Raw genomic sequence first — 57,341 nt, 5'->3', positions numbered from 1 at the left:
CTTCCTGAATTATCGCGCGACTGCGAACAGCGACTGCGTGATCTCGGAGTACGGCAAAAAGGTCGAGCTGATCGGCGAACATCAGCCGGACTGGCGGGTTTCGCTGGTGGATACGGGGACATGGCGCAACATCGGGCAGCGCTTGCTGGCCGTCCGCCATCTCGTCCAGGACGAGGAGATGTTCCTTGCGAACTACAGCGACGGGCTGACCGATGCGCCGCTGCCGGACATGATCCAGAAGTTCAAGGAAAGCGGAAAGATCGGCTGCTTCGTGGCGATCCATCCACCGATCAGCTTCCACCTTGCCGAGTTTGATGCCGAGGGGTCGGTGCAGCGGATTCGCTCGAGCCAGGAGTCCGAGATTTGGATCAACGGCGGCTACTTCATCTTCCGCAACGAAATCTTCGACTACATCAAGGAGGGAGAAGAACTCGTCCAGGAACCGTTCAACCGTTTGATCGAGGGCGGTCATCTCATGGCCTATCGCTATGAGGGTTTTTGGCGCGCCATGGATACCTTGCGCGATAGACAAGTGTTGGAGGACATGGTGGAGCGCGGCGACACGCCGTGGCGGCTGAATCACCCGTCGGTAGCCAGCGCGGCATAACCGGAATGAGAGCATTGCAGCTTGCCAGGCCCGGAGACCGTCTGTCGATCCTATGCCTCGGCGCCCATTCGGATGATATTGAAATCGGCGCGGGAGCGACGCTGCTTGGTCTGATCGAGCACGGTATCAAGCTGGACGTGCATTGGTGCGTTCTAAGCGGTGGCGCCATACGGGAGGCTGAGGCGAGAGCGTCGGCAGCTGACTTCTTGTGCGAGGCTGCATCCGCGAATGTCGAGGTGCTGTCGTTTCCCGACGGATTTTTCCCGGAAAGGGGAGAAGCCATCAAGGAATGGTTTGAATCGCTGAAGCGGCGGGTCGAGCCCGACGTCATTCTGACGCATCGCAGGGATGATGCCCATCAGGACCATCGTCAGGTCTGCCGCCTGACCTGGAACACGTTTCGTGATCATCAGATTCTGGAATATGAGATCCCGAAGTGGGATGGCGACTTCGGTCAACCCAACGTTTACATGCCGGTATCGGCGGCGGCGCTCGATCGTAAGATTGAACTCCTGCTCAAGCATTTCGGGACGCAGCGATCCAAGCAGTGGTTCGATGCAGACACCTTTCGCGGCCTCGCGCGGATTCGGGGCATGGAGTGCAGGGCTGCGGAACGCTTCGCCGAGGCATTTTTCGGGCGAAAGTTGACACTGATCTGACGATGGTTGCGCGGACGTCACGCAGCCGGTGAAGTTCTGATTGCAGGGTGTATCTCAAGGCGCACGATATGAGCACGTTATTCTCAAGTATCTTTCGCGCTGGCGACCTGGTGGAGGTCAGAAGCAAGGAGGAGATCCTCGCGACGTTGGATGCCAACGGCCGCCTGGAGGAAATGCCCTTCATGCCAGAGATGCTGAAGCATTGCGGCAAGACGCTTCGCGTCGGCAAGCGAGCTCACAAGACCTGCGATCCCGCGCTAGGTATCGGCGGCCGCAAGATGCTCAACACGGTGCATCTCGAGAACATTCGCTGCAATGGCGCGGCTCATGACGGCTGCGAGGCGGCCTGTCTGATATTCTGGAAGGACGCCTGGTTGAAGCCGGCGGGCGAGAAAGGGCCGTCGCCAAATGGCGCGGGCAAGCCTTTCGGGTCTGGCGGCTGCAGCGAGGAAACGCTGTGGAGCACGATCAAGCATCCGCCGAAGGTGGGCGAAACCGAGCCGACCTACGTTTGCCAGAACACACAGGTCAAATTCGCCACGCAACCCCTGAAGTGGTGGGATCCGCGTCAGTATGTCGAGGACTACACTTCGGGTAACGTTCGGCTGCAGGATCTCGTCGCCGGATTGACGTTCTCGGTCTGGCGTACGGTCACCGAAGCGGGGCTGGGCATCGGCACCGCGATGCGCTGGATCTACGACACGTTCCAGCGCATGAGAGGTGGCGTGCCTTATCCGATCAGGCCCTTCGGTGTGCCAGAAGGTAGCAAGGCCCCGCAGTCCCGGCTTGATCTGCAGGTGGGCGACGTCGTGCGCGTCAAGCCGTACAAGGACATCCTCGAGACGCTGGACTGCAATTACCGCAACCGCGGCCTGTATTTTGATCCGGAGATGGTACCGTTCACGGAACGCGAGTACGAGGTCGAGAGGCGTCAAAAGCAGATCATCGACGAAGGTTCGTGCAAGATGGTCCGTTTCAAGACGGACGCGATTATCCTGAAGGATGTCGTGTGTGAGGCGCGCTATGCGATCTGCCGCCGCTTCTGCCCGCGCGCCATCTATCCCTATTGGCGAGAAATCTGGCTTGAGCGGGTACCTCAAAGCCAGAATCCGGCGAATTGAGCGGGAACGACGCGTGCATCGGAACGAACGCACCGATCAGTATTTTGCGGACAACAAGCCATATTCTGGCCTTGGCCGCAGGTCGCTGCACAGCGGCGTGGCGTTCATCGCTGCGCGCGGACTGAATATCTTCGTTCAGTTGGCCTCCACGATCGTACTGGCGCGACTGCTCGGACCGCATGATTTCGGGTTGGTGGCCATGATGCTGGCCCTGATCGGCTTTGCTCCCCTTTTCGTCGATCTCGGGATGAGCGAGGCCTCCGCCCAGCGGAGCAGCATCTCACGCGCCGAGGTCAGCACGTTGTTCTGGCTGAATGTTCTGATCGGCGTCGTGCTGGCTGTCGTGCTGGCTGCGTCCGGTCGGTGGATAGCGCGTGCCTTCGGCGAGCCATCGCTCGCGGGCATGGCGGTGGCATTGTCGGTGACCTTCCTGATGATGGCTTTGTCGACGCAGCACTATGCGTTGATGCGTCGGGCAATGCAGTTTCGCCGCATCGCGATGATCGACATATCGGCGAACATCATCGGAAGCGCGGCAGCCGTCGGAATGGCGCTTTCGGGCTGGGGCTACTGGGCGCTGATCGCCAAGCCGATCATAACGTCGGCTTTGACCGTCGTGGGAGCCTGGACCGCCTGTCGATGGATACCGGGCAGGCCCAGACTTACGCCAATGGTCAAGGAACTGCTGAGGTTCGGGCTGGGAGTGACCGGCTTCACCATGACGGATTACTTCGCTCGTTCGGCGGACAGAATCGCGATGGGGTATTTCCTCGGTGCAGGGCCGCTTGGCTATTTTCAGAACGCCTTCACGATCTACAACAACCTGCTGTCGATTCTCAGTGAGCCGCTGCACAACATCGCGGTGTCGGGACTGAGCAAGCTCCAGCACAGTGCGGCTGAACTGAAGCGCTCCTGGGAAGGCGCGTTGTCACTGCTTTGCTACTTTTCGGGGCCCGCCTTCGCCGCCCTGGCCGTGAGCGCTCATGACATCGTGATCGTGCTTCTCGGAGAGAAATGGTCTCCCGCGGGCCCCCTGCTCTGTATCCTCGCCATTCGCGGCATTGCAGACTGCATCGAGCGAACTCTCGGTTGGGTCCATGTCGCGGTCGGGCGTCCAGATCGGTGGATGCGATGGGGCATCTTCAGTGCAATCTGCCAATTGGTTGCGCTTGCAGCTGGACTGCCGTTCGGCGTGATCGGAGTGACGATCGCCTACACGGTCACCATGTTCGTGCTGTTCGTTCCAGCGCTGGTCTACGCCGGCAGGCCTGTCGGGATCACAATCGGGGACGTCCTGCGCGCGACAGCGCCGCAGACCATTGCTGCGCTGGTCGCCGTCGCGGTCGCCTTCTCGATACAGGACGCATTCCTGCAGGAATTGCCGCGGTTGCTGCGAATTCCCGTCGCGAGCGTGATCTGTGTGACGGCCTACCTGACCGTCGTGATCGGGGTCTTCAGGATCACGCGGCCACTGCAACTCGCGTGGTCGTTGCTACGCGACCTCGGCATTGTACGACTGCAAGTCAACTCCTGATCCTGGATTACGCCCATGACCTCCGTTGAGCGCTTCCTGATTAACTTGGACACGTGGCCCGCCGGGGCATTCCTGAGGATCGGCCTCGGCCTTTGCATTCTGCCGGTGTTCCGACTGCTGTCCGGCGGCGACGATCGTATCGTGGTCGTGTTGACGATGTTTCTTGCCCTGCTGCTCGCGCTTCGCCTTGTGCCGGCCGTGTGCCGACGTGTTCTTCCGTTTTCGCGCGAAGCGAAAGATCTGTGGTTCAAGCGTCGTAACCTTGGCAAGAGGTACGATTCCTACCAGTGGCAAAAGCTCTTCTGGATGGGCCTGGGCATGCTGCCCTACGCACTGATCTCTGGAGGATTGGGGCGCGGGGAAATTGTGCTGCTTGCGATCTGCACGATCGGCGGCGGAGCAGGGCTGCTGCTTTGGCGTAGGACCGGCCAGCTCAGCGTCGGTGCCGCCACTGCGAAAGCGACGAAGTTGCCGCCGGCCGCGGTCGCGTCGACGCCGCCCTAGGACCGGGCCGCCCTACATTACGGGAGCTTGCGGCATTCGGTGAACCTGTCGCCGTCCGGCGTTTCCGCCCTATCGAGGCAATGGGCCTTATCGGTAACCTTGCCGGCTACGACAAAGTCGTAGGCCTGGTTTTTGAAGACCAGCACGTAACGGCCGGGTGAGAGGACGAGATCGGGGTTCACTGGCTGCAGCTCGACCATCTCGCGGCTTTCAGGGACCGGCGCTACGGTCAGGTCGACGGAAACGGACCGGATCGCCCAGGCATCGTTGGCCATAGCGACTGCCGGTGACGACGGTGTTCGTGCGACCTGGGCGAGAATGCGCAATTGCGCGTTGTCGGGCGCGCTTGTCATAAGCTCGCGCTGATACGCGACAAACGAAAGCGGGCCGTGCGGCACCACAACGGTGCCCGGCTTCGTGGTCAATACCGACACGGCGATCCGGCTGTCGGGAAGGCGGATGTTCATCGGCTCGAGCCGGATCATCCGCCCGTTGCTTGACGCAAAAATCCCATATGTCGTCGGCAGTGAACGTGCGGGTGGTGCGGGCGCGGCTGCTTCGATCGGAGCACGATGTACGAACGTGGCAATTGCCGGTTTCAGCTTGCGTCTGCTTTGCGGTGGCGACTGAACGGGTGTCGCGTTCGAATGGCTGACAACCTGGGGTGTTGTATTGAACACGGATGCAACATTGCCCCGCATGAGCATTCCGGTGCCAATCGCCAGCAGAACCGCTGTCGGAGCAAGGAACCACACAAAGTTGCGCACTTTCCATTCGCTGGTGATGGAACGTCGGTCTCGCGGCGAGCTCTGAAGTTCTTCCGCGATCAGCTTGTCGATCAGTATGATCTGCTGTTCCTGCACCGCGACGCTCGCCTCGGCAATGCTGGTGTGCACGGGCGGTTGCACTGCTGGACGGATTGACGCCGGCGGCACCGAGTTCGGACGTGGGTCCGCGGCCGGACTGAATCCCTCTCCTTCATCTGCTTCAGGCGTGTACGAGGCTACCGCTGAGCCGGCATGCGAGTCCGGTGGCGCTGGCTGCGTGTGGTTGTCGGATTCCTCCGCTGAAACATCGATTGGATCGGCCGCAGGGGAGCCGGACCCGTCGTCTGGTCCGGCATCAGGCGGAGCCACATTTGTCCGGCGGCCGATGTTCTCCGCGGCCTCATTCAGGCGCCGACTGACCTCATCCTGCGGGAGCACAATCGGCTGCAGGGGTTGCTCCAGGTCAGGGAGCGGATGAGCCTCATTCGTCGGTCCGCCGTTCGGCAAGCTCGGATTGTCGCCGAGGATCGTCGGTTGCTTGTCGGTCGGACTGTCTGGCGGCGGCTCGGCGGGATTTCGTTCCGGATTTACGGGCTCGCGCAGGCGGGCTTCGACGAATTGCGTCCAGGCGCCACGCCGTCGCAGAGGTGCAGCAAGCCTGTCTGCCTGACGTGGCAAGGGCGGCGCATTGAGGATGGCCGCCTGAGCCGAGGGGAGCTGACTGGAGCGTTTCATGCCTGGATACGCAGCTTGACGTTTGTCCGCCATTGCGGACGTTCGCGACACCCTGGCGATCATATGAAAAGGATCGCCTACCTGCTGGCATGTAGCAGCCGCCGCTTAACAGGCCGTTAACCATAAACGGCGGAAACGCCGCAGTGCTCCGCACCACGCGAGGGCGACGATTTCAGGCGGCCGCTGGCAGCTCAAAGGATCCGGCGATCTGGCGCAGACGGTTGGCTCGTGCGCGCATCTGATCGGTATGAGCAATACCGAGGATGTCGAATACCGCCTGTATGCGGTAGAGCCAATCGTGCCTCAGTGCGGCTTCCCGGACGTTTGCGTTCTGAACCGCTCGCAGTCGCGCCGGGTCTGCGTCCAGCGCTTCGAGGATCTGGCAAATGTCCGGCGAATCGAAGGGTACATGAATGACCGCATCGGGCCAGTCGAACTGCCGTGCAAACTCTTCGGTGCGTGGCGCCTCGCCAACCATCACTGCTCCGGCTGCAGCGCCTTCATAGAAGCGAGCGGAAATCTCGTCACGGCCAGCCGTAAACTCCGGGTTGTTGACGTGACTGCGATTGGCAATGAAATAGCGGCTGCGCTGGAGGATATTCGCAATCATGATGCGGTGCTCCTCCGGATTGTCGACCCGGAACGTCCTTTCCTTTCGGTTCGAACCGCTCGCCGCCACAGTGTCGTAGTAGTAGAAGAGGCGCTCTCTCTCGGCGCCGGCCAGCAACGCGGCGTGGGTCGTCGCCGAACGACGCCCGATGTTGCACACAGCGATCGATCGCTGCTGCTCGGGTTTCGGCGCGAACCGCTCAACGTCGACCGCCAGCGGCAGATAGCTGCACGGTCGACCTGCTATTCGCGCAATCTGCGGTGCGCAGTGATGCAGGCCGACGAATATATGATCAAATCCGGACAGGAGCTCGACCAGATACTCCGGGATGTCGTCTGCCCAGACTTCAGTGATGAAGCATGCGGCCTTGCGACACCGTTTGCGCCAGTCGGGAATCGCGGCGAGCGAGTGAAGTTGATACGCATTGCTGAAGATCGGGAAGAACAGCTCGTAATCGCATTGCAGCCGCAGTTGCGGCGGGGAGGGTGCCAGCACACCTGCCAGTTTGGTCGATCCCGATGCAAGGCGCGTCCACTTGTAGACCCGTCGCGAGAACTCCAGTGCAGCACGATCTCGAACATCGAACCGATCGGCGCGCGTCATCGCCGCCAAATTGTCCTCGAACTCATAGCTGAGGCAAAATGCGACAAGATCGGAAATCCGACGCTGCGAGAGGAGTAAAACCTTGCCTTCCACGAGGCGCTGCCTCCGACCTATCAAACGCCGGAAAATGCCGGCCACACCACTTCCGGAATCCCTCGACCAGGAGCGAGTTGCGTGCTGATCGTCGTCACGAACGGCGCCAATCAACGCAAGTCCATACGCTATTTAATCTTGTTTTGTCCAAGTTTTCCCGAAATTGGATAATGCGAGCCTGTCATTGGAGTTCATTGCACGCATGGGCATTCTCGCCGAGCCGTTGCGAATGCAAGCACGAGGATGCATCGACAAATGCGCGTTAACCTGGAGAAGTTAAATCTGGAACTCGCTGACAGTTGCGAAGAAGGTCAGCGGACAACGATTGAGTGCGCGTTAACCCGAAAAAGTTAAATCTGGAACCGCCTGACAACAACCGGCTTCGATGATGCGCAACGCGCTCTGCGGCAATCGCGAGAATTAGCTATAAATTTCATTTAACATGCGCCGAGCCCACGTTGGCGATGAACGCGTCGGGAAAATCCGGTAGCGTGCCGCATCATTTCGACACGGCAAGAATATTCAACACGGAAAATTTTTGAACACAGGCGGCGTCGGGCTTCATGCGTATTCTTAGCGTATTTGGTACTCGTCCAGAGGCGATCAAAATGGCACCGCTTGTGCTGGCGCTGGGCGAAGCAGAAGGAATTGAAACGCGCGTCTGCGTGACGGGCCAGCATCGTCAGATGCTCGATGATGTGATGTCGGCGTTCTCGTTGAAGGCTGACTACGACCTGAACATCATGCGGCCGAACCAGTCGTTGAGCGAAGTGTTCAGTGCGGTCATGACCGGAATCGATCCGATCATCGCCGACTACAATCCGGACTACGTTCTTGTGCAGGGCGACACCGCAACCAGTACGGCGGCTGCACTTGCCGCCTTCTTCCGGTCGGTCAGTGTCGGGCACGTCGAGGCGGGATTGCGAACCGGCAATCTCATGAGCCCGTGGCCGGAGGAAGCCAATCGGCGGGTCACTGCGGTCGTTACGACGAGGCATTATGCGCCGACGTCGCGTGCGCGTTCAGCCCTGCTGAAGGAAGGCTATCCGCCGGACGCCGTGATTGTCACCGGCAATACCGTGATCGACGGGCTGCTCCGTATGGCTTCAAATATCTCTCAACCAGGCGAGCTTCGCCGGTCGCTTGAAGCGAAATACTTATGGCTCGATACCTCGAAGCGGCTCATCCTCGTGACCGGACACCGGCGCGAGAGCTTTGGATCCGGGTTCCGGCAAATTTGCGAGGCATTGAAAACGATCAGTCGGCGGGACGACATTCAGATCGTGTATCCCGTTCATCTCAATCCGAACGTGCGCGGGCCGGTATTTGATCATCTGCGCGATGCGTCGAATATCTTCCTGATCGAACCCCTGAACTATCCCGAGTTCGTCTACCTCATGACGCGTTCGTATCTCATCCTCACGGATTCCGGTGGAATTCAGGAGGAGGCGCCGGCGCTTCGGAAGCCCGTGCTTGTCATGCGAGATACCAGCGAGCGCATGGAGGCCGTTGACGCCGGCGTCGCTCGCCTGGTCACCACCGACCCGGCTCGCATTGTTGCAGGCGTCGAGCGCCTGCTCGATGTGCCAGCGGAGCACGAAGCCATGTCTCTCGGTGCCAATCCGTTCGGTGACGGGCGCGCCAGCAAACTGATCGTGCATGATCTTCTGAATGTCCGTCGGCCGAAACATCCAGCTGATGGCATAGCGAGCGTCAATCTTTTGTCGAATGCCGAGATGCATACGAAACCGCCGTCGCCGATTCCCCAACCGGCCCACTGATCAAACGAAGCCATGGACACCAGAACCAATCAATTGGTTATTCAGGAATACGGCCAGCCGCTTGCGGAAGACTATGGTCCGCCTGCGGCGGGCCGTCCCGCTTTCGGCTTGTGGGACATTGTCGACGTTCTGCGCCGCGAATGGCGGTTGCCCGTTATCGGGCTGTTGATTGGGCTGGCGGTTGCCGTGGCTTCCGTTGTGGTCATGAAGGCGCCCTACAAGAGCAGTGCACGCATCCTCATCGATCGAAGTCTCAATCGTTATCTGCAGACGAACAAGATCGTAGATCAGCCGACGATGGATGAAGTGGAGGTCGGCAGTCAGCTCTACGTACTGTCATCAGACAGGGTCCTGCTTCCGGTTATTCGCTCGCTGGGTCTGGCCAGTGATGGCGAGTTTGCCGGGCGATCTGCACTTGGCAGCGCCACAGACGGGAACTCCAGCACGGCGGAAGCCACTGCAGCCGCTGAACGAGCGGCGCTCGAATCTCTGCTGAAGCGGGTGACTGTTGCACGTGAGGATGTCGCGAACGTTATCAACGTAACGGTCGAGTCGCAGAGCGCGGAGAAGGCCGCGAAGATCGCCAACGGAATCGTGGATAGCTATCTCGCGTCCTTGCAGGACGCAAAGCTGCAATCAACGCAGAAGGTGAGTAAGTGGCTGCAGGAGCGGCTGATCGAGCTGAAGAAGCAGGTGGCCGACGCTGACAAGGCGCTGCAGGACTTCAAGACGGCTAACAATCTCAGCAGCACTGGCGCTCAGGATACCGAGCTCCTGGCAAGTCTGAATACCCAGCTGATGAATGCCAAGTTCGCGGCAGTCGAAGCAAAGGAGCGCCTCGACCGGATCAAGCGGACAGAGGCAAACGGGATTCCGTCGGCCGTGTCGACGGACGCGCTATTCAACGACAAGCGAGCGGCAGTCATCAACTTCGCGCTCAACAACAGCGAACTTGCGCGTCTCCGCACGCAAAAGCGCGACCTTGCGTCTCGGCTTGCGGAGATGGAAGCTCGCGTCGGTCGCAAGCACGCGGCTGTCGTCAAGCTTCGTGCGCAGCTCAACAGCGTTGACGCCGCCATTCGGTCCGACGAGGGGCGCATTACCGATTCCTACGCCAGCGAATACGAAGTCGCTAGGGCACGACAGACTGAACTCGAAGACACCGCCGCGAAGCTTTCCGCGGAAACCGGAAGCCAGCTGCGCGAACTCGAGAGCGCTGCCGAGGCGCTGCGCAATCTCTATAGCGGATTCCTGCAAAAGCATAAGGAGATCGAGGCGGCGCAGGCGGAGACGCTTCCGGCCCAAAGTGCGCAGATCATCACGAGAGCAGTGCCGCCGCTGACAAAGAGTTCCAAGAAAACCCTCATCGTGGCGGCAGGCAGTATTTTTCTCGGTCTGTTTCTCGGCATAGGCTCTGCCTTCGGACGTGAATGGATGGCGGATGTGTTCCGTACACCCAAGGCCGTCGAACAGGTGACCGAGACGCGGTGCATCGGACTGCCCTTCGTCTATGCTGGTCAATTGCCAATCGAGGAGCATGTCCTTGCTGCCCCCTTCTCGCGATTCGCGGAGGGTCTTCGCAATGTGAAGGCGATGCTCGACCGTTCACCCGCCTCGACCGGCGCCAAGGTCATCGGTGTCGTGTCGGCGGTTTCGAAAGAGGGAAAGACTGTCGTTGCCGCCAACCTTGCTGCGCTCATATTGTCGTCCTCCGGAGCGCGCACGCTGCTGATCGATGCCGACCTTCATCTCCGGAATCTCACGACTGCACTGTCCCCCGATGCGAAGGTTGGGCTTTTCGAAGCGCTGGAAGATCCGTCCCGTCTTGGCGAGTTTGTTTGCAAGCGACCGCATTCGGGGCTGGATGTCCTGCCGAATGCCTGCGCGCTTCGGATTCCCAACGCTGCTGAACTCCTGGGCTCGCGGGAAATGGAAAACCTGCTCGCCGTCGCACGGAAGTCCTATGACTACATTGTGGTGGAGGTGGCGCCGATCATGTCGGTCGTCGATGCAAGGCTGATCGAGCGCTTCATCGATGAGTTCGTCTTCGTTGTGGAATGCGGTCAGACCAAGCGCACGAGCGTGCTCGAAGCCTTGTCGGTAACGCAGCTCATCCGTGAGCGCGTGTCGACCATTGTGCTCAACCAGATCGATCCCGTCGAGCTCAGAACCATCGAGGCAAGAAATGGCGTCAGGTCCGAAGGATATTACCGGGAGTAGACCTGTGGACGAGCTTGACAGTCGCGCTTCAAGTGTTCCGCACAGCGCCACGCCGCGCAGGTATGTGCTGATTTCGCCCTGCCGCGATGAGGGAGCCTATCTCCGCCGCACGCTGGACAGCGTGGCTGCACAGTCGGTGCCGCCAGCGCTGTGGATCGTCGTTGACGATGGATCCACCGACGATACGCCACGGATTCTGGAAGAGTATGTGGCGCGGTTGCCTTATCTGCGCGTCGTGCGCCGCCATGACCGAGGCCATCGGCGGGTAGGGCCCGGCGTGATTGAGGCGTTTTATGATGGTCTCGATCAAGTGTCGCTCGGCGACTTCGGCTATTTGTGCAAGCTTGATATGGATCTCGACCTGCCGCCTCGCTACTTCGAACTGCTGATGCAGCGAATGGAGGATAATCCACGTATCGGGACGACCTCAGGCAAACCCTGGTTCGTCCATCCCCAAACTGGCGATCTCGTGCCCGAAATCTGCGGCGACGAAATGTCGGTTGGAATGACGAAATTCTATCGGGTTGAGTGCTTCGAGCAGATCGGGGGATTCGTGCGACAAGTCATGTGGGATGGCATCGATTGCCACCGCGCCAGAATGCTGGGCTGGATCGCGGAGAGCGTCGATTCAGAGCCAATCCGGTTCGTCCACCTTCGTCCGCAGGGGGCCAGCCAGAAGAGCATCTGGGCAGGCAGAATTCGTGCTGGCTTCGGTCAGTATTTCATGGGCACTTCGCCGTTTTACTATCTGGCGGTGGCGGCTTCCCGTCTTCGCGCGCACCCAATGTTCATCGGCAGCATCGCGATGCTTTGGGGTTACTTCAGCAGCTGGGCAAAGGGTTTGCCGCGCTATAATGACCCCGAGTTCAGACGTTTTCTTCGTACGTATCAGCACGCGTGCCTGAGACTGGGTAAACGAGCTGCCACGGCTCGCCTGGACGCCGAGCAAGTGGCTCGGTGGCAAGCCAGTCGGCAATCGCCGCAGGGGAGTTGAGCAGATGAAGCAACACGCGAGCCTATTGGGCGTCGAATTTGATGCGGTTACGCTCGATCAGGCGGCGCAGCGCTGTGTCGATATCTGTCTCCGCTCGAACAGTTCTCACGTCGTGATGACGATCAATGCGTCGCATCTCTGCATGATGCGGCGAGACGTGGCGTTGGCGCACGCATGTTCCGCGGCCGATATGACGGTGGCGGACGGTATGCCGGTGGTTTGGGCAATACGAGCGTCAGGTCAACGCATGCCGGAACGCGTGGCCGGCATCGATCTGATGGAAGGACTTTTAAGGGGGGCCGCGTCCAACGGACTTTGTGTCTATTTTCTAGGGGCGCACCAGCAAGTCGTCGAAAAGCTCGTGCGCGTCTGCGAGGCGCGCTTTCCGCAGCTGACGATCGCTGGTTTTCGGAACGGCTACTTCGGTCCGGACGAGCACGAAATTATCGTCGATGAGATACGAGCCAGCGGCGCTCACATTCTCTTTATCGGCTTGCCGTCCCCGTTCAAGGAGGTGTGGAGCGAACGCTATCGGGATCGGCTGCAAGTTCCCGTCATTCTGGGGGTCGGCGGCAGCTTCGACGTCTTGGCCGGCTTTATCAGGCGCGCTCCTCGGCTATTCCAATCGCTCGGTCTCGAGTGGTTCTGGCGCCTGATGATGGAGCCGCGCAAGTTATGGCGGCGATATCTTTCCACCAACAGCGAGTTCATCTGGCTGGCGCTCCGCGAAGTGGTGGCGCGCAGGGCGTACGCCGCCCGTCCGGGAAGAGCGATCGCCGGATCGGCAAGCGTGGTGCGGAGAGACGACCGAAAAGTGGGTACGGAACGCAGGGTAGCTGATCGGCGAATTCTTGTCAGGCGAAGGAGCAACGTGCGGGATTCGCAGCTTCCGATGCCCGATCGCCGGCGCGGCATAGAGCGACGTATCTCAGAGCGTCGGGCACGGGCGGCTAATGCTCTCAAGGGTATCGAGGTGAGCGCCTGATGTATCGGCTGACCAACCAGGATCACTGATCCAAGCAGGCGGCTAGGCGATTCGCTTCATGGCGCAAGCGCGGGAAGCATCAAAGTGATTAAACCGCCAAGCAGTACCGATTCCTTCGGGTACGATAACGCAGACCAACCCATAGTCGTTAAGCTAAAGCCTGATGTGTACGTATTTGGGTATGAGTTCTGCCACGTTCTGCAAACGCTGATCAAACACGGCTGCGTGCCCGCCGAGCTCATCTATGAGGACGGAGGGGCGCTCATCCTTATTTTTGATCCCAATGAGAAGAAAGCGGAACTATGGTCAGGATGGTGGAGGTGCGACAAACCCGACATTTACTCCATCATTGAACCAGAGCATCGCGGGCTCGTGAATCAAATATTCGAAACCTCAGACGCCTTCATGGAGTTTTCCAATGCTCGATCTCCTCAGATTGAGCTGATCCCAGGCCAGATCCAAAAGATTCAAAGATCGGGGGCTGCGGTTTTTCGCGGAGACGCTCCCCTTCGTCCTCGACCTCTATAAAGAGCTGCTTCCGCACAGCGCGCATTGGAGGCGTTTTTCTGAGTGTTGGGAATGGCGGCAGCGCTCCCCCGCTACCACGGGCTACGAATCTCGCCACGCCAAGCGTCGATCCTCCACCATTGCACAATCCGGACCGCAGCGGCGGCTCAGAAATTTGAGGTTGAAGCAAGCCGAGGCGGAGCACTGCTGTCGGTCAATTTCGAACAGCCTGTTGTGACCCTCGCTACGGCTCAGCCGGATAGGCCGGCCTTGCGCAAGCCGTCGAGGAAGTGCTCGCGTTCGGCAGAAATTCTGTACCTTTCGGCCCGTGCTCGAACGAGATCGAGGGAGTTCGCCGGCGGCGTTGCGCCGTTCGCGCTCATTTCTCGACAACGTTCCGTGACGAACGCTTCGGCTTCGGATCGCGCTTCGCTGAGCCGACCCATCTGCGCATAACAGGCGGCAAGCAGACTGTGCGACCAGCGGTCGGGGGATCGCGCCTCCATCAGCGTCTTGACTGCTTCATCGTACTGGCGCCCCGAATAGAGCGCGAGCGCGTGGTACCAGTGGTACAGATTGGGCGGGAAGGGATTCAGTCGTTTGGCCGCACCGATCCATGTGAGGGCCTCTCGCCACCGTCCCCAGTAGACCAGAATGTTCGCGAAAACGGCGGCGACGTCGGCGTCGTTTGGATTGAGCGCGAGAGCCCGGCTGAAATGGATTTCGGCCTTGGCGTCCTCGCGACGCAGGAACAGCAATTGCGCGAAGACGCCATGGGCCCAGGCGTCGCCGCCGTCGATGTCGAGCGCGGTCTCGATCTCGCTCAACGCGTCGTCGAGCTTCGCCGTGCCGGGCGATTCGAGAAACACGTCGCAGACGATCGTCCAGGCAATGTTGACGTGAGCGCGGGCATATTGCGGATCGAGCGCGACGGCGTCCCGGAAAAACTGCCTGGCTTCCGCCATGCCCTTCACGGTCAATTGACGCCACCGCTCGTTGCCCAGCAGAACCAGGTCATAGGCGGTGATGCTCGGGGTCGGCTTGCGTCTGGCGATCTCGCGGCCGGCGTCCTCGAGCCGGCCCGGAAGGGCTGCGACGATTGCGCGGACGATCTCGTCCTGCAGGGCGAAGACGTCCTCGAGTTCGCGGTCGTAGCGCTCGGTCCAGAGATTGTAACCGCTCGCGCCATCGAGAAGCTGGACGGTCACCCGCATCCGGCTGCCGATCTTGCGCACGCTACCTTCGGCCACGTACCTGACGCCGAGCTCGCGGCCGACCTGCTTGATCTCGGGCGTCTTGCCCTTGTAGGCGAAGCTGGAGTGGCGGGCGACAACGAACAGCGAGCGGAAGCGCGACAGTTCGGCGATGATGTCTGCCGTTATTCCATCGGAAAAATATTCCTGCGCGGGATCGCCGCTGAGATTCAAGAACGGCAGCACTGCAAGCGACGGCCCATCGGGCACTGTTATTGCCGGCGAGGTGGGCAGGCCGGCGCCGGATTCGGCGGCGACCAGTGGCCCGACATAGCGGTAGCCGCGGCGCGGCAGGGTCTCGATCCAGGTCGCACCGCCCTCGACGTCGGCAAATACCCGCCGCAGAGCGGCGATCTGCACCGTCAGGTTGCTCTCCTCGATCGCAAGCCCCGGCCACGCCGCCTGCATCAATGTGTCCTTGGAAACCGGCGTTCCGGCCTGCTCGACAAGCAGCCGAAGCAGCGTCACCGCGCGCCGCCCGAGCGCGACCGGTTCGGACTCTCGAAACAGCATCACGGCTTCCGCGTCGAGGCGGTAGGGGCCGAATTCGTGGATCGTCGCCATGGTTCGGGAGACTACATTTTTTGCATCCTTTTCGGAACAGATTCAGGACCTCCGGGAATCCGGCGACCCGCCCCGCTGCCGCTGACGCGCAGCTTTGCGCGGCCGATTTCCGCTTTCGCCTCGATCCACCTCGCGCGGCACCTCCGCCAGCCGTTCGCGCCGCCGCGAGGCGACGGCCGCTTGACAATGTAAGTAAGAATATTATTACAAACTGCTGCTTTCGGAGAACGCGTTCATGCTGCAGACCAAGCGAAGCTATAGCGGAATGGTGACCGCGCCGCATCATCTTGCGGCGCAGGCCGGGCTCGCCGTCCTCTCCGAAGGCGGCAATGCGGTCGAGGCGATGATTGCGTCCGCCGCCACGATCGCGGTGGTCTATCCCCATATGAACGGCCTTGGCGGCGACAGTTTCTGGCTGGTCGGCCGGGCGGGCTCTGCACCTGTCGGAATCCAGGCGTGCGGACGGTCGGCGAAGGCCGCCAGCCGCGCCTGGTATCGCGAGCATGGCTGCAGCACCATCCCAAGCCGCGGACCGCTCGCAGCACTCACCGCCGCCGGGACCGTCGATGGCTGGCAGAAGGCCTATGAGCTCAGCCGCGATCGCCATGGGGGGCGCATGCCGCTGTCGCGGCTGCTCGAACCTGCGATCGGCTACGCCGCCGATGGCGTCGCCGTGACCCAGACCCTGCACGACAACACCTCGAAGAAGCGCGCTGAGCTGCAGGATGTGCCGGGCTTTGCCGATGTCTATCTGCCGCAGGGCGTTCCGCTTGCAGTCGGCGCACGGTTGCGGCAGCCGCGCGTGGCGGACACGTTGCGGCAGCTGGCGCAAGCCGGCCTTTCCGATTTCTATCGCGGCGACCTGGCGCGTTCGATGGCCGCTGATCTCGAACGGCTCGGCAGCCCGCTCCGCCTATCCGATCTGGAGCAGCATCAAGCCGCGCTGGTGACACCGCTGTCGGTCGATGTGGCCGGGCACAAGGTGTTCAATATGCCGCCGCCGACGCAGGGCCTGGCCTCGCTGTTGATTCTTGCGCTCTATGCCCGGCGCATGGCGAAGGAGGCGGACGGGGGCGATCATCTGCACCGGCTGGTCGAGAGCACGAAGGCGTCGTTCCGCATCCGCAATCGCTACGTGACCGATCCCGACTACATGGCGCGGTCGGCGGCCGAGTTTCTCACCGACGAGTCCATTGCGGCGCTCGAAAAGACCGTCGCCGTCGATCATGCAGCGCGCTGGCCTGACCCGCCGGCCCAGGGCGATACGGTCTGGCTCGCTGCGACCGACCGGAACGGCCTCAGCGTCAGCTTCATTCAGAGCATCTATTGGGAGTTTGGCTCGGGCGTCATCCTGCCCCAAAGCGGGGTCACCTGGCAGAACCGTGGGACAAGCTTCGGTCTCGCCGAGACCGATATCAACCGCCTGGAACCTGGGCGGCTGCCGTTCCACACCATTCAGCCCGCAATGGCTGAACTCAGCGACGGCCGGCTGTTGTCCTACGGCACGATGGGCGGCGAAGGGCAGCCGCAAACCCAGGCGGCGATCTTCACCCGCTACGCGTTGCACGGTCAGGATCTTCAGTCGACAGTGACCGCGCCGCGCTGGCTGCTCGGTCGCACATGGGGCGAGGAGAACAACAATCTCAAGATCGAATCGCGTTTCGATCCTGCCGTCGTCGACGCGCTGCGGGCGCTCGGCCACGACATCCAGGTGGTCGGTGCGTTCGAGGAATTCATGGGCCACGCCGGCGCAATCGTCTGGCACCCGGACGGACTGCTCGAGGGCGCCAGCGATCCCCGCAGCGACGGCGTTGTCGCCGCCCGGTGAAGCGAGCACCTAGCGCTCACCCGCAGGCTGTTCGGAATTTGCCGCGCGTGAGCTAGCGTGCGGCGCCCGCCGGTGTTCTGGCTGCGGACGGTTTCCGTTTTCCCTCGCTTGCGGCCGCCGTCGCCGTCAACCAGGTCATGATCACGTCAAGCGCGTGATGGCGACGCTTCTCCAGCCAGTCGGGCTCTCCCAGATCCTTGTCGAACATCGCCGACAGCGTGTAGCGGTTGGAGACATGAAAATAGCTCATGGCCGTGATCGTGACGTAGAGCTGAACCGGATCGACGTCGCTGCGGAACAGCCCGACCGCAAGGCCCCGGCGAAGGATATTTTCGATGCTCGCGACCAAGGGCAGCGTGAGGTGGGCGATCTTGCGCGATTTGCGCAGGTTGCGCCCGCGCTGCAGGTTCTCATTGTTGATCAGGGCAATATAGTTCTGGTGCGCCCCGAAAAAGGTGAACGTGAAGTTGATCAGCTCGCGCATGGCCGCGACCGGATCGAGGTCGTCGAGCTTGAGTTGCTGTTCGGCCGCGCGGATCTCGGTGTAGACGTGTTCGAGCACGGCGAGATAAAGGCCGTTCTTGTCGCCGAAATAGGCGTACAGCAACCGCATGTTGGCTTTGGCGCGTTTCGCGATGGCTTCAACCCGAGCTCCGCCAATGCCGTTGCGGCAGAATTCGAACGTCGCCGCGTGCAGGATCGCTTCCTTGGTCAACGCGGAATCGCGTGCCCGTCTGCCGCGTGTGGCGCTGCGGGCCGGGCTGGTCGATGCTGTCGTTTCAGTCACGGGACAAGCTTTTCTCAGGTTGTACGAGCCCAGCGCGGACAATATGCCCCCGCCCATCATGTTCAACGGGATGCGGGGCCCTGCCGTGCAGGCTCGCGGGATTGAGATCGCTATTGCGGTGGCTCGTCAAGGGGTAACCTTCCCGATGTTCCGGTCTCCACATCCACATCAACGCGCCGCCGTCACGACCGTGCCGCCATGCGCGACGAGGCGCCCATTCTTGTAGACGTCGCGCGGCCTGGGCCGGGCCACCACGGCCTCTTGCACGTGCTGGGCGTCGATCACGACGAAGTCCGCCGCCGCACCCTTGGCCACCCCATAGTCCGGGAGGCCGAGGGCCTGCGCGGCGTTGGTGGTCACCATGTTGAAGGCGGCCGCCAGGTCGGCATCCGTGTTGAAGCCGGAGCGGTAGCCGATGATCATGGCGCGCTCCAGGAGGTCGCCGTCGCCGTAGGGCCACCAGGAATCGCGGATGTTGTCATTGCCGGCGAACACATTGACGCCGGCATCGCGCAGCAGCAGCACCGGCGGAAACGCATGCGCTCCGGGCGCGTTGGTCAAAATCGCGACCCCGGCCTCGGCGAGCAGCTGCGCGGTGCGCTGAACGACGTCACGCGGCACCTCGCCGAGCGCATAGGCATGGCTGATCGTGACCTTGCCGCCGAGCCCGAGGGCCTTGGTCCGGCGTGCAATGTTCTCGATCTCGAAGACACCGAGCAAGCCGCCGTCATGCAGGTGAATGTCGATGCCGACTCCGCGCCGGTCGGCAATGCCGAAGACGACGTCGAGATGCCCGTCGATGTCGGCATCGTAACCCGCCGGATCGAGACCGCCGACCAGGTCCGCGCCGGCGCGAACGGCCTCGTCGAGCAGCCCGGCCACGCCCGGCGACGTCACGATGCCGCTTTGCGGAAAGGCGACGATCTGGACCGATACTTTGTCGCGGTGCGCGTCACGCGCCGTCATGACCTGCTCGAGATTGCGCAACCCGACCTGAAGGTCGATATCGACGTGGCTGCGCATCCGGGTCGTGCCGTGCGCGACGCAGAGGTCGATCAGCGCGGCCGCCCGCACCGCAATCGGCCTCGCGCCGGCAAGCGCCTCCTTCTCGAACTTGACGCGCTCGCGCACGCTGAAGCCGGCGGTGCAGGGGCGGTGGGACTTCCAATCGTCACCAACGAAGCCCTTGTCGAGGTGGATATGACCATCGACCAGCCCCGGCAACACCAGGCGTCCGGCCAGATCAAGGGTTTCGCTCGCCGCGACCGGCGACTGCGACGCGATCGAGGTGATGCGGCCATCGCGCACGGCGATATCGACGGTGCGCCCATCGACCAATCGGGCGTTTCGAAACAGCGTGTCGGCAGTGCTCACTGGTCGTCTCCGGTTCGTTGCAACGGTGAGGCGATCGGGGCCCGATTTGTTTTCATCATGTGGGGACGATGCCATCCGGCAGCGCGCGCGAGAACGCGGCTATGCCTCCAGCGGTGGTGATCCAGATCTCGTCGCGCCGCGCCAGGATCGTCTGCAGGGCGCGGCGCAGCGGACGCAGGCGGTGCGGCTGGCCGACCAGATAGGGGTGCAGCGCAATTCCCATGACGAGCGATTGCCTTCTCGATTGTGCCAGCATCTCCTCGAACGTGTCGGTGATCATGGCGGCGAACTGCTCGCCGGAGTCCTTGCGACCGACGATCGAGGGGATATCGTTCAACTCCTGCGGATAGGGCACTGAAAGGATGCGGCCGCCGCTCCGCGTCGAGAACCACACCGGCTGATCGTCCATGCACCAGTCGAGCAGGTACTCGTAGCCTGCTTCGGCCAGCAGATCGAGCGTGACCCGTGATTGCGAAATCCAGGGCCCCAGCCAGCCGCGCGGCTGGCACCCTTCGGCGCGCGCGATGACATCGGTCGCTTCCGCGATCAGTTGCCGCTCCTGGTCGGGCGCAAGCACACCCTGGCGCTCGGAATTGGTGCGGCCGTGACCGACAATTTCGTCGCCGCGGGCGCGAAATGCCTCCATGACTTCAGGGCAGTAGTGATAGATGCTGCTGTTCGCGAGCACCGACAGCGGCAGTTCCAACTCATCGAACAGCTCGATCAGGCGCCACACGCCGACGCGGTTGCCATAGTCGCGCCAGGCGTAGTTGAGGACGTCCGGATGCGGACCGCTGGGGCAGAGCTCGGCACCGAGCCCGTCGCCGAACGCGAAATGCTCGAGGTTGAGACCGACATAGACGGCAAGCCGCCGTCCTTGCGGCCAATTGAAATCCGGGCGTTGCCCGATCGCACTGTAGCGATAGCGTCCGTGGGCGGCGAGGGTCGGTCCGACAGAATCCGAACGCAGCACGGCTTCCCCGCGCGACAGGCGGTCGCCATCTTCCGCGATCGAGATCAACACGTCGCGGGCCTCGACATTCCTTGGGTCCATCGGAATTTTCCCCGCGCGGTTGATCGCTCGCTTGACATCGGAATATTTTTGAAGAAAGTTTTTACTTCCGTCAAGTCCGCGCATAAGCGGCAGCGGAGGAACTGGCGGCTTCGATGCCGAGGCCGCCATCAGCGGAGGAACACCGAAGATGAACTTCAGGAGCATAGTTTCGTCCGGACCTGCGCGTCGTTGGCCGGCTTGGCACGCCGCAGCGACGATCCTGCTGGCCGCGTTGCCGTTCGCGTCCGGCGCGCGCGCGGCCGAACCGATCAAGATCGGCCTGGTCACCGCTCTGTCGGGACAGTCGGCGCGCGCCGGCGAGGCGCTCACCCGCGGAGCGACGATCGCTATCGAGGAAATCAATGCGAAGGGCGGCGTGCTCGGACGTCCGCTCGAGCTCGTCCGCCGCGACGATGAGAGCAATCCGGCCAAAGGGCTGATCGCGGCGCGCGAGTTGATTCAGCGCGAGAAGGTCGCGGTCCTGGTCGGCGGCCTCGACACGCCGGTCGAGCTCGCCATCGTGCCGTTCGTCAACAACGTCAAGGTGCCGTTCGTCGTGCCGTGGGCCGCCGGGACCAACATCACGCGGAACGGCGCCCCGTCCAATTACGTGTTCCGCGTCTCGGCCATGGACGATGAGGTCGACAAGGCGATCGTCCAGTTCTCGCGCAAGACGTATAATGCGAAGAAGCCCGGGCTCATCCTGGTCAACAATCCCTGGGGCGAGTCGAACGAGCATGGTCTGAAGGCGGCATTGAAGGCCGCTGGAATCGAGCCTGCCGGCGTCGAGAAATTTGAAGGCAACGACGTCGATGTCGTTTCCCAGCTGTCGCGCTTGAAGCAGGCAGGCGCCGACACGCTCTACCTGGTCGGCAACGTCGGACCGTCCTCCCAGGTGGTGAAATCGCTCGACCGTATGGGCTGGGCGCCGCCGATCGTCTCGCATTGGGGGCCGGCCGGCGGCCGCTTCACCGAGCTCGCCGGGCCGAGCGCGGAGAACGTGATCTTCGTCCAGACCTACAGTTTCTTCGGGAACCTGTCGCCGGTCGGCAAGCGGGTGATGTCGGCCCTTCAGGCGAAGTATTCGGACATCAAGGGGCCTGCGGACGTGACGCCGGCGGTTGGCGTCGCCAACGCCTACGACTCCATCCTGGTCATTGCGCGAGCAATCGAAAAGGCAGGTGGCACCGAACCGACCGCCGTGCGTGACGGCTTCTACGCCATCGACCGCGTGGACGGCTTGATCAAGACCTATGAGAAGCCGTTCGCGCAGGACAAGCACGATGCGCTGACGGCGGGCGACTACATCTGGGCGCGATTCGAGGACAATCACATCATGCCGTTCGCGCGGAACTGACCGCGCGCGATCGTCCGTCAAACAAGCAGGGTGGTCATCGATGTCATTTCTTCCCGCGGTGATAACAGGACTGGCGCTCGGGAGCATGTACGGGCTGCTTGCGCTTGGCTTCCACGTCACCTACGCCGTCTCCGGCACGGTCAATTTCTCCCAGGGCAGCTCGATGACCCTGGGAGCCGTTGCCGGATACTTCTTCCTCGTGCTGTGGGGCTGGCCGGCCGCGGCCGGCATTCCCGCCGTTCTGCTCGTCTGCGCGGTCTATGGCCTGCTGATTGAGCGCTTTGCGGTTCGGCCATTCGTGCAGCGCGGCTCCGACAACTGGCTGATGGCGACCGTTGCGGTCGGCATTATCGTCGACAATGTGATGATGTTCGTCTTCGGCAAGGAGCCGCGCAGCTTTCCGTCCGTCCTGGCGGCCAAGCCGATCCAGATCGTCGAGGGCGCGGGGGTCTATCCGTTGCAGCTCCTGATTCCCGTGGTCGGATTGCTGCTGGCGCTGGCACTTCATCTGCTCAGTCGCAGGACGCGTCACGGCGTCGCCATGCTCGCGGTGGTCCAGAACCCGAACGCCGCGCGGCTGATGGGCATCAACGTCAGCGGCGCCATCGCGGCAAGCTACGCGGTCTCGGCGATGCTGGCCGGGGTTGCGGCGCTGCTGATCGCGCCCCTGTTCAACGTGTCCTCCGAAATGGGCACGCTGTTCGGCATCAAGGCCTTCGCGGCGGCGATCATCGGCGGTCTCGGCAGCGCATGGGGCGTGATGCTGGCCGGGCTCTGCCTCGGCCTGATCGAGGTGTTCGCGACCAATTATCTGGGGTCGGTCTACACCCAGATCATCACATTCGCCTCGGTGATCGCGATTCTTGTCGTCCTCCCCCACGGGCTGCTCGGCCGAGCCGGAGTGAAAAAGGTATGACCTCCCGCGCATCCGTTCTCGCCGCCGTCGCGGCACTCGCGGCCGCCATCCTCTATGCCGCCGCTGCCGACAGCTACGGCGTATTCCTGGTCGCGACCATCGCGCTGACGGCGATCGCCTGTATCGGCCTCAACGTGCTGCTCGGTCTCGCCGGGCAGATCTCGCTCGGCCACATCGGCTTCATGGCGATCGGGGCCTATACGACCGTGCTCCTGATGGAGAAGGCAGGGTGGCCCTATCTTGCGGCGACGGCTGCAGCGATTGCTCTTGTCAGCGTCGTCGGTGGTCTGCTCGCGATGCCGGCCTTGCGCGTGCGAGGTCCATATCTCGCGATGGTGACGATCGCCTTCGGCTTCATCGTCGAGCATGGCACGATCGAGTGGCGCGATCTCACGGGCGGCGGCAACGGCCTGATCCTGACCGCGCCGCCGCAGGTGTTCGGCTTTCCGCTGTCGGAGCGGCATTTGGCGATCGCGGGCATCGTGCTGGTGTTCGCCGGCCTCATCCTGTTCGAGCGCTTGAAGCGCAGCGGCTGGGGCTACGCCATGCGTGCCGCCCGCGACACCGAGGTTGCGACGCGCTCGATCGGCATTGATCTCGTGCGGGTCCGCACCGTGGCGTTCATCATCTCGGCCGCAGCGATGGCGCTAGCGGGGGCGCTGTTTGCGCCCCTCCAGGGCTATATCAGCCCGAGTTCGTTCCCCTTTCTGCAATCGATCCTGCTGCTGTTTGGCGTCATGGTCGGCGGCGCCGGCTCGGCGCTGGGGCCGGTGATCGGGGCGGCGCTCGTCGTGCTGCTGCCAGAAATGCTGTCCGATCTCGCGGAGTATCGTCTGCTTGCCTTTGGCGTGCTGCTTTTCGCCGTGCTGCGGCTCGCGCCCTCAGGCATCATGGGGCTGATCGAGCAATTCGCGGCAAGGTTCCTGCCGGCGGGATCGAAGGCCGATACGGGCGCGGGGGCCGTCGAGCCGGTCGCCGACCTCGGCATCGGAACCAGCAGCGCGTCGCGTCTTGACGTCGCAAACCTCTCGATCTCGTTCGGCGGTGTCCGCGCCGTGCAGGACGTCTCGTTTACCGCCGAACCCGGCACGGTGACCAGCGTCATCGGCCCCAATGGTGCGGGGAAAACCAGCGCGCTGAATCTGCTTTGCGGCTTCTATCGTCCGAAATCCGGCACCGTGAAGCTTGGCGACCGCGACGTCACCGGTTTGCCGTCGCACCAGCTTGCCCGTGTCGGAGTGGCGCGAACGTTCCAGACGACGCAGCTATTCGGTTCGCTCTCGATCATCGAGAACGTCCTGCTGGCGGCGACGGCCGGCAAGCTCGGTAACATCGTGTCCGCGCTGCACAATGACGCGCAGGAGCGCCTTGCGCGGTCGCTGTTGCGCTTTGCGGGTGTCGACGGCGATCTGAGCAGACGCGCGGATGCGCTGCCCCATGGCGAGAAGCGACTGGTCGAGATCGCGAGGGCGCTCGCCTTGCGTCCGACGGTCCTGCTGCTCGACGAGCCGGCCGCGGGTCTTTCGAAGGGCGACAAGCAGCGGCTGACGGTTCTGCTTCGTCGCATCGCGGAGACCGGGATCGCGGTCATCATCGTCGAGCACGACATGCCGATGATCATGTCGCTGAGCGACCTCATCGTCGTTCTCGATGGCGGCAAGCGCATCGCGATCGGCGATGCGGCGGCGATCCGCAACGATCCGCTGGTCCGCAAGGCCTATCTCGGCGATGCGCCGTCGGGTGAGCGGCGCCGCGCGCCGCGCCCGGCGAAACAAGGCACGGCGCTCGAAGTCCGCGCGCTCGATGCCTTCTATGGCATGTCGCGGGCGCTCGGTGGGATCGACCTTGCCGTCGCGCCCGGCGAGGCCATCGCCGTACTCGGCGCCAATGGAGCGGGCAAAACCACCCTGATGCGCTCGATTGCCGGTCTCGAACCACCGCGGTCGGTCGGCGAGATTCGGCTGTCCGGCGCCCGCGTCGACAAGATGCCGGCGCATATCCGCGCCAGGGCCGGCATCGTGCTGGTGCCTGAAGGACGTCAGGTGTTTCCGGAGCTGACGGTGCGGCAGAACTTGCAGCTCGGCGCTTTCGCACGCAAGGGTCTCGAACTCGACGCGGAGATCGACGCGATGTTTGCCCGCTTTCCGCGCCTGAAGGAGCGTATCAACCATCGCGCGGGCCTTTTGTCGGGCGGCGAGCAGCAGATGCTCGCAGTCGCGCGTGGGCTCCTGACCGCGCCCAAGGTCTTCATGCTTGACGAGCCGTCGCTTGGACTGGCGCCGCTTGTCGTCGACGAGTTGTTCGCCTCGTTCGAGCAGCTTCGCGTCGAGGGGATGACCCTGATCGTGGTCGACCAGATGGCCGGGCAAGCCCTTGCGCTTGCCGACAGGGCCTATCTGCTTGAGACCGGCACCATCCTGAAGAGCGGTGCGGCCGAAATCATCGCGGAGGATCCCTCGCTTGAAGCCGCCTATCTCGGCGGAGAGGCCCACGGGAGTAGCGTGCCGCGAACCGCCGTGCTCACGTCCTGACGCCATGGTTGCGCAGCAGGAGATCGGTGTGATGCGGCCAGGCAATACGTTTCGCGACCTGCCCGGCGCGCCCGTGTCTGAACGATTCGACGGCGGTGCCGTAATCGAGGTCGGCGTGCTGGCGCGTCGCGCGCTGCGCAGCGGACGGCGCGGCCGTATTGCGGCGGTGTTCGAGCGCAGCCTTTATGCGGTGCTCGACGATTGCTGGATCTGCATCGGTGTCAAAGACCTCGGCTCCGGCCCGCTGCATCTTCTGTGCACCGGGATTGAGCCGCGGCTGCTCGTTCCCGGACAAGAGGTTGCGATCGTCGACACGATGCTGCTCGTGGACGGTATGCGGTTTGCCGGCTTCGAGACGGCCTCCGTATGGGCGCCGCCGCCTTCGCCGGAATGGACGCTCGATAGTTTGCGGGCAGGGCTTGCGATGGTCGATCAGGTCTGGCGTCGCTTGCCGGTCGAGCAGGGGCTGGCCGCCTCGGGTGGCGCGGAGCCGCCCACAAGGCCGTCGCGGGTGCTCGCTGCCGCGGCGCCGGGGCTCGCCGCGCTCAAGCGATTGATCGAGGCCGGGCTTCGCGGAGAGCGATGTGTACCACGTGACTACCCGGAGATCGTCGAATTGATCGGACTTGGTCCCGGGCTCACGCCATCCGGCGACGACCTGATCGGCGGCGCGATGGTCGCGCTCACCAGCCTCGGCCGTCTCGCGACGCGCGACGCGCTGTGGAAGACCTGTCGCGCGCATCTCGGCCGAACCAATGAGATCAGTGCTGCCCACCTGCACAGTGCCGTGCTCGGCTACGCGGCGGCGGCGCTGCATGAAGCCATCGACGCGACGATTGGCGGACGGGTGGATCGTATCAAGTCCGCGGTCGCGGTGCTGTCGAGGATCGGGCAAAGCTCCGGACTGGATGGGTTTGCAGGTGCGCTGATGGTGTTGCGCGCGATCGAGTGCCGGCTGCTCAACGACAGCGCGCTGCATCATGCCGGCCTCGCCGGCAACGGCTCGCCGACGCGATCAATCGCAGGGGCCTAGACGATCATGCGCCGCGACGGGAATTGGACGACAGGTCGCGCGTGTTTGACAAAGTAAAAATTTTCTTACTAAGATCGATGTATCGGATCTCGGGAGGCCGCAAGTGGTGACCAAGCAGGAAGGGACGCCGAGCGGGCGTTTGTTGATGAGCAAGCCGAGCGTGGTGAACGTCGGGCTGGCAGGCTTTGTGAAGGACTTGCGGGACTGCGATATCGAGGTCGTGCAGGTCGACTGGACGCCGCCTGCCGACGGCGATCCCGAAATGGCGGCACTGCTCGCCAAGCTCGGTACGTGAGAGGCGGCCATGAAGCTGATCGAAGACGCCAACAAGCAGGCGCTCGCACGTATCCTCGAGGGTGAGCCCAGGCTGATCGATATCGTTCCGGCGCGCGATGTGCTGGAAGGGTTGAAGGAACGCATGATCCTTCATGCCGGGCCGCCGATCACGTGGGACCGAATGTGCGGTCCGATGCGTGGCGCGGTGGCAGGCGCCATCGTGTTCGAGGGTTGGGCTCCGGATCTTGAAGCCGCCTTCGAACTCGCGGCCGGCGGCGGCGTCGCCTTCCACCCCAACCATCATTTCGGCGCGGTCGGTCCGATGACCGGCATGACCACGGTCTCCATGCCGGTGTTCGTCGTCGAGAACGTCAAATATGGCAACCGCGCCTACTGCGCCATCAACGAGGGCCTTGGCAAGGTCATGCGCTTCGGCGGCAATGACGATAGCGTGCTGGCCCGCCTCGGCTGGCTGCGTGATGTATTCGGGCCGGTGCTGGCCAGGGCGATCCGCGCGCATGGCGGGATCGACCTGAAGGCGATCATCGCGCGCGGACTCTCGATGGGCGATGAAATGCACCAGCGCAACCTGGCCTGCTCCAGCGTGTTCCTGCGCGAGATCGGGTCGGCGCTGGCGCGCACCTCGACCGACAACGAGGTTCTCGCAAGCTGCATTGGCTTCATCGCGCAGAACGATCAGTTCTTTCTCAACATCGCGATGGCGATGGGCAAGGCGCTGACCGATCCCGCCAGCGGCATTCGCGGTTCGACGGTGGTAACCGCGATGTGCCGCAATGGAACCGATTTCGGGGTCCGTGTCAGCGGATTGGGCGATCGCTGGTTCACGGCGCCGGTGGAGATGCCGGAAGGGCTCTATTTCCCGGGCTATTCGCGCAAGGATGCCAATCCCGACATGGGCGACTCCGCGATCGTCGAGACAGTCGGGCTTGGTGGCTTCGCGATGGCGGCAGCTCCAGCGGTTGCCGGCTTCATCGGCGCTGGGGCACCGTCGTCGGCGGGCAATTTCACGCGGGCAATGAGCGAAATCACTGTCGGGCAGAATCCGGAATGGACGATCCCCGCGCTCGACTTTGCCGGCGTGCCGACCGGCATCGACGTTCGCCTGGTGGCGGAGACCGGCCTTGCACCGGTCATCAACACCGGCATCGCGCATCGCGAGCCCGGCATCGGCCAGGTCGGCGCCGGCGTGGTGCGGGCGCCGATGGCCTGCTTCCGGCAGGCCGTTCTCGCCATTGCGGAAGATCTGGGGGTGTCATGAGCGCGTTTGTCCTGAACGAAATTCGCAAGGGCTTCTATCTCGACTCGGTGGCGTTGATGCGGTTGTCGCGCGAGATCGCGTCGGCGGCGGGCGTCATCGAAGCCGCGCTGATGATGGGCACGCCGTCCAACCAGGCGATCCTGCGCAACGCCGGATTGCTCGATGGCGAGGTGATCGCGCAGGGCAATGATCTGATCCTCGCGATCAAGGCCGAGAGCGAAGCGGCGGCACGCGTCGCGCTTGCCGAAGCGCAAAAGGCGCTCGATCGCCCCAAGACGAGCAGCACGGGCGAAGCGGCGTGGCGGCCGCGCAGCATTGCCGCGGCCGTCAAGGCCGCACCCGCCGCCAACCTCGCCCTGATCTCCGTTCCCGGCGAGTTCGCCGCGGCGGAAGCGCGCAAGGCGCTGAACCGCGGACTTCATGTCCTGATGTTCAGCGACAATGTCTCGATTGCGGATGAATTGTCGCTGAAGCAGCAGGCGCGCGAAGCGGGCCTCTTGATGATGGGACCGGACTGCGGCACGGCGATCATCGGCGGCGCGCCGCTCGCCTTCGCCAACCGGCTTAAGCGCGGGAGGATCGGGATCGTCGGCGCATCGGGGACCGGTACGCAGGAGGTGTCGTGCCTGCTGTCCGAGGCGGGCGAAGGAATTTCCCACGCCATCGGCGTCGGCGGACGGGATTTGAAGAAGGAGATTGGCGGCATCACGACATTGATGGCGATCGACGCCCTTGATGCCGATCCCGAGACCGATCGCGTCTTGCTCATCTCCAAGCCGCCGCATCCGGACGTCGCCAGGGCCGTGCTTGGCCGGATCGGCCGGAGCTCGAAGCCCTACACGGTGTGCTTCATCGGCGCCGCCTCGGCGGACCTGCCGCCAAATGCACGCTTTGCCGGTACGTTGAGGGAAGCGGCCGAAAAAGCCCTCGGCAACGGCCGGAGTGTCGGCAGCAGGTTCGACGCTGCCGCCGTGGCTGCGCGTTTGCCGCAGCGAAGCAAGGCGGCGCAGCGCATCGAAGGGCTGTTCGCCGGCGGCACGCTCTGTGCAGAGGCGCAGGTGATCCTTGCCGCGGGCGGCCGCAAGGTGGCATCCAACGCCGCTATTCCCGGCGTCCCGCATTTCGGTGAGCCGGAGGCGCAGGGGAGGGACCGCATCGTCGACCTCGGGGCCGACGAATATACCCAGGGCCGGCCGCATCCGATGATCGATCCCTCGGTGCGCGACGATGCGTTGCGGGCGGCGCTGGCCGATCCCGCGGTCGCCGTCATCCTGCTCGATCTCGTGATCGGATACGGCGCACATGACAATCCGGCAGCGCATCTGGCGGCCGTCGTGGCGGGCCGCGCGGATGATGCGCCGGTCCTGGTTGCGTCGGTGACAGGAACCGAGCTCGATCGCCAGGTGCGTTCGGCGCAGATCAGGCTGCTCGAGGACGCCGGCATCGTGGTGGCGCCGTCGAATGCCCATGCCTGCGACCTTGCTCTCGCTTTTTCCGTCAACGACGTCAGGATGCCGCGCTATGCGAACACTCAATGAGGTCCCGCGCCGTCTCGTGATCGCGATCGGCGGCAATGCCGTCCACCCCGAAGACATCAGCGGCACCTCAGACGAGCAGAAGGCCGTCGCCCAGCATACGGCCGAGGCGCTGCTGCCGCTCGCTGCGCTCGACAACGAACTGGTGATCACCCACGGCAACGGGCCGGTGGTGGGCAAGATCATGATGCGCCAGATGCTGACGATGAGCCGGATCCCGCCGATGTCGATGGACATCTGCGTCGCGCACAGCCAAGGTGGCATCGGCTATCTTCTGATGCAGGCGATCGAGAACGTCTTGCGCGCGTATGGCAACGGCCGGCACGTCGCCAGCCTGCTGACCCAGGTCGAGGTCGACGCCAACGATCCCGCCTTCGCCAATCCGACCAAGTTCGTCGGACCGTTTTTCACCGAGCAGGAAGCCCAGCGCATCAGCGCCGAGTTGAACTGGAAAATGCGCGAGGACTCCGGGCGTGGCTGGCGCCATGTCGTGCCGTCTCCGAAACCGAAACATGTCTGCGACATTTCGCTGGTCGACGCGCTGGTCAAGCGCGGCACGATCGTCATCGCAGGCGGCGGCGGCGGTATGCCCGTGATCCGCGACGAACGGGGCGTGCGCACCGGCGTGCCGGCAGTGATCGACAAGGACCTGACCTCGGCCCATATCGCCAACGTGCTTGGCATCGAGGAACTGCTGATCCTGACCGCGGTGCCCCGCGTCGCGATCAATTTCGGCAAGCCCAACAAGAGGGAGCTGGATCAGGTCAGCCTGGCGCAGATCAAGGCCTATCATCGCGAGGGCCATTTTCCGCCGGGAAGTATGGGACCCAAGGTCGATGCCGCCATCCGCTTTCTCGAAGGTGGTGGCAAGCGCGCGATCATCAGCCATCTCAATTGCGCAATGGGCGCGCTGACCGGCGAGACCGGGACCCACATTGTTCCCTAGCGCTCGTCAGATGCGATGGCGGCGCCATTGATGATGGCCGCCGGGATCTGCCCGGCGGGATACCGATGTCGGTCGGCCGCGAGCACAGGTCCGGATCCATGCCGTTCCGCTCGGGCTACCTGCGCGCCTATTTCAGCATCGCCGCGACGTTGTCCTTTGTCACAACGTCGAGACCGGTGTGGATGATCGGCGGCGCCTTCTGGCCTTTCTTGATGGCAAGCAGCGTGTCCATCGCTTTCTCGCCCATCTCGAACGGGCGCTGGCCGATCAGCACATTGGCGTAACCCTCTTTCAAAAGCTCAAGCTGCATCTTGAGGGTATCGGCCACGACGAGCGTGAACTTGCCGGCGTCCATGTCCTTCTTGCTCTTGCTGGCGAACGCCTTGAAGCCTTCGGGCGCGAACATCGGCCAGCCACCGACCGGGATGATGGCTGCAAGGTCGGGAGCAGCGGTGCGCAGATCGGTCATCTGCTGAACGCCGAGCGCGGGATCGTCGTTGCAGAAGGTCGGCGAGCCCCCGACCTCGGTCCACTTCGAGCCCTTGAGTGCCTCACGCACGCCGTCGACCCGCTCGGCCAGGTTCTCCGCACCCGGTCCGCCGGAGATCATCGCGTATCTGCCGCCGTCGGGCCGCAGCTTCAGCAATTGCTTGCCGAGCGCGAGGCCGAACTCCTTGTTGTCGGTGCCGATATAGGCAATCCGCTTCGAGCCCGGCGCGTCCGAGTCGAAGGTGATGACGGGAATGCCGGCTGCACTTGCCGCCTCGATCGACTTGGTCATCGCGGCAACGTCGGCAACCGATATGGCGAGGCCGTCCACCTTTTGAGTGACGAAATCCTGGATGATCTGCGCTTGCGTCGCCGGCTCGTGCTCGACAGGACCCTTGTAGATGCATTCGATGTTGCCGAGCTCCTTGGCGCGTTTCTGGCAACCGTCGCGCGCGAAATCGAAGAACGGGTTGTTCATGGCCTTAGGCACGATCACGAATCTGTAGCCCTGGGCCAGGCCGGGCGTTGCCATCATGGCGAGGACCGCAGCGGCAAGAAGTGCCTTTCTCATTGTTTCCCTCCACATTTCTTATCGTGCCTATCCGTTCAAATCTGCGGCTCCGGGAGGCGGATAGGCGGACATCCATGATCCTCCAGGACGAACTCTTCAGGCCATGCGCGAGCGGAGACGATCGACCAGCACCGCGGCGATGATGATCACGCCCACCAGGGTCTGCTGCCAGTACGAGTTGACCTGCGCGAGCACGAGACCGTTGCGGATCACCTCGAGCAGCACGCAGCCGACAATGGCCCCGAGCGGGCCGCCGGCGCCGCCCGCGAGATTGGCGCCACCGATGACAGCGGCCGCAATCACGTTGAGCTCATAGGATGTGGCCATGTTCGCCGGCGCCGATCCCAGCCAGCCCGAGACGATGATACCCTGCAGACCCGCCGCGAGCGCACAGATCACGTAGATCTCGATCTTCACCCGGACGACCGAAATGCCGGTCAGCGCGGCCGCCTTCTCGTTGCCGCCGACGGCAAAGACGTGGCGGCCGAAACCAGTGTGATGCAGCACGACGGCCATCGCCAGCGCGAGAACCACGAGATAGATGAACGGCGCCGGCATGCCGAACACAACGCCGGATGTCAGCGTGTAGAAATATTCGGCGTCGGGGCCGCCGGGAAAACTGCCGCGGCCGTTGGAGACGACGTAGCCGAGGCCGCGCACGATCGAGAGCATGCCGAGCGTCGTGACAAACGGCGACAGTCCAAGCACCGCGATGCAGAAGCCATTGACGAGGCCGACAATCAGCGCGACGCCGAGCCCCGCCAGAACCGAGACGAGCAGAATCAAGCCGGGCATATTGGCAATCACGGTCTTGCCGTCAGGGGCTAAATGCACGAACCACTCCGCGCCGGGCATGCCCGGTGTCGAGACGTGCGTCATCACCATCGAGGTGATCATCGCGGAAAAGCACATCACGGAGCCGACCGAGAGATCGATGCCGCCCGTGATGATGACGAAGGTCATGCCGAGCGTGGCGATGGCGATGAAGGAAAAGTTCTTCGCCACATTCTGTATGTTGCCTGCGGTCAGGAAATAGGGGCTGGCGAAGTTCATCAGCACGAACAGCGCCGCCAGCGCCAGCAGGACGTAGCCGGTCTGCGAAGCGAACAGGCCGCTGCGCCACCATCTGGCCTTGCCGACATTGGTGAAGGTGAGGGGAGATTCCAGGGGCGTGGCCATCACGCAGCCTCCTTCGCTCCCGTGATGAGGGAGGTGACTTCCTCGGGGCTGGTGTCGCCGATCGCCTTGTCGGCGCGCTTCTCGCCGCGCCGCATGACGACGACGCGGTCGCAGACAGCGAACACGTCGGGCATGCGGTGCGAGATCAGCATGACCGCGACGCCCTGTTCCTTCAGGCGATGGATCAGGCCGAGGACCTGCTCGACCTGGCGAACCGAAATCGCGGCAGTCGGCTCGTCCATCATCACCAGCCTGGCGTTGGAGAGCCGCGTCCGCGCGATCGCGACCGCCTGGCGCTGGCCGCCGGACATCTGCTTGACGAGATCGTGCGGGCGGGTCTCCGAGCGCAGCTCGCCGAACAGCTCCAGCGCGCGCGCTGCCATCGTCTTGTGGTCGAGCAAGGCGAATGGACCAAGCTTGCGCTTGAGCTCGCGGCCGAGGAAAACATTGGCCGCCGCCGTGAGATTGTCGGCGAGTGCGAGGTCCTGATAGACCACTTCTATGCCGACCGCACGGGCATCGATCGGACGGGCGAAATGAACCGCCTTGCCGTCAAAGCGGATCTCGCCGTGACTTGGCGGAAAGTTGCCGGCAATGATCTTGACGAGCGTCGACTTGCCGGCGCCGTTGTCGCCCATCAGGCCGACCACCTCGCCGGGCGACACGCGGAGGTCGACGCCATGCAACGCGCGAATGGCGCCGAACTCCTTGCCGATGCCCTTCAACTCCAGGACTGCTAGCCCGGCGTCGTGAGGGGTTACCATGGCTGGCTTTGCTCAAGCATGCTGGCCACCTCCGCTCAGAAGTGCACCAGCGTGCGCAGACCGAGAATCCAGGCGTTGTCGGTCTTCACGCCGGCGGCATTGTACCCGCGCCCGCCAGGATGCATCACATACTGGGCGTCGAACTTCAGGTTCATCCAGCCCGTCGCCTGCCACCCGTACCAGGCTTCGATCGGAACTTCGTTTCCTCCGGCGTTGGGCGTGAGCGCAGCCGTATTCACATGGGTCGTACCGACCGCAAAGCCGACTTCGTCCTCCGGGCGCGAGGCGAACGTTCCGGTGTGCCTGAAGCCGAATGCAATCTGGTAATCCTGGTACGACGTGCGGTGGTCGGCGACGGTCGTATTGAGGAAGGTGTACCAGCCCTGTGCCTTGGGACCTTCAACCGTCAGCCGCTGCAGGATCGATTCGTAGACGCCATAACGACCGCGCGAATCTCCGAGATTCTGGTCCGAGACGCCGCCGGTGCCCGGAGAGATCGCAATGATCCCCGGCAGGCCACCATCAATTGTCGATGCGCTGTCATACCAGCCGCCAAATCTCCAGGTCCCGTTCAACGGACCGCTCGGCGCCCAGACCACCTCGACCGGCACCAGAACGCCCGAGGCGGGGCTAGAGCCGGGGACACCCGGCAGGAAGTAAGTCGCGGAGTCCGACGTCGTCAGGTAGTTCGGGTTGGCGTCGTAGACGCCGACCGAGAGCTGCCATTCCTTGGCGAAGTTGTAGTGCACCACACCGGCCCATTGGCTCACCGGCCAATTGTAGATGTAGCCACCCTGGATGTTGCCGGGCTGGCCGCCGCAGAAGGTCAGGTTGATGAACTCGCAGAGACCAAAGAAGAAGTCGGAGCCGACCGGAAGACGGCCGCCCTTGAGCTCAAGGCGATCGTCGAACAGCTTCTGCGAGTAGTAGAGTTCGGTCAGGCGAAGAATGCTGCCGCGGCCGAACACTTCGTTGGTCAGCTGCAGCGCCGGAATTCCCGCCTCGTCATTCAGGTTGCGGCCGAAACGGTCGACCAGCGTGAGGCCAACCGTGCCGCCCTGGATGCCGGCGAGTTTTGCCATGTCGAACTTGGCCTGAAAGAAAAGCTGTCCGGCTTGGGTCGCGGTGTTCCTGTTGCCGCCCGACAAATTGCCGACGGCTTCGTCGCCCAGCGTCAGGGCCAGCGAGATCCCTCGCTCCTTTAGTTGCGTCCTGCCGAGATCGCCGAACAGATATGGTCTTGTCCAGAAATCATCGGTCTCGGTGTAAGGCACCGGCGGAGCCTTCGTCGTGAGATCGGCCGCATGCGCGCCGCCGCCGCTGAACAGAGATAACAACGCGATCCCCACGCCGCACGCCCGCGCGGTGTCTACAGACCTAAGTGACATTTTCTGCACTCCCAGCGTCCCCGGCTTTGTCTATTTTTGTGCCACGTTCCCGCCCAAAGCCCTTCAGCGGGGAACGCGGTCGTTTCAGTGCATCGATCCATCAACCAGAGATAGAATTCGTGCGCGCGCAAAGCCCTTCAAGACGGCGGCGAGGGGTCTGCCTGCGGCTCAGCTGGGCCAGGCCTGCTGCGCCAATTTGGATACGAGCGCCGCGAGCTTGATTGATCTTGCGCCTAGAACTCCTTCCCCTCGTTCCTCTACTCAAGCTGCTGCGACCATATTCCCGGTCCGGGTTCTTCCTTTTCGAGTTGTCATGCCTGATCGCCCGTCGTCGTCGGCAACGCAGCCGCGCTGTGCGAAGCTGCGCCTTGCAGAACTGTGCTTTCCTTCGATCTTGGCGCAGTGCGGGCGAGGCCTGCGAGCGCGGCCTTGCGCCGTCGACGGGCCCGCAATTGCTGATCCGCCAGCACACCGATCAGGATCACGGTCCCCATCACCGCGAAGTTCAGCGAATTGGGAATGCCGAGGATGTTCACGAGGTTCTGCAGCACCTGCAGCAACGCCGTCCCGAGCACGATGCCCAGAATGGAGCCCTCGCCGCCGCGCAGGCTACAGCCGCCGAGGACGGCCGCCGCGATCGCATAGAGTTCGTAGAAGTTGCCGAAGGAACTCGGAGAAACCGAGTTGGTGTAGAAGACGAACATCACGGTCGAGACGCCGGCGAGCCCGCCGCTGATGACATAGGCGGTGGCGATCACGAGGTCGGTGTTGATGCCGGAGAAGCGCGCCGCTTCCTCGTTCTTGCCCACGGCATAAAGCCAGCGTCCGTAGACCGAGCGGTGCAACAGCACGCCGAGGATCAGTGCAAGGATGATCAGGAAGATGAAGGTGTTCGGGATGTCCGCAATATTGCCGGAGGCGATATTGCTCAGCGTGCTCGCCTCGTCGCCGTAGCCGAAGCCGCGCGTCGAATCGCTGGTGTAATAGCGCGCGGCGCCGCGATAGATCAGCAACCCGCACAGCGTTACGATGAAGGGCTGCATTTTCAGCCGCGTGATCAGGAAGCCCTGGATGCCGCCCAGCGCAACCCCGCCCATCAGGACTAGCAGCAGCGCGAACGGCCAGGGCACCTGATAGGTCGTCAGCAGGTCGATGAAGATGACGCCGAGCAGCGCGAACATCGAGCCGAGCGAAAGATCGATTCCGCCGGTGATGATGACGAGGCCTTCACCCAGCGCGAACACACCGAACAGGCCGATCAGATTGGCCATGTTCAGCAGATTCACGAACGACAGGAAGGCCGGATTGATCGCGCCGGTGATGGCGGAGATCACCGCCAGCAGCAAGAACAGGCCGAGTTCCTTCTTCATCATGGCGCAGCGGCCTCCATGGTTTCGAGCGCTTGGCCGACCGCCAGCCTCAATACGTTGTATTCGCTGAACTGGTCGCGCTCGATCACGCCACTGACACTGCCTTCATGCATCACTGCCACCCGATCGGAGACGCCGATGACTTCCTCCATGTCCGAGGAGATCATCACGATCGCGACGCCCTGGTCGGCGAGGCTGCGCATCAGCGCGTAGATCTCGCTCTTGGCGCCGACATCGATGCCGCGGGTCGGCTCGTCGAAGAACATCACGCGCGGCTGCATGGAGAGCCACTTGCCCAGCACCACCTTCTGCTGGTTGCCGCCGGAGAGCGTCACGGCTTCGATGTCGACGCTCGGCGCTTTGATGGACAGCCGTCTGGCCTGGTCTTTCGCGATTCTGCGCTCGGCCGCGCCGTTGACCAGCCACATCCGCGCATGATCCAGCAGGCTCGCGAGCGTCACATTCTCCCGGATCGGCAGCTCCAGCACCAGCCCGGATTTCTTGCGGTCCTCCGGCACCAGGTAGATCCCCTGCCTGATCGCGTCCCGCGGCGAGGCGACGCCGACCGGGGCGTTGTCGATCCGGATCTCGCCGCCCAGCAGCGGGTCAACGCCGAACACCGCGCGGGCAAGCGAGGTGCGGCCGGCGCCGACGAGCCCAGCGAGGCCGAGGATCTCGCCGCGCCGCACGGACAGATTGATCTGCCGGTCAGGAAAGGCAGTGGTCACGACGCCGGCGATATCGCAGCCGCCGGGCTGCGGCGTGCAGGACGGCGGTGTATATAGCGCCTTCAGGTCGCGGCCGATCATCAGCCTAATCATGGCGGCGTGGCTGAGTTCGTCGCGCGCCAATTCCCCCACCGTGCGCCCGTCGCGCAGCACCACGACGCGATCAGCGCAGCTCATGATCTCGCCGAGCCGGTGAGAGATGTAGATCACCGAGATGCCGTGCATCTTCAGGTCGGCGATCACCTCGAGCAGCCGTTCCGTCTCCGAAATCGTCAGGCTGGAGGTCGGTTCGTCCATGATGATGACGCGGGCGTCGATCGAGAGCGCCTTGGCGATCTCCACCATCTGGCGCTCCGCGATCGACAAATTCTCGACCAGCGTGCCCGGCATGAAATCGGCGCCCAGCCGTTCCAGCAGCGGCATCACGCGGGCGTGCATCTGCGCATTGTCCACCAGCTTCAGCGGGCCGCCGGCCAGCTTCTCGCGTCCGATGAAGACATTGGCCGCGACGTCGAGATTTTCGAACAGGTTCAGTTCCTGGTGCACGAAGGCGATGCCACATCGCGTCGCCTCGGTCACCGTCATCCGGGCGTGCTCGGTGCCGCCGATGCGGATCACGCCGGTGCTCGGCGCGATCACGCCGGCCAGCACGCGCATCAGCGTCGATTTGCCGGCGCCGTTCTCGCCGATCAGGCCCAGCACCTCGCCGCGATTGACGCGCAAATTGACGTCGTCGAGCGCCCTGACGCCGGGATAGGTCTTGCTGATTCCGCTGAGTTCCAGCAGCGTTTCCGCCATTCGGCATGTCCTCCTGCACAACGCCCGGCGGCCTGTGGCGGCCGGGCGTTGAAGCCGACTGAAGTTACTTCTTGAGCAGTTCCTTCAGATGTGCGGCGAACTCCGCGACGTTGGTCTTGCTGATCACCTTGGTCGGCACGATCAGCTTGCTGTCCTTCGGAATCCAGGACTTGTCGCCGTTCAGCGTCTTGATGATGTTGGTGGCGGAGAGATAGCCGAACTCGTAGGGCTGCTGCACGACCGTGGATTCGATCGTGCCGTCGGAAATGCCGCGCAGCGTCCGCTGGTCCTCGTCGAACCCGACGATCTTGACCTTGCCGGCCTTGCCTGCGGCCTTTACCGCGTCATAGATCAGCGGCGTCTCGTAGCTCCATAGGCCGGACAGCAGCGCGATGTCGGGATATTTGACGAGCACGTTCTCCATGTTCGCCTTGGCCTTGGCGAAGTCCACCTGGTCGGTGAACACGTCGACCAGTTCGACCTTGGTGCCGGCGATCGCTTCCTTGATGCCCTGCACCCGCTCGCGGGCGTTGTCGGCGTCCATCGTTCCGACGAACAGTGCGATCTTGCCGCCGTTCGGCAGCGCCTTCTTGATCTCCTCGCCGGCCTGTCGCCCCGCCGCGACGTTGTCGGTGCCGATATAGGCGAGGCGATTGCTCTGCGGCGCGTCGCTGTCCGTGGTGATCAGCACGGTCTTGGCGGCAACCTTGTTGAGTTCTTCGGTTGCATGCGGTGCATCGTCGACCGAGATCGAGATACCGGCGACGCCGCGCACCAGCAGATCGTCCAGTTCGCGCCGCTGGCCGGCCGCCGTCCCTTCATTGGTGACAATCAATTCGATATTGTAGTCCGGGTGCTCCTTCTGCGCCTTCTCAAGCCCACGGCCCGCGATGGTCCAGAAGTCGGCCGCGACATTGGTCACCAGCGCGATGGTCTTTTTCTGCTGTGCCTGTGCTACCCCCGTCGCCATGGCGAGCGCGGCAGCGCCCGCCATGAGCGGCACGATCAATTTTCTGGTTGAGACATTCATATGCACCTCCCTGTCGACACCCCCGGCGAGGGGATTTCACGCCCGGCGCTTTTCACGCCTTATTTTATTCACGTAACTAATAAATTAGCGCGACAAAATGTCCAGTCAAGGATGTTCATGATCACGCCTTCAGCCATTAATAGTATGGGAGTGATGTTTTTCAGTCGATATCCGCGCTTTTTGACCAACAAACGAGTAGCCTCCGTTGAATAATTTCATCAAGCGAATTAAAAAGCGCAATATGAACGAACAGCCCGAGCCGTTGAGACGTGCTTCGAGCCTGGCCCGCGGATCGAACCCCGGCCGTCTCGTCGAGGTACTGCGACGCCAGGGGCCGTTGCCGCGGGTCGAGCTCGCACGCAGCACGGGCCTGAGCTTCCCCGCCATTTCGGCCATCACGTCGAAGCTGATGGCGGAGGACCTGCTGTGCGAAGCCGAGACAGATGCGGCGACGCTGTGGCCCGACGACGCCGACGAAGAGGACGCGGATGGTGGCCGTCGCCGCGGCCGGCCGGCAGTCCTGCTGACCCTGAATCCCGAATTTGGCCGCATCATCGCGGTCTCGCTGCGCATGAATCTGGTCGAGACACTGATTGCCGATTTCAGCGGCTCCGCCCTGGCGCAATCGCGACTTGAACTCGCGACGCGCGCGCTCGATGCAAGCGCACTATGCGAGCTCGTGATCGCACAGATCGACGCCATGCTTGAGGCGACCGCCACGCCGCGACATCGCTTGCTCGGAATCGGAATAGCGCTGCAGGGCATCGTCGACGGCGATACCGGCCGGCATCTGTGGAGCCCGGCGCTGTCGATCACCGACGTCGATCTTGCCCAGCCGATCCACCAGGCGTTCGCTGTCGAAGTCGTGATGGCGAACGACGCGGTCGCGGTCGCGCTGTCTCTCGCTGCCGCCGAACCGGCACTGGCGCAGGGCCTCACGGCCACGATCATGGTGGGCCACGGCGTCGGCATGGGCATCATTGTCGACGGTGAAGCGCGCTGGGGTGCCGGCGCGGGCAGTGAGATCGGTCATGTCAAATTGGCGCTGAACGGCCCGCAATGCCGCTGCGGTCAGCGCGGCTGCATCGAGGCCCATCTTGCCGACTATGCGCTTTACCGCGATGCCCGCACCTTTCTCGACCTGCCGCCGGCGGCGTCGCAGCAACCGTCCGAGGCGCAGATGGCTCTGTTGCGCGATCGGGCGCGGAGCGGCGATTCCCGTCTCGAGCACTTGTTCCAGCAGGCGGGTCACGCGCTTGCCGAAGCGGTCGCCACGACGATATCGGTGCTGCGCCCGCATCACGTCATCCTCGCAGGTCCCGGCCTGCAGGCATTCGACATGATGCGCAGTGCCTATGAGGAGAGGCTCGACCAGGCGGTGCTGCCGTGGCTGCTCAAGTCTACGGCAATATATGTGCGTCCAAGCGAGTCGGCAACCATCGTCGACGGCATGGTGCGGCGGACGCTGCGGGTCGTGGACCGCAGCCTCATGGAGACAACCGAGTGAACCTCGGAATCTGTGGCCCTTTTGCCTGAGCCGCAGCAACGCAACCGACGCCCTTCAGGCGCCAATATCGAGAGGATGCCAATGCAGGGCGCCATCTATCCAAGTCTCAAGGACCGGACCGTACTCGTCACCGGCGGCGGTTCCGGCATCGGCGAGGCGATCGTCCGCCGGTTCATCGTCCAGGGCGCGCGGGTCGGATTCATCGATATCGATCTGACGTCGTCGGAGCAGCTACTGTCCGATCTCGGGGCACAAGCCCGCGTGCACTTCGAACATGCCGATCTGCGCGATATCGGCGCGCTGCGGCGCGCAGTCGCCGGCATCCGCGAGGCGCTCGGGCCAGTCACCATCCTGGTCAACAATGCGGCCCGCGATGATCGTCACGCGATCGAGGACGTCACACCGGAATTCTGGGACGAGCGGATCGCCGTCAACCTGAAGCACCAGTTCTTCAGCGCCCAGGCGGTCGCGCCGGACATGAAGCAGGCAGGGGGCGGTTCGATCGTCAACATAGGCTCGGTGAGCTGGGTGATCGGCCAGGGCAACATGCCCTGCTACACAACGGCCAAATCAGCCGTTCAGGGCCTCACCCGGGCGCTAGCCCGCGATCTCGGGCCGCACAACATACGGGTCAATTCCATCCTGCCCGGATGGATCATGACCCAGCGGCAGCAGGATCTGTGGTTGACGTCTGAAGGCGTGGCCGAGCTGATGCAGCGCCAATGCCTCAAGCGCAAACTCGTGCCTGATGATATCGCCCGCGTCGTGCTGTTCTTTGCCGCCGATGACAGCGGTGCCTGCACCAACCAGAGCCATATCGTGGATGGTGGCTGGGTCTAGCGCTTCAAGTAATCCGGCAAGGTAAACCCGTCATAGAAGCGGTCGGACAGGATCGCGGTCTTGAATGTCTGTGACTTGTAGCCGGCGACGATGTCCTGCGCCCACGGCGAGCCCGCATTGGCCTGCTTCACCGCTACCACATTGATATAGGGCGTCGTCATCTTCTCCAGGGCGAATGCATTGGTCAGCTTCAAGCCGCTGTAGATCGCGAAGTTGCCCTGGATGGCGGCGAAATCAACGTCATCGAGCGCGCGCGGCGCCTGTGCCGCTTCCAGCGGCACGATCTTGATGCCGCCGGGGTTCTTGATCACGTCGAGTTCGCTGACATCGACCGGCTTGGAGTCGCGAATCTCGACGAGGCCGAGATCGCGCAGGATCCAGAGCGCACGCTGCAGATTGACGGGATCGTTGGGCACGGCCACGGTCGAACCGGGCTTGATCGGCGAGCCGACCAGGTGCTTCTTCGAGTAAAGCCCCATCGGGGGCGTCGGGACGTGGACGATGCCGACGAGGTCGGTTTGCTGCCGCTCGTTGTACGAGTTCAGGAAGATCGTGTGCTGCATGACGTTGGCGTCGATCTCGCCCTTGAACACTGCATTATTGGCTTCCAGCCCGGTCGAAAACTCGACATAGCGGATACGGTAGCCCTTCTTCTCGAGTTCCGGCGCGACGCCAACCTTGAATTCGTCGATGTAGGGGCCCGGCACGAAGCCGACTTTCAGATCGGATTTGGCTGATGTCTCCGCGTGCAGGGCGGCGCCGGTCAGAGCACCGAGAATGAGCAGGGTCGAAACGAGCAGGACGCGCGCAGTGGTCATTGAATTCTCAAATCCTTAGGCTGTGGGCAAATAGCGATCCGGCCGACGCGGGGTCGGCGGTTTCGATCACGTCAGGCGATCGCCTTGATCGATCCGGAAAATAGGCTTTGCGGCCGGCTCAGTCCGTAATGGTCGCGCAGTGTCGTGCCGCTGTACTCGTCGCGGAACAGACCGCGCTTGCGCAGGATCGGCACGACCTGCTCGGCGAAGATATCGAACCCGCCGGGTAGCCAGGGCGGCATCACGTTGAAGCCGTCGGCCGCGCCATTCTCGAACCAGGTCTGGATGTTGTCGGCGATCTTCTCCGGCGGGCCCGCGATCACCCAGTGGCCGCGCGCCCCGGCGAGACGCTGCACGAGCTGGCGGATGGTCGGCTGCTCGCGATCGACGATGTCGACCACGAGCTTGAAACGGCTGGCGACCCCGCGGGCGCTGCCGGTGTCGATCAGGTGGCGCGGAAAGGGACCGTCGAGGTCGAAGCCGGAGAGGTCGAGCCCGATCATCTGGCGAAGTTGGGTCAACGAGTATTCCGGCTGGATCAGCTCGTTGAACTCGTCCTGCAACAGGTCGGCTTCGGCCTGCGTGCTGGCGATGAACGGACTGATGCCCGGCAGGATCCTGACCTGATCGGGGCTGCGGACGAACGCGCGTGCCTGCCGCTTGATGTCCGCATAAAACTCCTGGGCGCTCGCCAGCGTCTGATGCGCGGTGAAGATCGCTTCGGCATAGCGCGCGGCAAAGGCGCGTCCGTCATCAGACGAACCCGCCTGGACATAGACCGGCCGTCCCTGCGGCGTCCGCGAGATGTTGAGCGGGCCGCGTACCCGGAAGTGCTTTCCGACGTGATCGATCGGATGGATCTTTCCCGTATCGGCGAAAATGCCGGATGCGGGGTCGTTCACCACGGCGTCGTCTTCCCAGCTGTCCCACAGCCGCGTGATGACATCGATATATTCCCGCGCCCGCTCGTAGCGTTCGTGGTGAGGTGGATGCTCGGGCAAGCCAAAGTTCTGCGCCGCCTGTGCCGTGCTGGTCGTGACGATGTTCCAGCCGGCCCGGCCGCCGCTGAGGTGATCGAGTGACGCGAACAGGCGGGCCAGATTGTAAGGCTCGGTATAGGTCGTCGACGCGGTCGCGATCAGGCCGATCCGTTTCGTGGCGACGGCGATCGCGGCCAGCCAGGTGATCGGCTCGAACCGGAAGCGTTGCGCGTAGCGAACATTGTCGGCGAGCGCGGGGCCGTCGGCGAAGAAGATCGCGTCGAATTTCTGCGCCTCGGCACGCTGCGCCAGCTCCTGGTAATAGCTGACGTCAAGGATGCGATCCGCCGCAGACCCCTTGTAGCGCCACGCCGCCTCGTGATGGCCGCCGGGATAAATAAAAAGGTTAAGGGAAAGCTGTCGTTTGCTCATCTCGGATCTCGTAAATTTTGCTGATCGTTATTGGTGGGACGGCGCCTTGTGCGCAAACGCGAAGCGCAGGTAGCGCTCCAGCTTCAAACCTTCGGGCGTGCGCTGTTCTTCGACAAGGCGCGCGAAGGTGCGGCGCACCAGTTCGCGCTCGTGAGGGGTGAACGCTTCGAGGAAATTTCCGAATGCGCTCGCTTCCGACCACTGCAGCAGCGATGCCGCATCGTCGTGGATATCGATCAGCGCGCGCAGCTCGCTGCGGTAGCCGGCGAAGCCGTGTGCCGCGAACAGCGATTTGAGCTCCTCGTCGGTCGATCCGAGCACCGGGTTCGAGTCCTGGCGATCGCCGGCAAGACCCGCCTCGATGATGGCGCGACGAAGCAGCAGGCGCGACTGGTGCGGCCTGGACGGATCCTGCGCATTCAAACCGAGGCGGCCGCCGGGCTTGAGCACGCGCCGGATCTCCCGCAGCGCGCGATCCTTGTCGGATATCCAATGGAAGACGCTGTTGAGATAGACCGCGTCGAACTGCGCGTCGTCGAAGCGCGACAGTTCTTCGGCGCGCCCGGTGGCGAACTGGAGGTTATCCCCCTGCCGAAGGCGCGCAATTTCGATGCGGCCGGCAAGTGGATCGATACCGATCACGCGGCCGTCCGGACCGACCAGTCCGGCGACGAATTCCGCAAGCCGGCCGGTTCCCGTCCCGATGTCGAGCACGTGCTCGCCGGTCTTGATGGCGAGCGGCCCGATCAGGAACTTGCCGTGGCGAAATTGAACGAGTCCCGCTTCATCATAGGAGCGGGCGAGCTCCGGGGTATCGTGTTCAAGGCTGATGTTGCCAGCAGTTCGCGGCATTTCGAGATATCCATCGTTGCTCGCCGCGCGTCGACGTCAGGCGCGTGCGCTGCGTCAGACTCTATGTCGGCGGCGGTGAAATGAATTTGCATTGTTGCACGGCAAGCGAGCATGAACGTGACGGGTTCGTCGCTCACCGGAGATGACTGCGATCGCGCCGATCCCGGCGACGTTTGATTTGGGAAGTTCTCCCGATCGATCGCGCCGATCCCGCACGTCGCAATGCACATGAGATGATCGGTCAGGCGGCGATCATCTCAAATATTTCAATGCCCGCGTTGTCCACGACGCGAACATTGCCTGCTATCAAAAACAAAGCTGGTTTCGTTTCATTGACTGAATGTCGATCGCTTTTACGATTTGCAACGTCAAAGCGAGGTGGTCATTCATGCCGCAATCCGATCCCGACAGCGTCGCCCGCGAGGCCCTCCGGCTGATCGGGGCCGACCCGCAGAACTGGGTGCCTGATCGCGACGGAATCGATCACAACGTCGTCGTGGTCGGCGGTGGCCAGTCCGGCGCGGCCTTCGCGTTTGCGTTTCGGCGCGCCGGGATCGGCAAGGTCTCGGTGATCGATGCCGCCGCCGACGCCAGCAAGGCCGGCGTGTGGCTGACGAGCGCGCGAATGCACAAGCTTCGCACCCCGAAGACGCTTCCAGGTCCGGAGCTCGGTCTGCCCGGTCTCGGTTTCCAGGTATGGTATGAAACGCGCCATGGCGCGGCGGCCTTCGACGCGCTCGATCGGATTCCGCGGCTCGATTGGGCGGCCTATCTCGACTGGTATCGTCGCGTGACCGGCGCCGGCATTCGTTACGGCATCCGGCTGCTCCGCATCGAGCCCGCAGCCGATCATTTGCGGTTACATCTGGAGCGGAGGGGGGGCACGACCATCGAGACCACGCGCAAGCTGGTGCTCGCAACCGGCTTTGCGGGTAGCGGGGGCGCTTATGTCCCCGACGCGCTGCGTGTCCTGCCGAAACGATTCCGTGCGCATACATCGGAGAAGATCGATTTCAGGATGCTGCGTGGTCTCTCCGTTGCGGTGGTCGGGAGTGCTGCGTCGGCCTTCGATGCGGCGGCCGCAGCCCTTGAGGCTGGAGCGCGTGATGTTCATCTGTTTGCACGCCGGGAAACCTTGGCCGCGTTGCCGGTCATTCGGATCCGCGGCTACCCGGGAGCCTATGACAACTATGGCAGCTTGCCCGACGCGATGCGCTGGCATCAAGCGATCCGGTTCAGGCAGGCTGGGTCGACCCCGCCGCCGGATGCGATTTCGCGCGCGGTAGCCTTCCCCAATTTTCATCTGCACCTGGGCGCACCCTGGACCTCGGCGCAATTGAAGGGGGTGCGGCCGGTCGCCATCACTCCGCAGGGCGAGTTCGCGTTCGATTTCGCGATTGCGGGAACTGGCTATTCCGTCGATCTGGGCGCGCAGTCAGAGCTCGGCGATTTCGCCGACGAAATCCTGCTGTGGCGAGATCGCTTCGTTCCGCCTGACGACGAAAAGGACGATCGCCTGGCGGCCTATCCTTATCTCGGGTCCGGGCACGAGTATCTGGAGAAAGTTCCGGGCCGCGCGCCGCATCTGAAGGACATTCACGTCTTCAACCCGGCAGCATTTGTCAGCTTCGGCCTGCCGATCGGCGACGTTCCAAGCTTCAAGCGCGACATTCCGGGGATCACGGCCAGGGTCAGCCGCGATCTGTTCCTGGCCGACCTTGCATCTCACGAGGCGCGCATCAACGGAGAGATCGCGGAGGATTTCACCGCCGAGCTCTATGCACCGGCTGTCTGGCGACCGCCGCAGCCCGTCGCGGCGGAATAGCGAGGATCACGACCACATCATTGATCTCCGCCGTCGTTTCCGCGACCGGCGCATGGCGGAGCCTTGTCCAGGGGATCGCGGCGACGAGACCAACATCATGAGCAAGACGACCACCATCGACAACGTCATTCCGCGCGCCGACATCGTCAAGCGTGCCGCCCGGCTTGGTGCCGAGATCAAGAATGTGAAGCTGTCGGGTGACCTTCCCGACGCGGTCATCCGTGCTATCAACCAGGTGCTGCTTGAGCACAAGGTAATCTTCCTTCGCGACCAGGGGCACCTCGACGACGCCGAGCAGGAGCGCTTCGCGGTCAGGCTCGGCAAACTGGTGCCGCATCCGACCATCGGCCCGAGCAAGGGCACGTCGTCGATCCTCGAGCTGGATTCGGGGCGTGGTGGCGGCCGCGCGGACCAATGGCACACCGACGTCACGTTCGTCGATGCCTATCCGAAGATCTCGGTGCTGCGCGGCGTGGTGATCCCGTCCTATGGCGGTGACACCGTCTGGTCGAACACGGCGGCGGCCTATCTCGATCTGCCTGCACCGCTGCGCAAGCTCGCCGACGAGCTCTGGGCGGTTCACAGCAATGCCTATGATTACGCGGTGAAGTCTCGCGCCACCGACGCCGACAGAAAGCATTTTGACGAGGTATTCACCGGGACGATCTACGAAACCGAGCATCCGGTCGTGCGCGTCCATCCCGAAACGGGCGAGCACACACTGGTGCTCGGCAATTTCGTCCAGCGCTTTGTCGGCCTGCCGAAATATGACGGCCAGAAGCTGTTCGATCTGTTCCAGTCTCACATCACGGCTCCCGAGAACACCGTGCGCTGGAGCTGGCGGGCCGGAGACGTCGCGATCTGGGACAATCGCGCGACCCAGCATTACGCCGTCAATGACTACGGCGAGCAGCATCGCGTGGTGCGCCGCGCTACCATCGATGGCGAGGTTCCGGTCAGCGTCGACGGCCGCCACAGCGTGACGCGGATCAAATCGCCGAAGCCGCAAGCGGCGAAGGCAGCCTGAGCATGTCGCCTATTGGAGCAACACGATGAATACCATCATTCGAATTCTGCGCGCGCGGCGAGTCGCCGCGCGCCGGGCGGCGCGATTGCTGCTGGCCGGCGCCTTTGCGGCGGGCCTGATCGCTCCGGCCTTCGCCGAGCCACGGCTCGAGAAGACCGAGATCCGCTATCAGGGCTGGGCCGGGCAGGTGACGTTTACCGAGCTCGCCGAGGACCTCGGCTACCTCGCGCCCCTCAAGCTCAAATGGGTCGGCAACACCATCAGCGGACCGCAGGACATCCAGACCGTCGTCACCGGCGACATCGACGTCGGCGGCGCTTTCTATGGCGCGATTATCAAGCTGATCGCGGCCAAGGCACCGATCAAGGCGGTGGTCGGCTACTACGGCTCCGACGCGAACACCTATTACGGCTACTATGTGAAGGATGACAGTCCGATCAAGACGGCCCGCGACCTGATCGGCAAGAAGGTCGCGGTCAATACGCTTGGCGCCCATCTGGAGTTCGTGCTGCGTGAGTATCTGGCGCGGAACGGCCTTAGCGCCGGCGAGGCCAAGCAGGTGACATTGGTGGCGGTTCCACCCGTCACCGGCGAGCAGGCGCTGCGGCAAGGGCAGGTCGAGGTGAGCGCGCTCAGCGGCGTGTTGCGCGACAAGGCGCTGGAGCGCGGTGGAATCCGTTCGCTCTTCAACGATACCGATCTGTTCGGACAATTCACCGGCGGTGCCTATGTGCTGCGGGAGAAGTTCATCAAGGACAATCCGAACACCGCCCGCAAGCTGGTCGAGGGTATCTCGCGGGCCATTCAGTGGGCGCAGACGACGCCGCCCGATGAAGTGCGGGCCCGCTTCGACCGGATCGTCGCGGAGCGCAAGCGCAACGAGGATGCCTCCTCGATCAAGTACTGGAAGAGCACCGGCGTCGCGTCCAAGGGCGGCGTGATCTCGGATGCTGAGCTGCAGGTCTGGATCGACTGGCTGGTCAAGGACGGCCTGCTCAAGCCGGGTCAGATCAAGGCTTCGGACACCTACACCAACGAGTTCAACTATTTCCGTCCCGGAAAGACGGCGGAGGCGCGATGACGTCGGTCAAGATCAGTTTTGACAAGGTCCGCAAGGAGTTCGTCACCCGAGGCGAGGGAGGCCGGCCGGCGGGCCGCTTCACCGCGCTCGAGGACATCACGTTCGACGTCCGTGCCGGCGAATTCCTGGCCCTGGTCGGTCCAAGCGGTTGCGGCAAGTCGACATTGCTCGATCTGCTCGGCGGGCTTGCGACGCCGACCAGCGGCCGCATCCTGCTCGACGGCAGGCCGATCGTCGGGCCCGGACGCGACCGTGGCGTCGTGTTCCAGCAGTATGCGCTGTTTCCGTGGCGCACGGCCGCGCAGAATGTGGAGTTCGGGCTCGATATCGCCGGCCTCAAGCCGAAACAACGCGGTGAGATCGCTCGGCATTTCCTCGACCTAGTCGGGTTATCGGGCTTTGCTGACCGTTATCCGCATGAGCTCTCCGGCGGCATGAAGCAGCGCGTCGCGATCGCGCGCAGCCTTGCCTATGATCCCGAGGTGCTGCTGATGGACGAGCCGTTCGCCGCGCTCGATGCCCAGACACGCGAAACGCTGCAAGGCGAGCTGCTGCGGATCTGGCGTGCCACCGGCAAGACCATCATCTTCATCACTCATGGCATCGACGAGGCCGTTGTGCTCGGTCAGCGCGTGGCGGTCATGACGTCGCGTCCGGGCCGGATCAAACAGATTGTCGACATCCCCGCGGCCTTGCGCAGCGAAGCCGAGGATGTGCGCTCGCTGCCGGAATTCGGCCGCGTGCGCCATGAGATCTGGAGTCTGCTCCGCGAGGAGGTGCAGAAGGTGCAGCAGGGGCAATCGGCGGGCAGGGTCAGCGCAGGCCGTGCCGACCGTGAAGTAAAGGAAGTCGCTCATGTCTAGCCTGGAAATGCTGACATTGCTGGAGCTCGCGCATGGGCGGCGAGACGAGCACCCGGCGGCCGCGCGGTCACCGCTGGTGAGCGCGGCCCGCGGTCCGGCAGCTTTCGGGCGCCGCTCCCTGCTGCTGATCGCCCTTCTGGCGATCTGGGAGGCCGCGCCGAGGCTCGGCTTGATCGACGCGGTGTTTCTGCCGCCCTTCTCGGATGTCATCGCCGCAGGCTGGCAGCTCGCGCAAACCGGCGAGCTCTATGACGACGCCTCCGCGAGCCTGCTCCGCGCCCTGAGCGGGTTTCTGGTGTCGGTCGTGTTGTTCGTCCCGCTCGGGCTGGCCGTCGGCTGGTACACAAGGCTCGGCGATCTGCTGAACCAGTTCATCGAGATTTGCCGCAATACCGCGCCGCTCGCGCTGTTGCCGGTGTTCATCCTGCTGCTTGGCATTGGCGAGCTCTCGAAGGTTACGATGGTGGTCTATAGCTGTGCCTGGCCGCTCCTGCTCAACACCATCGCCGCGGTGAAGCAGGTCGATCCGCTCTTGATCAAGTCGGCGCGGACCATGGGCGCGACCCCGCAGCAGCTGTTCCGCAAGGTGATCCTTCCGGCGGCGCTTCCGACGATCTTTGTCGGCATTCGCCTCGCCAGTGCGTCAGCCATGCTGGTGCTGGTCGCATCCGAGATGGTCGGCGCCAAGGCCGGTCTCGGCTATCTCATCATCAACAGCCAGTACAGCTTCCTGATCCCGCAGATGTATTTCGGCATAATCGGGATCACCGTGATCGGGCTGGCATTCAATGCCGTCCTGGAGGCGTTGGAACGGCGCTTGATGCGATGGAAGGCACAGGTTGCGGCGTGAGATCGTGGTTCAGGCGCCGCTCGGGCTGTTTCGTGCGGTGGCCTGCGTCACAATGCTATTCGGCGGCACGTCCTTGGTCAGCCAGACGTTGCCGCCGATGGTCGAGCCGCGGCCGATCGTGATCCGGCCGAGTATGGTTGCGCCGGCGTAGATCACGACGTCATCCTCGACGATCGGATGGCGGGCGTCGCCCTTGATCACATGGCCCTCGTCGTCGGTCGGGAAATGTCGCGCGCCGAGCGTGACGGCCTGATAGATCCGGACGTTGTTGCCGATGATGGCGGTTTCGCCGATCACGACGCCGGTTCCGTGATCGATGAAGAAGCCGGAGCCGATCCGGGCGCCGGGATGGATATCGATGCCGGTCCTTGTGTGGGCGATCTCCGACATCAGGCGCGCCACCAGCCGCGCGCCGATCTGGTAAAGCAGATGCGCAAGGCGATGGTGGATGATGGCGGTCATCCCGGGATAGCCGATCAGGATCTCGGGGAAATTCCGCGCCGCCGGGTCTCCAACGAATGCAGCGCGCAGATCGTTGATCAGCAGTCCGCGGACCGACGGCAGTTGGGTGGCGAAGGCGCGTGTCAGCTCGATCGCCTCCTCATGCGCAAAGCCGGGCTCCAGCTCGTCGCCGACGAACAACGCGCCGCGATGGATCTGCGCGCTGAGCGAATCCAATGCTGTGCTCAGCGTATTGCCGACGAAATAGTCGATGTTCTCGCCGTCGAGGTCCGATTGGCCGTAGTGGCGCGGAAACAGCGCCTCGGTGAGGCCGTCCAGGATCGCCTCCAGCGCGTCGCGCGAGGGGGCACGGCGAGCCTCGCCGTCTTGCCGGATACTGTGGGTCTCCTCCCGCGACGTGCGCAGCTCGGCCACGATCCGGTCGAGCTGCCAGCGGCCTGGTGGTCTGCTGACCGCACCGGCCGTTGACGGAGGCGATGCTGGCGGCAATTCGCGTTTCATGCTGCACCCTTTCTCTGTTCTAACGGACATGCGCCAGAGGAATGCTGACTTCGGCCAATAGGTCGAGATCGGCCTCGTGATCGATCTGGACATACTGTCCATTCCAGTAAGTGAGGCCGGACAGCCGATGCGACAATTCCATGCTGGCGAGGCGGCCCACGATGATGCCATGGGAATGCCGCTCGATGATCTCCTCGACCTGGCATTCGATCATCGCAAGCGACCGCTGCAGCAACGGCACGCCCGAGGCTCCATGGGTCCAGTCGGTGCCCTCGAAGCGCTCCCAGCCTTTCAGCCGGCCATTGCTGAAGCGCTCGGCCAGGACCTGCTGGTCGGAGCCGAGGATGTTGACGCCGAACAGCCGATGGCGGGCGATCGGTGCGAAGGACGATGCCTGCCGGTTGATGCTGACCAGCAGCCGGGGTGGGCTGGCGCTGAGCGACGTCAGCGAGGTCACCGTCATGCCGGTGATGTCCTCACCCTGTCCTGCGGTGATGATGCAAACGCCGCCCGGGAGGCGGCGCATGACAAGGCGAAATTGACGCTCGATCTCGTGGTCGGCGTCCACAAGATGAATATCCGGCCTGCTCATCGGGATTCTCCCTTGCATTGCCTCGCCGGATTGGACCTCGCCAGAGCGTTTTCGAGCGAAGTGGATACCGGTTCGCGTGAAGAAAACGCATCAAAACAACAATCCAGAGCTCTGTTCCGATTCGATCGGAGTGGGGCTCTAGAAGAAGCCCTTGGCGGGTAGCGGCGTGCCGCTGATCTCGTATTGTCCGATCGAGCGCGCCTTGAAGGTGTTTGGATTGTGTGACGCCAGCGTGCGCGCGTTGCGCCAGTGGCGGTCGAAATTGGCCGCCTTCTTGGTGGCCGATGCACCGCCGACGTCGAACAGCAGGCTGCCGCTCCGGATCGCAAATTCGTCCGCAACGATCTTGGCCTTGGCCGACAGCAGCGCGGCCTTGTGCGCGGCATCGACGGCGTTTTCGTCGCCTGCATCGAAAGCGTCGGTGGCGGCATCGAGCGCCTCCGCGGCCGCAAGCACCACGGTCTCGGCGGCGAATGCGCCGCTGGCGATCTGGCCGACTGTCTGTTGCAGCAGCGGGTCGTCCACTGGGACCTCGCTCGGCGCGTAATAGAATGTCCGCTTGCGGGTCCGCACCAGGGCGCTGGCGTCGCGCAGCACGGCGCGCGCGATGCCGGCATTGATCGCGGTCAGGAACAGCTGGGCAAATGTGTTGGAGTAGGGAATGCCGTAGCCGATATCCGGTGCGTCGAACACGACCTCCTGGCGCTTGACGCGCACGTTGCGGAAGTGGGTGGTGCCGGTCGCCGTCAGCCGCTGCCCGAGACCGTCCCAGTCGTCGATCAGCTCAATGCCCTCGCGGTTCACCGGAATCAGCACAGCAGCATTGGTGGCGGATGCGTCGGCGGTGCGAACGAGGACGTAGTCCGAATACAGTGTGCCGGTGCTATAGTATTTCGTGCCGTTGAGCAAATAGTCGTCGCCGTCGGCAGTGAGTGTCGTGTTCGGCGTGACGTTGCCGACCTTAGGCGTGTCGAGCTCGGTCGCCGCAAGCCCGATGATCGCGCCGTCGGCGACTGCCTTCTGCCACTGCCTGTGCTGATCGTCCTTCGGCCGGCGCACCAGGCGTTCGACGACGCTGAAATGGTTGCGCAGGATATGCGCGACATTGGCGTCGGCCTCACCGAGACCGATGACGATCTCGAACAATGCATGAATCGACAGGCCGGCGCCGCCGGCTTCGATCGGAAGCCGCAACGCGCCGAGGCGGGCCTTGCGAATGAGATCGACTTGCGCGAACGGCAGGGCGCGCTCGCGTTCGCGGTCGGCGGCGCCTTCCGCGATGCGGCCAAGCAGCGCGTCGATATCGGGCGCGTGGCTGCGGAGGCGGTCGGAAGGCTCCAGCGAGGTAGCGGATAAGGGCTTGTTCATTGGTGTCACTCGAAGCGCGTTGATTAGTAGGACGGTTGTGGATCAGACCTGGGCCAAATGGTCGGTGACCTTGATCGGCTCCGGGAGCACCTTGCGCGCGACCAGCCAGTCGGCGGCCCGTTGCAGCTCGGCGAGGAAGTTTTCGTCGTTGGCGGCGAAGTAGCGATACTGCCGGTTCAGCGCGATGAACTGGTCGCGGACCTGGTCGCTGTATTTGCCGGCCTTTTGCGCGATGTATTCGGCATCCTTGCTGTTCGCGGAGATCCACTTGCCCTCGGCGCGGAAGGCATCGTTGACCGCCCGGACCAGAGCAGGATTGTCGGTCGCGAATTTTCGGGTGGTCAGGTAGGACGTGTAGTCGATCTGGAACTCGAGATCGCGACCTTCCAGGAAGATGTCGTGCGCCTTGTATTCGAGCCGCGCGATGTCGACGCCCGGGCTCCACATCGACCAGGCGTCAACCTTCCCGGAGGCCAGCGCCGGCGCTGCGTCCGGCGGGTTAAGATAGACGAACGTCACCTTGGAGCGGTCGACCTTGTGCTTCTCGAGCGCCGCAACCAGCAGGAATTCGCCGAGACCCGAACGGTTCACCGCCACCGACTTGCCGACGAGATCCTCGACCTTGTTTATACCGGAGTCATCCCGCGCAATGATCGCAGTGGTGCGCGGCTCGTAGACCACGAATTGCGTGAACACCAGCGGCGAGCCGGCGATGATCGCGGCGAGTGCCGGCGTCGTGCTGCCGCCGAAGCTAAAATCGGCGCTGCCGCCGGTCACAGCCTGCAGCGTCGGTGCATGATTGGGGAACGGCCCGAGCCACTCGACCTTGATGCCGTCCCTGGCCAGCAGCTTCTCGAACTCGCCGCGCTCCTTGGCGATCAGATTGAGGCCGCTCAAACCCCAGGTCAGACGTACAGTGTCGGTGACGCGGCCGGTCGCCGCATGCGCCGGCTCGGACAGGTCAAAACCGGCAAGCGCGCCGATGCCGAAGGCGGCGCCGCCAAGGAAGCTGCGACGGGTGGGGTTGGTGAACCGTGGGATAGACATCGAGTGGTCCTCAGGCAGGAATGGGGTGGGTAGTGCCGACGCCGAGCTCCGCCAGCAGCTCGGTGCGGGCGATCGGCGCTGCGCCGTTACGTTTCATGCGATGCTCGAACGCGATCCGGCCCTCGCGCATCACCAGGATGCGGTCGGCGAGCGCGATCGCCTCGTCGACGTCGTGGGTGACCAGGAGAACGCCGGGCCGATGGACGGCGACCAGCTCGCGCACCAGATCGTGCATGCGAATGCGGGTCAGCGCGTCGAGCGCGGCAAAGGGCTCATCGAGCAGGAGCAGCTCGGGCTCCTGCACCAGCGCGCGCGCCAGCGCCACGCGCTGCGCCTGTCCGCCCGAGAGGTTGCGCGGCCAGTCATCGAGACGGCCGCCGAGTCCCACCTCGGTGAGCGCGGTGGCGGCGCGCTGACGGGCGTCGCTCGCATTGAGGCCGAGCGAGACGTTGCGCCACAGACTGTCCCACGGCAGCAGCCGGTGCTCCTGGAAAACGACGGCCGGTCGCCGTGGTGCCGTGATGCGCCCGCCGTCGATCGCATCGAGGCCGGCCAGCGCCCGCAGCAGCGTGGTCTTGCCGCACCCGCTTTCGCCGAGCAGGACGACGAACTCGCCGCGCTCGATTCGCAGGTTGAGGTTCTCGATCACCACGCGGCTGCCATAGGCGCGATGTAGTCCCGTCGCCACGACGGCCGGCGCAATCGCGGCCGGTGACGGCACGGCGTGCAGCGTCATCGCGCGCTTCCATAGTTCGGATGCCAGGCCAATAGCCGCCGCTCCAGGGCGCGCGCGATGCCGTCGGCGGCGACGCCGATCAGCGCATAGATCACGATCGTCAGCACGATCACGTCGGTGCGCAGGAACTCGCGCGCATCCATGGCAAGAAAGCCGATGCCGGACTGGGCGCCGATGGTCTCCGCGACCACCAGCGCCAGCCACGCGGTCGCCAGCGCATAGCGCACACCGGTCAGGATCGATGGCAGGGCGCCGGGCAGGATGACGCGCCGGATCAGCTCGAATGTCCCGAGGCCCTGGACGCGGCCGAGCTCGAGCAGCTTCGGGTCGACCTGCCGGATGCCCAGCGTGGTGTTGATGTAGATCGGGAAGGCGACGCCGAGCGCGACGAGGAAGATCTTCTGGGCTTCGCCGACGCCGAGCCAGACGATCACCAGCGGTAGCGCGGCGAGAAACGGGATCGCGCGGATCATCTGGATGCTGCGGTCGATGGCAGCCTCCGCGATCCGCGAGAAGCCCACGAGGATGCCGAGCGCGAATCCGACGCTGCCGCCGATCGCAAAACCGGCCGTTGCGCGCAGCAGGCTAACGCCGAGATCGTTCAGCAGGCTTCCGGACGTCGCCAGCTTGAATGCCGTGCGGACGACCTTGCTCGGTGCCGGCAGCACCTGCGGCGAGAGCCAGCCGGCCTGCGCCAGCAATTCCCAGACGATCAGAAGCACGACCGGGGCGAGCCACGACAGCAGCAGCATGCCGCGCCGGCCGATCTCTACTCGTGGCTTCCGGGACGGCGATGCGGTTTGATCGCTGCGCGGCGTTGCATCAAACGCGATTGATGGCGCAGCCTGTTCGAGGTTGCTCAAGTCTGTTCGGTCCTCATCCAACACGGCGCGCGGACGTCATTGATCGCGCGGCATGGTTCGCCGTTCTCTCGATCGACGGTTCGTCGTCGTTCGAAAGGGCGCACGGCTCATGCGACGCAAACTGTCCCATGAATTTTCTCGAACAGAAATAGAGCCGTATTCCAATTGTCGCTGCGTCCGGAGTTTTCTGGTTTATCGGCACGCGCGGCGCGGCAAGGATAATCTTTTGATGCGCCGCTGCTTGATCTGCCGCCGTGCTTCTTTGAAAACACGCCGACGTAACGTCAGGGAAATCGGAGAGACAGAATGTCGGCACGACCGCTTCGCTTTGGCATCTGGGCGCTGGTCCATGGGTCGCGCGCCGCCTATCAGGATCCGGAGGAACCGTATGACGCATCGTGGGAGCGCAATCGCGACCTCGTGCTTGCCGCCGAAGCCCTGGGCTACGATTCCACGCTGATCGCGCAGCACACCATCAATCCGCATCAGGAGGATTTCGATCAGCTCGAGGCCTGGAGCGCGGCGGCGGCCGTTGCGGCATTGACCAGCCGGATCGAGATCATCGCGGCCATCAAGCCCTATCTCTACCACCCGGTGGTTCTGGCAAAGCTTGCGCTCGGGATCGAGAACATCAGCCGCGGACGCTTCGCGATCAACCTGGTCAATGCCTGGAACCGGCCCGAGCTCGACAAGGCCGGCATTGGCTTTGCCGAGCACGATGCCCGTTACGCCTATGGCCGCGAGTGGATCACGATCGTCTCGCGCCTGATGCAGGGCGAGCGGTTGACCTACAAGGGCGAGCATTTCGACGTCCGCGATTATCTGTTGCGGCCGACGAGCCTCTACCGACCGCGACCATTGATCTATGTCGGCGGCGAGTCCGAGCCGGCGCGCGCTTTGGTCGCCGACCACGGCGACGTCTGGTTCATCAACGGTCAGCCGCTCGAGGATGTCGCGGGCCTCATTGCCGACGTGGCGGCGCGGCCACGGACCTCGGCGCCGCTTCGCTTCGGGCTGTCCGCCTTCGTCATCGCGCGCCAGACGCAGGCCGAGGCCCAGGCCGCCTATGAGCGGCTGCTGGAGCTGTCGCGGCAGGACGCCTCGATGAAGGCGATCCAGCGGCAGAACACCGATCCGAAGGTCGTGATGATGCAGACCATGCAGAAGTCGGAGCGGGTCGGCAGCAACGGCGGCACCGCTGCCGGGCTGGTCGGCAGCTATGATGACGTGGCCGCCCGAATCGGGGCGTTCCATGCCGCAGGCATCGAGTTGTTCATGCTGCAGTTCCAGCCTTTCGAGGCCGAGATGGAGTGCTTTGCGAAGGAGATCATCCCGCGCGTCCGCGCAGCGTCATCTTTTGCAAATGATACCCGAGCACTGCTGGCGGGCTCGCGGTAGCTGCGTCACGCGGTTGCGGCGGTTTCCGTCTGACGCGCAAAGCGGCTGATCGGCCGAGGCAAGCCAAAATGCTCACGCAAGGTGGTGCCGGCGTAATTGGTTCGGAACAGACCACGGCGCTGCAGGATCGGCACCACGCTGTCGACGAAGATTTCGAGCCCCGTCGGCAACACGTCGGGCATCAGATTGAATCCGTCGGCCGCGCCAGCCCTGAACCAGGCCTCGATGTCGTTGGCGATCTGCTCGGGCGTGCCGACGATGATCCGGTGTCCGACCCCGCCGCCGAGTGCCCGCAACAATTGCCGGACGGTGAGGTTGCCGCGGCGCGCAAGGTTCACCGTGCCCTGGAACATGGTGTGGTTGGCGTTGGCCGGCAGTGGCAGTGGATCGGGTAGCGGCTTGTCGAGCTCTAGGATCGCAGGATCGACCTGCAATGTGCCGGCGAGACGCGCGAGGCTGTACTCGATCGGAACCAGCTCCCACAGCTCATCCTGCCGCCGTTTCGCCTCGGCTTCGGTGCTGCCGATCA

Annotated in this window: 49 protein-coding genes (2 of these 49 only partly in view); 26 read left to right on the top strand and 23 right to left on the bottom strand. The window is 63.5% G+C overall.

Annotated features, from left to right (window positions below; translation table 11 throughout):
- The 5 genes from I6F38_RS01275 to I6F38_RS01255 form a co-directional block, all read left to right on the top strand.
- On the top strand, window positions 1–607 hold the 3' portion of the coding sequence (locus I6F38_RS01275) for a glucose-1-phosphate cytidylyltransferase (protein ID WP_225158751.1). Its footprint begins 188 nt before the window's first position; the window shows 607 of its 795 coding nt (coding positions 189–795); its start codon lies off the left edge, out of view; it ends in the stop codon at window positions 605–607.
- A 5-nt stretch (window positions 608–612) separates the two neighbouring features.
- The gene (locus tag I6F38_RS01270; RefSeq protein WP_225158750.1) at window positions 613–1,266 is read left to right on the top strand and encodes a PIG-L deacetylase family protein; all 654 of its coding nucleotides are present in this window, start codon (window positions 613–615) and stop codon (window positions 1,264–1,266) included.
- Window positions 1,267–1,334: 68 nt separating this feature from the next.
- Window positions 1,335–2,387 carry a hypothetical protein gene (locus tag I6F38_RS01265; protein ID WP_225158749.1) on the top strand — a complete coding sequence of 351 codons (1,053 nt, stop codon included), beginning with the start codon at window positions 1,335–1,337 and terminating at the stop codon, window positions 2,385–2,387.
- 13 nt (window positions 2,388–2,400) lie between these two features.
- A complete protein-coding gene (locus I6F38_RS01260) occupies window positions 2,401–3,921 on the top strand; it encodes a lipopolysaccharide biosynthesis protein (RefSeq protein WP_225158748.1) in 1,521 nt (506 codons plus the stop codon).
- A 15-nt stretch (window positions 3,922–3,936) separates the two neighbouring features.
- Window positions 3,937–4,425, top strand: a complete 489-nt coding sequence (locus I6F38_RS01255) for a hypothetical protein (protein WP_225158747.1) — start codon at window positions 3,937–3,939, stop codon at window positions 4,423–4,425.
- Between the two features lie 17 nt (window positions 4,426–4,442).
- Here I6F38_RS01255 and I6F38_RS01250 read toward each other — a convergent pair whose 3' ends face one another.
- Together I6F38_RS01250 and I6F38_RS01245 are read right to left on the bottom strand one after the other, a co-directional pair.
- Window positions 4,443–5,960: a hypothetical protein gene (locus tag I6F38_RS01250; protein ID WP_225158746.1), complete on the bottom strand. Its 1,518-nt coding sequence runs from the start codon at window positions 5,958–5,960 to the stop codon at window positions 4,443–4,445.
- A 139-nt stretch (window positions 5,961–6,099) separates the two neighbouring features.
- Window positions 6,100–7,233 carry a glycosyltransferase gene (locus tag I6F38_RS01245; RefSeq protein ID WP_225158745.1) on the bottom strand — a complete coding sequence of 378 codons (1,134 nt, stop codon included), beginning with the start codon at window positions 7,231–7,233 and terminating at the stop codon, window positions 6,100–6,102.
- 563 nt (window positions 7,234–7,796) lie between these two features.
- On the opposite strand from I6F38_RS01245, the gene wecB reads away from it, so the two are divergent.
- Genes wecB through I6F38_RS01225 form a run of 4 tightly spaced genes read left to right on the top strand, consistent with a single transcriptional unit; the run spans window position 7,797 to window position 13,213 of the window.
- Window positions 7,797–9,014 carry a UDP-N-acetylglucosamine 2-epimerase (non-hydrolyzing) gene (gene wecB, locus I6F38_RS01240; RefSeq protein ID WP_225158744.1) on the top strand — a complete coding sequence of 406 codons (1,218 nt, stop codon included), beginning with the start codon at window positions 7,797–7,799 and terminating at the stop codon, window positions 9,012–9,014.
- Window positions 9,015–9,026: 12 nt separating this feature from the next.
- Window positions 9,027–11,234, top strand: coding sequence for an AAA family ATPase (locus I6F38_RS01235; protein ID WP_225158743.1), 2,208 nt, complete (start codon window positions 9,027–9,029; stop codon window positions 11,232–11,234).
- Between the two features lie 4 nt (window positions 11,235–11,238).
- Window positions 11,239–12,228, top strand: coding sequence for a glycosyltransferase family A protein (locus tag I6F38_RS01230; protein ID WP_225158742.1), 990 nt, complete (start codon window positions 11,239–11,241; stop codon window positions 12,226–12,228).
- A 4-nt stretch (window positions 12,229–12,232) separates the two neighbouring features.
- Complete coding sequence (locus I6F38_RS01225; protein ID WP_225158741.1) at window positions 12,233–13,213, top strand: WecB/TagA/CpsF family glycosyltransferase; 981 nt, start codon at window positions 12,233–12,235, stop codon at window positions 13,211–13,213.
- Window positions 13,214–13,971: 758 nt separating this feature from the next.
- On the opposite strand, the gene I6F38_RS01220 is transcribed toward I6F38_RS01225, so the two are convergent.
- Window positions 13,972–15,537 carry a winged helix-turn-helix domain-containing protein gene (locus I6F38_RS01220; RefSeq protein WP_225158740.1) on the bottom strand — a complete coding sequence of 522 codons (1,566 nt, stop codon included), beginning with the start codon at window positions 15,535–15,537 and terminating at the stop codon, window positions 13,972–13,974.
- A 235-nt stretch (window positions 15,538–15,772) separates the two neighbouring features.
- Between I6F38_RS01220 and I6F38_RS01215 the strand changes: the two genes are divergently transcribed.
- Window positions 15,773–17,365 (top strand): gamma-glutamyltransferase family protein, encoded by a 1,593-nt coding sequence (locus tag I6F38_RS01215; protein WP_225158739.1) that lies wholly within the window; start codon window positions 15,773–15,775, stop codon window positions 17,363–17,365.
- A gap of 52 nt (window positions 17,366–17,417) precedes the next feature.
- Here the strand turns inward: I6F38_RS01215 and I6F38_RS01210 are convergent, their stop codons facing one another.
- From I6F38_RS01210 to I6F38_RS01200, 3 genes are all read right to left on the bottom strand, one after another.
- Window positions 17,418–18,194, bottom strand: coding sequence for a TetR family transcriptional regulator (locus I6F38_RS01210; protein WP_225158738.1), 777 nt, complete (start codon window positions 18,192–18,194; stop codon window positions 17,418–17,420).
- 126 nt (window positions 18,195–18,320) lie between these two features.
- Window positions 18,321–19,526, bottom strand: a complete 1,206-nt coding sequence (locus I6F38_RS01205) for an amidohydrolase family protein (protein ID WP_225158737.1) — start codon at window positions 19,524–19,526, stop codon at window positions 18,321–18,323.
- A gap of 55 nt (window positions 19,527–19,581) precedes the next feature.
- Window positions 19,582–20,580, bottom strand: a complete 999-nt coding sequence (locus I6F38_RS01200) for a polysaccharide deacetylase family protein (protein WP_225158736.1) — start codon at window positions 20,578–20,580, stop codon at window positions 19,582–19,584.
- Window positions 20,581–20,812: 232 nt separating this feature from the next.
- On the opposite strand from I6F38_RS01200, the gene I6F38_RS01195 reads away from it, so the two are divergent.
- The 8 genes from I6F38_RS01195 (at window position 20,813) to I6F38_RS01160 (ending at window position 30,453) form a co-directional block, all read left to right on the top strand.
- On the top strand, window positions 20,813–21,937 hold the full coding sequence (locus tag I6F38_RS01195) for an ABC transporter substrate-binding protein (protein ID WP_028333380.1): 1,125 nt from the start codon (window positions 20,813–20,815) through the stop codon (window positions 21,935–21,937).
- A 40-nt stretch (window positions 21,938–21,977) separates the two neighbouring features.
- Window positions 21,978–22,853, top strand: coding sequence for a branched-chain amino acid ABC transporter permease (locus tag I6F38_RS01190; protein ID WP_076826929.1), 876 nt, complete (start codon window positions 21,978–21,980; stop codon window positions 22,851–22,853).
- Window positions 22,850–25,384, top strand: coding sequence for a branched-chain amino acid ABC transporter ATP-binding protein/permease (locus I6F38_RS01185; RefSeq protein ID WP_225158735.1), 2,535 nt, complete (start codon window positions 22,850–22,852; stop codon window positions 25,382–25,384). Before I6F38_RS01190 ends, I6F38_RS01185 begins: the two co-directional genes overlap by 4 nt.
- Window positions 25,385–25,415: 31 nt before the next feature.
- A complete protein-coding gene (locus I6F38_RS01180) occupies window positions 25,416–26,417 on the top strand; it encodes a DUF2877 domain-containing protein (RefSeq protein WP_225158734.1) in 1,002 nt (333 codons plus the stop codon).
- Between the two features lie 103 nt (window positions 26,418–26,520).
- Entirely contained in the window at window positions 26,521–26,712 is a 192-nt protein-coding gene (locus I6F38_RS01175; protein WP_057017417.1) for a hypothetical protein, read from the top strand.
- Between the two features lie 9 nt (window positions 26,713–26,721).
- On the top strand, window positions 26,722–27,972 hold the full coding sequence (locus I6F38_RS01170) for a DUF1116 domain-containing protein (protein ID WP_225158733.1): 1,251 nt from the start codon (window positions 26,722–26,724) through the stop codon (window positions 27,970–27,972).
- Window positions 27,969–29,510 carry an acyl-CoA synthetase FdrA gene (gene fdrA, locus I6F38_RS01165; protein ID WP_225158732.1) on the top strand — a complete coding sequence of 514 codons (1,542 nt, stop codon included), beginning with the start codon at window positions 27,969–27,971 and terminating at the stop codon, window positions 29,508–29,510. Before I6F38_RS01170 ends, fdrA begins: the two co-directional genes overlap by 4 nt.
- On the top strand, window positions 29,494–30,453 hold the full coding sequence (locus tag I6F38_RS01160) for a carbamate kinase (RefSeq protein ID WP_225158731.1): 960 nt from the start codon (window positions 29,494–29,496) through the stop codon (window positions 30,451–30,453). Before fdrA ends, I6F38_RS01160 begins: the two co-directional genes overlap by 17 nt.
- A gap of 127 nt (window positions 30,454–30,580) precedes the next feature.
- On the opposite strand, the gene I6F38_RS01155 is transcribed toward I6F38_RS01160, so the two are convergent.
- From I6F38_RS01155 to I6F38_RS01125, 7 genes are all read right to left on the bottom strand, one after another.
- On the bottom strand, window positions 30,581–31,513 hold the full coding sequence (locus tag I6F38_RS01155; protein ID WP_225158730.1) for a sugar-binding protein: 933 nt from the start codon (window positions 31,511–31,513) through the stop codon (window positions 30,581–30,583).
- Window positions 31,514–31,609: 96 nt separating this feature from the next.
- Window positions 31,610–32,692 carry an ABC transporter permease gene (locus I6F38_RS01150; protein WP_225158729.1) on the bottom strand — a complete coding sequence of 361 codons (1,083 nt, stop codon included), beginning with the start codon at window positions 32,690–32,692 and terminating at the stop codon, window positions 31,610–31,612.
- A complete protein-coding gene (locus tag I6F38_RS01145) occupies window positions 32,692–33,456 on the bottom strand; it encodes an ATP-binding cassette domain-containing protein (RefSeq protein ID WP_225158728.1) in 765 nt (254 codons plus the stop codon). Before I6F38_RS01145 ends, I6F38_RS01150 begins: the two co-directional genes overlap by 1 nt.
- 35 nt (window positions 33,457–33,491) lie before the next feature.
- Window positions 33,492–34,844 carry a carbohydrate porin gene (locus I6F38_RS01140; RefSeq protein ID WP_225158727.1) on the bottom strand — a complete coding sequence of 451 codons (1,353 nt, stop codon included), beginning with the start codon at window positions 34,842–34,844 and terminating at the stop codon, window positions 33,492–33,494.
- Window positions 34,845–35,155: 311 nt separating this feature from the next.
- The gene (locus I6F38_RS01135; protein WP_225158726.1) at window positions 35,156–36,217 is read right to left on the bottom strand and encodes an ABC transporter permease; all 1,062 of its coding nucleotides are present in this window, start codon (window positions 36,215–36,217) and stop codon (window positions 35,156–35,158) included.
- Complete coding sequence (locus tag I6F38_RS01130) at window positions 36,214–37,740, bottom strand: sugar ABC transporter ATP-binding protein (RefSeq protein WP_225158725.1); 1,527 nt, start codon at window positions 37,738–37,740, stop codon at window positions 36,214–36,216. The genes I6F38_RS01135 and I6F38_RS01130 overlap by 4 nt, the downstream gene beginning before the upstream one ends.
- A gap of 64 nt (window positions 37,741–37,804) precedes the next feature.
- On the bottom strand, window positions 37,805–38,770 hold the full coding sequence (locus I6F38_RS01125) for a sugar-binding protein (protein WP_225158724.1): 966 nt from the start codon (window positions 38,768–38,770) through the stop codon (window positions 37,805–37,807).
- 241 nt (window positions 38,771–39,011) lie between these two features.
- Between I6F38_RS01125 and I6F38_RS01120 the strand changes: the two genes are divergently transcribed.
- Together I6F38_RS01120 and I6F38_RS01115 are read left to right on the top strand one after the other, a co-directional pair.
- Window positions 39,012–40,277 (top strand): ROK family protein, encoded by a 1,266-nt coding sequence (locus I6F38_RS01120; RefSeq protein ID WP_225158723.1) that lies wholly within the window; start codon window positions 39,012–39,014, stop codon window positions 40,275–40,277.
- Between the two features lie 81 nt (window positions 40,278–40,358).
- Window positions 40,359–41,117, top strand: coding sequence for an SDR family oxidoreductase (locus I6F38_RS01115; RefSeq protein ID WP_225158722.1), 759 nt, complete (start codon window positions 40,359–40,361; stop codon window positions 41,115–41,117).
- Here the strand turns inward: I6F38_RS01115 and I6F38_RS01110 are convergent.
- The 3 genes from I6F38_RS01110 to I6F38_RS01100 all read right to left on the bottom strand — a co-directional run bounded on the left by I6F38_RS01110 (window position 41,114) and on the right by I6F38_RS01100 (window position 44,199).
- Window positions 41,114–41,935: a MetQ/NlpA family ABC transporter substrate-binding protein gene (locus I6F38_RS01110; RefSeq protein ID WP_225158721.1), complete on the bottom strand. Its 822-nt coding sequence runs from the start codon at window positions 41,933–41,935 to the stop codon at window positions 41,114–41,116. The two genes, I6F38_RS01115 and I6F38_RS01110, sit on opposite strands and share 4 nt — an antisense overlap.
- 71 nt (window positions 41,936–42,006) lie before the next feature.
- On the bottom strand, window positions 42,007–43,347 hold the full coding sequence (locus I6F38_RS01105; protein WP_225158720.1) for an LLM class flavin-dependent oxidoreductase: 1,341 nt from the start codon (window positions 43,345–43,347) through the stop codon (window positions 42,007–42,009).
- 27 nt (window positions 43,348–43,374) lie between these two features.
- Window positions 43,375–44,199 carry a methyltransferase domain-containing protein gene (locus I6F38_RS01100; RefSeq protein ID WP_225158719.1) on the bottom strand — a complete coding sequence of 275 codons (825 nt, stop codon included), beginning with the start codon at window positions 44,197–44,199 and terminating at the stop codon, window positions 43,375–43,377.
- Between the two features lie 388 nt (window positions 44,200–44,587).
- On the opposite strand from I6F38_RS01100, the gene I6F38_RS01095 reads away from it, so the two are divergent.
- From I6F38_RS01095 to I6F38_RS01075, 5 genes are all read left to right on the top strand, one after another.
- The gene (locus tag I6F38_RS01095; protein ID WP_225158718.1) at window positions 44,588–46,024 is read left to right on the top strand and encodes an FAD-dependent oxidoreductase; all 1,437 of its coding nucleotides are present in this window, start codon (window positions 44,588–44,590) and stop codon (window positions 46,022–46,024) included.
- A 97-nt stretch (window positions 46,025–46,121) separates the two neighbouring features.
- A complete protein-coding gene (locus I6F38_RS01090) occupies window positions 46,122–47,051 on the top strand; it encodes a TauD/TfdA family dioxygenase (protein WP_225158717.1) in 930 nt (309 codons plus the stop codon).
- Window positions 47,052–47,076: 25 nt separating this feature from the next.
- Window positions 47,077–48,132, top strand: a complete 1,056-nt coding sequence (locus I6F38_RS01085) for an ABC transporter substrate-binding protein (protein ID WP_225158716.1) — start codon at window positions 47,077–47,079, stop codon at window positions 48,130–48,132.
- Complete coding sequence (locus tag I6F38_RS01080; RefSeq protein WP_225158715.1) at window positions 48,129–48,995, top strand: ABC transporter ATP-binding protein; 867 nt, start codon at window positions 48,129–48,131, stop codon at window positions 48,993–48,995. Before I6F38_RS01085 ends, I6F38_RS01080 begins: the two co-directional genes overlap by 4 nt.
- Window positions 48,988–49,845 (top strand): ABC transporter permease, encoded by an 858-nt coding sequence (locus I6F38_RS01075; protein WP_225158714.1) that lies wholly within the window; start codon window positions 48,988–48,990, stop codon window positions 49,843–49,845. Before I6F38_RS01080 ends, I6F38_RS01075 begins: the two co-directional genes overlap by 8 nt.
- Window positions 49,846–49,854: 9 nt before the next feature.
- Here I6F38_RS01075 and epsC read toward each other — a convergent pair whose 3' ends face one another.
- From epsC to I6F38_RS01045, 6 genes are all read right to left on the bottom strand, one after another.
- On the bottom strand, window positions 49,855–50,808 hold the full coding sequence (epsC, locus tag I6F38_RS01070; RefSeq protein WP_225158713.1) for a serine O-acetyltransferase EpsC: 954 nt from the start codon (window positions 50,806–50,808) through the stop codon (window positions 49,855–49,857).
- A gap of 19 nt (window positions 50,809–50,827) precedes the next feature.
- Window positions 50,828–51,400: a flavin reductase family protein gene (locus tag I6F38_RS01065; protein ID WP_225158712.1), complete on the bottom strand. Its 573-nt coding sequence runs from the start codon at window positions 51,398–51,400 to the stop codon at window positions 50,828–50,830.
- 138 nt (window positions 51,401–51,538) lie between these two features.
- Window positions 51,539–52,768, bottom strand: coding sequence for an acyl-CoA dehydrogenase family protein (locus I6F38_RS01060; protein ID WP_225158711.1), 1,230 nt, complete (start codon window positions 52,766–52,768; stop codon window positions 51,539–51,541).
- A gap of 42 nt (window positions 52,769–52,810) precedes the next feature.
- Entirely contained in the window at window positions 52,811–53,815 is a 1,005-nt protein-coding gene (locus tag I6F38_RS01055; protein WP_225158710.1) for an NrtA/SsuA/CpmA family ABC transporter substrate-binding protein, read from the bottom strand.
- A 10-nt stretch (window positions 53,816–53,825) separates the two neighbouring features.
- Window positions 53,826–54,551, bottom strand: a complete 726-nt coding sequence (locus I6F38_RS01050; protein WP_225158709.1) for an ABC transporter ATP-binding protein — start codon at window positions 54,549–54,551, stop codon at window positions 53,826–53,828.
- Window positions 54,548–55,303 (bottom strand): ABC transporter permease subunit, encoded by a 756-nt coding sequence (locus I6F38_RS01045; RefSeq protein ID WP_225158834.1) that lies wholly within the window; start codon window positions 55,301–55,303, stop codon window positions 54,548–54,550. Before I6F38_RS01045 ends, I6F38_RS01050 begins: the two co-directional genes overlap by 4 nt.
- Before the next feature lie 417 nt (window positions 55,304–55,720).
- On the opposite strand from I6F38_RS01045, the gene I6F38_RS01040 reads away from it, so the two are divergent.
- Window positions 55,721–56,812 (top strand): LLM class flavin-dependent oxidoreductase, encoded by a 1,092-nt coding sequence (locus I6F38_RS01040; protein WP_225158708.1) that lies wholly within the window; start codon window positions 55,721–55,723, stop codon window positions 56,810–56,812.
- 5 nt (window positions 56,813–56,817) lie between these two features.
- Here the strand turns inward: I6F38_RS01040 and I6F38_RS01035 are convergent, their stop codons facing one another.
- A protein-coding gene (locus I6F38_RS01035; protein WP_225158707.1) for an LLM class flavin-dependent oxidoreductase crosses the window boundary here: on the bottom strand, window positions 56,818–57,341 show its end. 817 nt of this gene lie beyond the right edge of the window; 524 of the gene's 1,341 nt are visible here — the last part of the coding sequence; its start codon lies beyond the right edge, outside the window — the gene reads right to left on this strand; the stop codon is at window positions 56,818–56,820.

Source organism: Bradyrhizobium sp. BRP56, from assembly GCF_020194035.1.
GTDB classification, from domain to species: domain Bacteria; phylum Pseudomonadota; class Alphaproteobacteria; order Rhizobiales; family Xanthobacteraceae; genus Bradyrhizobium; species Bradyrhizobium australafricanum.
The sequence above is the reverse complement of the archived record's forward strand: the minus strand, read 5'-3'. Positions and strand labels throughout refer to the sequence as shown.

What these genes read in the sequence shown, in the direction of transcription:
- I6F38_RS01270 (WP_225158750.1), top strand. Translation starts at nt 613, where the DNA reads ATGAGAGCATTGCAGCTTGCCAGGCCCGGAGACCGTCTGTCGATCCTA.
- I6F38_RS01265 (WP_225158749.1), top strand. Translation starts at nt 1,335, where the DNA reads ATGAGCACGTTATTCTCAAGTATCTTTCGCGCTGGCGACCTGGTGGAG.
- I6F38_RS01255 (WP_225158747.1), top strand. Translation starts at nt 3,937, where the DNA reads ATGACCTCCGTTGAGCGCTTCCTGATTAACTTGGACACGTGGCCCGCC.
- I6F38_RS01250 (WP_225158746.1), bottom strand. Translation starts at nt 5,960, where the DNA reads ATGGCGGACAAACGTCAAGCTGCGTATCCAGGCATGAAACGCTCCAGT.
- wecB (WP_225158744.1), top strand. Translation starts at nt 7,797, where the DNA reads ATGCGTATTCTTAGCGTATTTGGTACTCGTCCAGAGGCGATCAAAATG.
- I6F38_RS01235 (WP_225158743.1), top strand. Translation starts at nt 9,027, where the DNA reads ATGGACACCAGAACCAATCAATTGGTTATTCAGGAATACGGCCAGCCG.
- I6F38_RS01225 (WP_225158741.1), top strand. Translation starts at nt 12,233, where the DNA reads ATGAAGCAACACGCGAGCCTATTGGGCGTCGAATTTGATGCGGTTACG.
- I6F38_RS01220 (WP_225158740.1), bottom strand. Translation starts at nt 15,537, where the DNA reads ATGGCGACGATCCACGAATTCGGCCCCTACCGCCTCGACGCGGAAGCC.
- I6F38_RS01215 (WP_225158739.1), top strand. Translation starts at nt 15,773, where the DNA reads ATGCTGCAGACCAAGCGAAGCTATAGCGGAATGGTGACCGCGCCGCAT.
- I6F38_RS01200 (WP_225158736.1), bottom strand. Translation starts at nt 20,580, where the DNA reads ATGGACCCAAGGAATGTCGAGGCCCGCGACGTGTTGATCTCGATCGCG.
- I6F38_RS01190 (WP_076826929.1), top strand. Translation starts at nt 21,978, where the DNA reads ATGTCATTTCTTCCCGCGGTGATAACAGGACTGGCGCTCGGGAGCATG.
- I6F38_RS01185 (WP_225158735.1), top strand. Translation starts at nt 22,850, where the DNA reads ATGACCTCCCGCGCATCCGTTCTCGCCGCCGTCGCGGCACTCGCGGCC.
- I6F38_RS01180 (WP_225158734.1), top strand. Translation starts at nt 25,416, where the DNA reads ATGCGGCCAGGCAATACGTTTCGCGACCTGCCCGGCGCGCCCGTGTCT.
- I6F38_RS01170 (WP_225158733.1), top strand. Translation starts at nt 26,722, where the DNA reads ATGAAGCTGATCGAAGACGCCAACAAGCAGGCGCTCGCACGTATCCTC.
- fdrA (WP_225158732.1), top strand. Translation starts at nt 27,969, where the DNA reads ATGAGCGCGTTTGTCCTGAACGAAATTCGCAAGGGCTTCTATCTCGAC.
- I6F38_RS01160 (WP_225158731.1), top strand. Translation starts at nt 29,494, where the DNA reads ATGCGAACACTCAATGAGGTCCCGCGCCGTCTCGTGATCGCGATCGGC.
- I6F38_RS01155 (WP_225158730.1), bottom strand. Translation starts at nt 31,513, where the DNA reads ATGAGAAAGGCACTTCTTGCCGCTGCGGTCCTCGCCATGATGGCAACG.
- I6F38_RS01150 (WP_225158729.1), bottom strand. Translation starts at nt 32,692, where the DNA reads ATGGCCACGCCCCTGGAATCTCCCCTCACCTTCACCAATGTCGGCAAG.
- I6F38_RS01145 (WP_225158728.1), bottom strand. Translation starts at nt 33,456, where the DNA reads ATGGTAACCCCTCACGACGCCGGGCTAGCAGTCCTGGAGTTGAAGGGC.
- I6F38_RS01140 (WP_225158727.1), bottom strand. Translation starts at nt 34,844, where the DNA reads ATGTCACTTAGGTCTGTAGACACCGCGCGGGCGTGCGGCGTGGGGATC.
- I6F38_RS01135 (WP_225158726.1), bottom strand. Translation starts at nt 36,217, where the DNA reads ATGATGAAGAAGGAACTCGGCCTGTTCTTGCTGCTGGCGGTGATCTCC.
- I6F38_RS01130 (WP_225158725.1), bottom strand. Translation starts at nt 37,740, where the DNA reads ATGGCGGAAACGCTGCTGGAACTCAGCGGAATCAGCAAGACCTATCCC.
- I6F38_RS01125 (WP_225158724.1), bottom strand. Translation starts at nt 38,770, where the DNA reads ATGAATGTCTCAACCAGAAAATTGATCGTGCCGCTCATGGCGGGCGCT.
- I6F38_RS01120 (WP_225158723.1), top strand. Translation starts at nt 39,012, where the DNA reads ATGAACGAACAGCCCGAGCCGTTGAGACGTGCTTCGAGCCTGGCCCGC.
- I6F38_RS01115 (WP_225158722.1), top strand. Translation starts at nt 40,359, where the DNA reads ATGCAGGGCGCCATCTATCCAAGTCTCAAGGACCGGACCGTACTCGTC.
- I6F38_RS01110 (WP_225158721.1), bottom strand. Translation starts at nt 41,935, where the DNA reads ATGACCACTGCGCGCGTCCTGCTCGTTTCGACCCTGCTCATTCTCGGT.
- I6F38_RS01105 (WP_225158720.1), bottom strand. Translation starts at nt 43,347, where the DNA reads ATGAGCAAACGACAGCTTTCCCTTAACCTTTTTATTTATCCCGGCGGC.
- I6F38_RS01100 (WP_225158719.1), bottom strand. Translation starts at nt 44,199, where the DNA reads ATGCCGCGAACTGCTGGCAACATCAGCCTTGAACACGATACCCCGGAG.
- I6F38_RS01095 (WP_225158718.1), top strand. Translation starts at nt 44,588, where the DNA reads ATGCCGCAATCCGATCCCGACAGCGTCGCCCGCGAGGCCCTCCGGCTG.
- I6F38_RS01090 (WP_225158717.1), top strand. Translation starts at nt 46,122, where the DNA reads ATGAGCAAGACGACCACCATCGACAACGTCATTCCGCGCGCCGACATC.
- I6F38_RS01085 (WP_225158716.1), top strand. Translation starts at nt 47,077, where the DNA reads ATGAATACCATCATTCGAATTCTGCGCGCGCGGCGAGTCGCCGCGCGC.
- I6F38_RS01080 (WP_225158715.1), top strand. Translation starts at nt 48,129, where the DNA reads ATGACGTCGGTCAAGATCAGTTTTGACAAGGTCCGCAAGGAGTTCGTC.
- I6F38_RS01075 (WP_225158714.1), top strand. Translation starts at nt 48,988, where the DNA reads ATGTCTAGCCTGGAAATGCTGACATTGCTGGAGCTCGCGCATGGGCGG.
- epsC (WP_225158713.1), bottom strand. Translation starts at nt 50,808, where the DNA reads ATGAAACGCGAATTGCCGCCAGCATCGCCTCCGTCAACGGCCGGTGCG.
- I6F38_RS01065 (WP_225158712.1), bottom strand. Translation starts at nt 51,400, where the DNA reads ATGAGCAGGCCGGATATTCATCTTGTGGACGCCGACCACGAGATCGAG.
- I6F38_RS01060 (WP_225158711.1), bottom strand. Translation starts at nt 52,768, where the DNA reads ATGAACAAGCCCTTATCCGCTACCTCGCTGGAGCCTTCCGACCGCCTC.
- I6F38_RS01055 (WP_225158710.1), bottom strand. Translation starts at nt 53,815, where the DNA reads ATGTCTATCCCACGGTTCACCAACCCCACCCGTCGCAGCTTCCTTGGC.
- I6F38_RS01050 (WP_225158709.1), bottom strand. Translation starts at nt 54,551, where the DNA reads ATGACGCTGCACGCCGTGCCGTCACCGGCCGCGATTGCGCCGGCCGTC.
- I6F38_RS01045 (WP_225158834.1), bottom strand. Translation starts at nt 55,303, where the DNA reads ATGCTGCTGCTGTCGTGGCTCGCCCCGGTCGTGCTTCTGATCGTCTGG.
- I6F38_RS01040 (WP_225158708.1), top strand. Translation starts at nt 55,721, where the DNA reads ATGTCGGCACGACCGCTTCGCTTTGGCATCTGGGCGCTGGTCCATGGG.